The organism is Catellatospora coxensis (assembly GCF_016862635.1).
In the GTDB taxonomy this organism is placed as follows: Bacteria; Actinomycetota; Actinomycetes; order Mycobacteriales; family Micromonosporaceae; genus Catellatospora; species Catellatospora coxensis.
In genome coordinates this window covers 1-41,497 of the sequence record NZ_BONI01000082.1, presented here as the reverse complement: position 1 = coordinate 41,497, position 41,497 = coordinate 1, and the positions used below count along the sequence as shown (strand labels likewise).

The following is a 41,497-nucleotide window of genomic DNA, read 5'->3' as shown; positions in this document are numbered from 1 at the left end:
ACAGGGCCCTGAGCTGCTAGCTCAGGGCCCTTTTCTGATCTTCGGGCACCCTCCGGGCATCGCAAGCCGTTCATACACCTGCTTATTTTCGATGGCCCACATCACAGACTCACCGGCATGAACGACGACCCGAACGAGATCACCTTCGCCTCGTACGAGCGCGCGCTCGTCGCCAAACACCTCTCCGAGCGGACCATCCAGAGCTACACCGAGTCCCTCGGCCAGCTCGCCGAGTTCGTCGACGACCGGGACCTCCTGGAGCTGGACACCGCCGACATCGAGGACTGGATGGGCTACCTCCTCGAACACCGGGCGGCGACCACCGCGGGCGTCCGCTTCCGCAGCGTCCGGGCCTTCTACCGCTGGGCAGTGAAGAAGGAGCTGATCGCGAAGTCGCCGATGGAGGGCATGGAGGAACCGAAGCCCGACGACGAGCCGGTTCCGGTCCTCGGCGACGACCATCTCCGGGCGCTGCTGAAGGCCTGCCAGGCGCGCGGGAAGAAGGACCTGGAGGGCGTCCGCGACGAGGCGATCATCCGGATCTTCTGCGAGCCCGGCTCGCCCCGCGTCTCCGAGCTGGCCGGCATCCTGCTGGACTCGGTGGACCTGGGCCGAACCCCGCGCATCGGCGTCATGGGCAAGGGCCGGAAGGTGCGCACCATCCCGCTGGGCGTGAAGGCGGCGGAGGCCCTAGGCGCGTACGTGAGGCTTCGGCGCGGAGCGAAGGGCGCGGAGCGGCCGGAGCTGTGGCTCGGCGCGAAGCGGGGCACCCCGATGACCAGCTCCGGCGTGCAGCAGATGCTGGAGCGCCGGTCCCAGCAGGCCGGGGTGCCGCACACCCGCGCCCACCAGCTGCGCCACACGAGCGCCCACAACTGGAAGCTGGCCGGCGGCTCGGAGGAAGACTCGGAGTACCTGTTCGGCTGGACTCCCGGGTCGGGCATGGCCCGGCGGTACGCCCGGTCGGCAGGCATCGACCGTGCCCAGCAGGCGGCGAGGAAGGCCAGCATCGGCGACCGGCTGTGACCTGCGCCATATGGGTGAACCGAAGGAGGGGGTCCACCGTATAGGTGGACCCCCTCCCGCATCGTAGGCTCAGGCTGGTTCGGCTGGGCCGGGTAGAGTCCGGCCCAGCCGAACCGCCTCTGCCATGTCGTCCTGCCAGCGTGCGTCCGCCGGCGTCCACGTGCCGCTGTCGCCCTCCTTGGGCTTCTCGTCCTGGCCGCCCTTGGCTCGCCGCCGTCCGCGCCGCGGTGGCCGCTTCTGCTGCTGGGCGGGCCCTGACTGCTGCTGGGCCTGGGCCTGCGCTTTCTGCCGCGGGATGGACAGGCTGGTGCTGGCAAGCAGTCCCCGGACCTCCCGGACTTCCTCGCGGGTGTCGACCAGTATCCAGCCAAGCTTCGACACGACGGCGGTCGAGAAGCCGATGATCGTGAGCGTGGCGGCCAGGGCGCTCCAGCCGGGGCCGACGGCCGTCGCCGGGTCAGGGTCGGCGTTGCCGGTCGCGATGATGGCGACCAGGCCGCCCGCGCCGGTCACGCTGATCACCACCCCGGTGATGCTGGCGATCGTGTACAGGAGTCGTCTCGGTGGTGCCTTCTGTTCGGCCATTGCTCCCTCTCCCTTGAGTCCCCCGACCCTGCTGCGTGAGTGAAACCCCGATGGCAGATGTCCATGATTGCTGAGCAACGCTAGGAGCACTAGAAACGCTGCGTGGTATCTGGGAATAGGCCGGACGGGTAGGTGACCGGTCAACATTGTTGACGTGATCCAAAACGGACAGCGACCGCATTGTGGGATGATCGGCTGAGTTACATGCCTGTCTGACCGAAATGACCGATTTCCGATACGAGCAAACCCGGCAGATCATTCACGTCGATGCGTCACTCTGCGAAACTTTGGGAAACGTCTAGTCCATTATCGGATCACGGACAGTTACGGCAGACGTCTCACGCACCCCGCCAGTCGACCTCATCGCCCCGAAATAGTCGACTTCTGCCCTCGTGACGGACCTCCGCCACGGGCACGCCCGGCGGGATGCCATGCTCCCGCATCTCCTCCGGCGTCGGCATCCGCACCGTCAGCACAGCCCGCGCCGGCAGGACCATCCGCTGCAGCGGCTCAGCAGGCGGCACACTGGCCCGACGTCCAGGCCCCCCAGGTCGGATCACACCGCCCGAGCGTAGTGCCTCGTACGCCTGCCGCACGGTGTCCAGGCCGACGCCGTACTCGTGCGCCAAGTCGACCTCACGGGGCAGGTGCGCACCCGGCGCCCACTCGCCCGCACCGATGCGCCGACGCAGGTCATCGGCGACCTGCCGGTGCAGCGGCACCCCGGAGTGAGGGTCGATCATGGACGGTCACGCTAGCTGGCGAGCAACTGTTGCTCGCTACTTGGCTACTTGGCCAAGTGGGTGCAGGATGAGCGTTGTGTCGCTGCGCTGACCTGCCGTGGAGCGGAAGGCGTATCGACCGGCGGCGGTCTACTCCCGTGGGCCGCCGCCCCCACACGGGAGGTGGATGTGATCAGGATCGGCAATCCCCCGCGGCTCACCCGCCGTCAGCGGCTGTGGCGCTGGATGCGCCGCCCGCGCCGGCTGGCGATTGTCCTGCCCTACGCCCTGCTCCTCGCCGTACTCCAGCTGGTGCTGTGATGTACGGCCGCTTCGATGGGGTGTACCCGCCCCCACCCCTGCCGCCGGTGCGCCAGATGCCGGCACGACCCGAGAGAGACGACAGTGCAGCAGCAGATCAAGGGCATGACGGTGGACCTGACGGACGCCGAGTGGAGGAAGAGCACGAGGAGCGGCCCGAACTGCGATAACTGCGTGGAGGTCGCGTTCGTCGGGGAGGCGATCGCGCTGCGGGACAGCAAGGACCCCACCGGCCCGGCGCTGATCTACACGCGCGCCGAGTGGGACGCCTTCGTCGAGGGGGCGAAGGACGGGGAGTTCGACCTCTGAGCAGGACCGGGAGGGCGCGTCAGGCTTCGGCCGACGCGCCCTTCTGCTGTGCCGCCTCGCGGCGCGCCTGCGCGGCATCGGCCTGCCGGAGCATCGCCTGCACGCGCGAACGCTCCACACCGAGCTCCTCGGCGAGCTTCACCCGACTCGTGCCGGCCTCGATGATGCCGCGGAGTATGCGACCGCGGAGCTCGACAACGTAGTCCTCCAGGGCGGCGGCGGTGGGCTGGGCCGGGCCGAGCGCGGCCAGCTGGGCGAGCGGGTCCCGCTGCGCCAGGGCCGTGGCGCACAGCAGCGCGCCGAGCTTGTCGACCAGGTCGTAGTCCACCGGGGGTTTCTCCACGTCGTGAGCGTAGGGGCGTGAGTGATCGGAGCCTACTGCTACACCCCTGTTGCAGGCAACACCCCTATAGCCTAGGCTGGCGTCCACACCGGACCCGCTTACGAGGAGCACGCCATGTCCAAGACTCCCGACCGCGAGCAGATCGCCACCGACCTCGGCCGCAACCACGCCCGCGCTGCCGCCACCGACCCGAACGGCCCGGCCGCGAAGATCGCCGCCCGGCTGATCGAGCGCAACGAGCGCCTCGCCGCCGCCGAGAAGCGCTGACCGAGCCGACACCCGAGGAGCACTCCATGCAGTTCGATCCCGCAGTCGCACAGGCCTGGCTCCAGGACAACGCCACGCTGCTCACCACCATCGCCGGAGCGGCCACCGCGCTAATCCTCGGCGCGCTCATCCTCCGCACCTACCGCCGCGGCGGAGTCGACGCAACCGCCATGCTGATCGCCGCGCCGCTTGTCATCGGCTGGGAGGCGGAGGGCGTCTACGAGGTGCTCCGCGACTCGGCCGCCCCCGTGAGCTTCGCGCTGATCGGCTGCCTCATGACCTCCATGGTGATGGTTAGCCTCGGCGCGAAGGGCCACAAGCACTTCAAGCAGCACGGCACCATCGGCCCCAACGGGCGGACGGTCTGGTACATCGCCATCCCGGTCGGCATCATCGTCGCCGCGTCCGCCGACACCGCTTCCATGCAGGGCCTGCGCATCCTGATCCCGGTCCTCGGCGCGACGCTGTGGTGGTCGGAGTACCGGCCCGACGAGCCTGCCGGCCAGCGAGCCAAGGTCGCTGGCAGCTGGGTGTGGACGCCCCGGCGGATCGCCGCGCGACTCGGCCTCATCGCCCCGGGCGAGGGCGACATCGTCACCCTCCACCACGAGCGCGGCGTCCGCCAGCTCGTCCGTGCGCAGTACGCACTGCGCTACGGATGGCTCGGCCCGCGGTCGTGGCGGGAGGCGCGCGTCCGCCGAGTTGCGCGCAACGTGACGGAGGAGATGGCGACCGAGGCGTACGAGCAGATGGCCCGGATCGAGCGCGTCGTGGAGATGACCGCGCCCGGCTACGTGCCCGCCAAGATGACGCCGCCGAGCGCGCCGGAGGAGCCCGCTGACGAGGTCGAGGAGGAGCCGCTGTCGGAGCGCCCAGTGTCAGGGCCGCCGGCGACGTCACGGCACCCGCTGACCACTCAGGCGGTCGCCAAGGTGGCGGCAAGGAATCCGTCGTGGAAGCCCGCTCAGATCGCCGCGAAGGTTGGCATGAGCGAGTCGACGGTACGTCGTCACCTGAACGCCATTCGGGCCGCCGAGACGCCCGCCACCGTGGCGGCACCGGCGGAGCACGACGCCGCGGTGTCCACCGCTGACGGGCAGACGCTCCTGGAGGTGCTGGCCGACATCACGGCGGGCCGCCGCGAACCGCTCACGTTCGCCCAGATCGGCGAGCTGTTCGGTGAGGACGAGACGTGGGCGATGGAGCACATCCGGCCGCACGTTATGCAGGGCGGCAGTTTCCAGGTGCTGACCAGCGCCTGACGCATGGACCCCCGCCGGGGCCGAGATGACTCGTCCTCACCTCGGCAGGCGGCGGGGGCACCGACCACCGTACGGCCTCCGTGGGGCCGGGACCAGCGCCCGGCCCACGCAGTGGCCGCCACGACGGCGGACAGCAAGCGGGGCGCGCCCAGCCTCCACAGCCAGCGCGCCCCGCACCCCGCAAAGGAGGCACCACCAGTGTCACAGCACACCTTCATGTCCGGGGAGCCGCCCATGGACAACGTCGAGCTCCAGCAGTGGTTTGAGCTGCGCCGCAAGGTTCTGCACCAGGCGTCGATCGAGCTGGCCATGGCCGCAGCGGCGCTGGAGGCGCGGCTGCGCACCGTGTCCGGCGGCCGGACCGTCGGCGGGCTGTCCGCCCGGAAGCGGGCCCGCATGGTGGCCGGGCCGATCCGGATGGCCGCCGTCGCGCTGGGCATCGCAGCGAAGTACATGATCACCGCGTATGGGCGGTTCATCGCCGCGTACATGGTCGAGCTGGAGGCCGCCGGCGCGATCAAGCGGCAGACCCGCTCCGCGTTCCTGTTCAGGGCAGACCAGTGAGCCGCCAGACGCGGCTGCAGCTGCCGCGCGAAGTCGAGATCACGCCCGCCGCGGCGCTCCTGCCGTACGCGATCGTGCCCTGTTGCACCGTCGTGGCGCTGCCCGTCACGCTACTCGCCCACCACGCGTGGGCGGACAAGCCCTGGGCCGCCGTCGGGCTGACCGTCGCCGGGGCCAGCGTCACCGGCTACACGTGGCTGGCCGGCCGCCCACGCGGCCAGATGGTTCGGGTCACCGCCACCGTGGTTGCCGGAGCCGTCTCGGTGTGGACGCTCGGCGCGACCATCGGCGGACCGCTCACGCACCCCTGGGGGGACCTGTGGGCGCTCGGCGGCATTGCCCTGTCGGCGGTCGCGATCGTCAACCGGGTCCTGCGCCGCGGCGGCGACGAGGTGCAGCGCGGCAGCGTCGGAGAACTGGGGCAGCACATCCGCGCGCTCCAGGACGCCAAGGTGGGCCGGCCGAAGACGACCGGCGCTCGAATCGTGGCCACCATCGAGGCCGCGCCGGGCACGCCGTTCAGCCAGGTTGCCGCCGCCCGGGAGGAGATCGAGTCGGCGCTCGACGTGAGACCCGGCGCCTCCCGGTTCGTGCAGTCGCCCGACTCGGCACGCCGCGGACAGATGATCCTTGTCCCCGTCGACCAGCTCCGCAAGCCGATCCCTTGGCCTGGCCCAACCGCGCCAGGCAGGTCGATCGCCGATGCCCCGATCGACCTCGGCCGCGGGGAGGACGGGGAGCCGCTGCTGCTGTGGCTGCCCGGCGACCCCGGCCGGCAGCGCAACTCCACCCACCTGGGCGTTGTCGGCATGAGCGGGTCGGGCAAAACGGAGCTGCTGCTGAACATGTGCGCTGACGTGCTGACCCGCATCGATGCGGAGCTGCATGTCAGCGACTCCCGCAAAGCCGACCAGCTCCCCGGGTGGCTCCAGCAGTACGCGCACCGGATGGCCGCTGGGCCGGCGGCCGCCGAGGCGTACATCGAGGACCTGCCCGCGCTCATCCGTGAGCGGGCCCGAATCCTCGGCCAGGCCGGCCACAAGCAGTGGACGAAGGGCTGCGGCATCCCGTTCGTCGTCGCCGTGTTCTTCGAGGCTGCAGGCGTGCTGAACGGCAACGGCACGTTCGTCGACGTCGCCGAATCAGCGCGCTCGGTGGGCATCGCCCTGGTCGTGGAGCTGCAGCGCGCCACCTACGACCGGGTCCCGACCAGCGTCCGAGCCAATATCGGCAGCTGGGCCTGCCTCGGCGTGAAGAGCGAGGACGACGCCCAGGCCGCGCTCTCCGACGAGACCCTCGATGCGGGCGCCGCGCCGTGGATCTGGAAGGACCAGCGCGCCGGTTGCCTGTATGCAGAGCTGTCCGGCGTCGACCGCGAGCGGTGGGCCATGCCGCACCGGGCGTACTTCGCCGGCAGCGAGGACGAGCGGGCCGCGGCCATCACCCCGTGGGTCAGCCCCGGCCGTCCGCAGCCGCAGCCAGCACCCGCCATGGAGGACGGTGACGAGGAGGACGAGTCGGAGGAGGCCAACGGCGCGTGGGACCCGACCGACCCGCCGGACGACGTCGACCCGGCCCAGCCGCTGGCCGAGCCCGACCCGCACGCCCGGATGGCTTTCGGCCCGCTCCCGCGGCCGAAGACTCCCGGGGAGGCGAGGGCCATCCTCCGTCGGCACGTCCAGGACCTCCGCGACGACGGCCACGACGTGGTACGACCCGCCGAGCTCGCCGACGTGCTGGAGGAGACCGGCCGGTCGGACTCCTGGCTGTACACGGAGATGCGGGCGCTGTGCGAAGGCCCAGACGCGCTGCTGAGGCGCTCCGAGCACGGCGTCTACGACATCCTCACCCTCGCCACTGCTAACCGAGCGTGACCCCACATCGCACCATTCGCAGGGATCGCAGCGTTCGCAGGATCTTGGCCGGGCCCCAGATAGAGGGACCTGAGATCAGGGCCTGCGACCGCTGCGATCCCATCGCTGTGACCCCTGAGAAACAACGGAGAGCGACATGGATCTAGCTATGGCCGCGGTCGGGCTCGTGCTCGGCCTGGCCGTCGGATACGGGCTCGGGCGCCGCACCGAGCGGGCATCACTGGCATGGGAGGCGACCCGGGCCAGCTTCATCGTCGCCCGCGGCCTGACCGGGCAGGCGCTGGGCTACGCGCTCGGTGCCGCGCTGCTGCTCGCCTGCGCAGGATTGGCGCTTTGGGTAGCGCGCTGACGGGTCCAGGTGGGAGATGATGCGGCGATGAAGTGCGACGTCTGCGGACACGCCCGGCACGTGCCGAAGGGCGCATCCAGCCAGCGGAAGTGCGTCAGGAAGGGCTGCGGCTGCATCCGCCACACAGACGCAGACGGGCAGTTGATACGCGTCGGACCGTCGGTCCGCTCTGCTCGGGCGGACGTGCGGCCCTCGCTGGGCAATCCGAAGGTTGGCCCGGCGTCAGGACCCGAGACGGGTTCACCGCCGTCGGGACCGAGGTAGGCGCGCCCCGCCCCCGACGTGGGGCGGGGCGTTCAGTAGCCGAGGACGCGGTTGCCCAGCGCGATGACGCCAACCACCAGGTACAGCCCGCCGAACGGGTAGCCCAGGAACAGGGCGGCCTGAGCGAGGCCGTGCCCGCGCCGCTGGCCCACGCGAGTGTCGACCATCGCCTGATGCGCCGCGAAGACACCGAGCAGGCCGGGGATGCCGAGCAGGCACCAGCCGAAGAACACGTTAAATCCGGCGAGCAGGAACGCCACGATGGCCCGGCCGGAGACCGGGGGAACGTAAGCGATCTGCGGCGGCTGCTGAGGCTGGTGGCCGTATGGCTGGGGGACCCGGGGATACGACATCCGCCCATCATGGCCACGATCGTCAACGCTGGTCGATCCCGCGTACGGGCGGCAGAGACGACGGAACGGCCCCGCCTGCGCCACCGAAGTGGGCAGGCGGGGCCTCTCCCAGGGCTCGCACCCCCGCACGAGCCTAGACATAGTCGACGATGCTGTCCAGCGGACAGCGTCATCGAACACGTGTACGATCCGGCCGTGGGCTGGATCAAGGATGTGAGCTGGTGGAACGGACTACGCGGGCAAGAGCAGCGCCGGATCTGGCTCTACACCGACGGCACCCTGTGGCGTGTCGAAGCTCGCCAAGGCCCGAGCGGCAACAACGGTGAGCGACCCATCTGGCGCAGCCCGACCGGCACCGAAGCCGAGGCCCACGCCCTGGCCGCCGCGATGCGCGCGCGCAACCCTGGCGACGACTGGCGAGAAATGCCCCAGGCCTGGATCGAGTAGGGCTACGGCTTCGAGGCCGGCATCATCTCGGCCATCTTGTGCGCCATCTCCAGGATCTGGTCCTGCTGCTTGGAGATGAGTTGCACGAGCTCTTTCGTGTTGCCGTTGGTCTGCTGCTGCACCTGCTGGGCCGTTGACTGCGTCTCGGCGTTCTGCTTCACGATCAGACCGAGTGCGGACAGGATGGCCACGCCAGACGTGACCAGCGCGGCAGTGTCCTTGCCGGCGAATGTGAGCGCGCCGATGACCAGCAGGACGACGCTACCCAGGATGGCCTGAGGCAGGGTGAGCTTGTTCATCAGCTGCCGTCTCCTGCCGGGGTTGCCCCGTCCAGCGAGCCGAGGGCCCGGCGCACCGCGCGGTCGGCGGCCTGCTCCACCATGTTGTTCAGCTCGCCCCTGACGCCCGCGACGACCGCAGCGACGAGTGCGGCCTCGTCGACCGGAAGCGGTTGCGCCGGCGGCGCGGCCAGAGTCTTCTGCGCGGCCTGCACCAGCAGTTCGGCGCGCGAGTCGACCGGAGGCGGGTTGACGGTCAGCACGCCACCTGGGGCGTCGTACCAGTAGTCCCGGAGGTTCGACTCGTCCGCGAGCACGTGGCCCACGGTCCGCTCCTTGTAACTGGTCGGAAAGGCCAGCCTGTCCTTCTGCTCCATGTCGTCAGCTCCCGTCAGGATCGCGAAGAGCCGCTGCAGCACCGCCAGGGTGTTCGCGAAGCGGCGCTTGATGGTGATGTGCAGATGCCACAGGTGCGAGTCGTCCGAGGTCGCAACCCTGTTGGCGATGTTGTTGTAGCCGTCAACCCGGTCGTCCCCGTCGGTGTTGCCATACCACTCGGAGACCTCTTCGAGCAGCCCGGCCCGGACTGCTACGTCGAGCCGCTTGCACACCTCGAGCAGGACCGCCCGCGGCAGGGTGATGTCGATACCGACACACCAGTCCTCGTCGCCGAGAAGGTCGTCCGGGTGGCTGATGGTGTAGGTGCGGTTGGTGCACCACCGGCTGGTCTTGATCCAGCGGCGGGACCGGTGCGCTCCCCGCAGGTGGTTGTTGTCGCCCTTGCAGCCCAGCGCACCAGGCGATAGCCGCCAGAAGACGCCAGCCTCGGCGATGAACCACTTGATCGCGTCTGGCACCGTCTCCGCGCGCCAGGCGGCCTCCTGCTGCAGCTGGGAGTAGCTCGGCATGACGACCTCCTAGAACCTCGTGATCGCAATGACGTAGCCAGCAGAGCCCGCACCGCCAGCAGCGGCCGCCCCGCCAGCGGTCGCGAGCGCGCCCGAGCCGCCTGCGCCGTAGCCGGTGCCAGCAGCGCCAGCGAGGGACTGCGAGGAGGTCACCGCGGCCCTCGCCACGCCGCCGCCGCGGCCGCCGCCCGCGCCGGACGCGGCGAGCCCGCCATCGCCCGACCCGGTGCCGCCTGGCTCGCCAGCCTCGGCGATCTGCCCGGTGCCGGGGGCCCCGCCAGCGCCGCCTACAACGGAGAAAGAGGCCGTGCTGCTCGCCGCCGCAGTGCCGCCCACGCCGCCGTTAGCGGTCACCAGGGAGCCCGCCGAGCTGTTGCCGCCCGTGCCGCCCGTGCCGCCGCCGGAGGTGCCTGCCGTGCCAGCCGCGCCAACCGTGATGGTCTCGGTCGATCCCACGTCGGCGGCGTCGAAGGTGCTCTCGCTGTAACCGCCGCTGCCGCCGCCGGAGCCCTTCGTGTGCTGACTCGCGGCGGCGAGAGCGCAGCCCGCGCCGCCGCCGCCGCCAGCCCAAACCCTGAAGGTGACCGACTTCGCCAGCGGCGGCTTGGTGTAGGTGCCCGACGTCGAGAAGGCCTGCACGTCCTCGCCGTGCACGAACGCGGCGAGCAGGTCGGGCGCAAGGATGAAGTTGCCCGCGACGATCTCGTCAATCCCGGCCACAGCCCACCTCCGTCATAGTCCGGCCCGGCCGGTATCGGTCACGGTCACCTGCTCATCGGCCGCCTGCGCCTTGTCCTCGGGCAGGCGGGTCACGGTCATCTCGTACAGGCCCGCGAAGGACACAAGGATTCCGCGGCTGATCGCAGCCCCACCGCCGGTGACGACGAAGCTGGCTGGCTTGGCGCGCACCGGGCGTTGCAGGATGCGGTACGCCCACGTCAGACCCTGGTCGGAGCCTGTGGTGCTGTCCGGCTCGTCGATCTCCGTCGCACCCGATGGCGGGGCCACGGACGTCCAGTCGTCTTGCTTCCAGCCCAGGTACAGCCACACCTGCGCGCCGAGGTTCGACACGAGCATCTCGGGCAGCGGGATGTCCTGCCCGCTGCTGTTGAGCTGAGACGCGAAGTTAAGGAAACCCAAGGTGCCGCGCCCGGTGTCTATGCGCCGGAAGGCCGCCATCTGCGCCGACACGGTGTCCCCGGCGGACCCGCCGGAGGGCGTGACCGTCGGCGCGACCTCGCTGCCGCTGTGCGCCCTGACGCATAGGCGCGTGTTCCCGGACGCCAGCAGCGTCGTGTAGCCCGCCGGAGTGCCAACGGTGCCAACGCCGCTGGACCGGATCGCAGCCCAGATCACCAGCAGGTCCCCCGCCTGCGCACCGGCGGGCAAGCCTGGGCTGACTGCGGCGTTGTCGGCGTGTGCGGCCGTGCCCGCCGCGACGAAGGCCGGCCCGAGGATGTCGGTGGCGTTGTACGTCAGGCCACCCACGTCGATGTCGATGCCGGCCCCGCCGCCGCCCGGGAACAGCCCCGGCAGGATGCCGCTGGTGGCCCACACGTCGCGGTCCGGCCTGACGCGCAGCGTCGTCGCGGTCTCGTCGACCGCGCTCGCCAGGGTGCTGTACCCGGCGCCGTACCGGCCGCGCTGATTGGCATCCGTGCCGTATATGGCGATGTCGTACGGGGCGTACGGCGCGCAGTTCGCGGTCGCGGTGAAGGCGGTGCGGGTGCGCGTCGCGGTATTCCACCCGACCCAGATCAGATCCAGCACGCCCGAGTGCGCCAGCTCCTGCGGGGCGTTGACGACTTGGACGCGGTCACCGAGGCGCAGAGCCAAGAACGCGGCCGCGAGCTGGGGCGCTGCCAGGAAGTTGACCGTGATCTTCGGGACGCGCTTGCCTTTGACTGTGCCCAGGTTGACGTACCAGCCGGCGTGATGGATCGGCTGGCTGTCGTCGTACAGGTTCAGCTCCGGGTCGTCGCCGAGCCGGGGTGCCGCGCCGTTGGTGCGGTCCACGGTGCCGGACGACCCGCCGCGGCGGGTGACCGTGCTCTTGTTGACCAGCTTCTGGTCATCGGTGATCGGGCGGAGCGGGAAGCCCAGCTCATACGCGTCGGCGTCAATCGTGAGCGCTGGCGTCTGCCCATACATCTCGGACAGCGCCCGGTAGGCGACCGCACCGCGGGAGTCGTCGAGCAGTCCGTGATCGGCGTCGGAGGCCTCCAGGAGGAGGTCCATGACGCGGCCCGGCTCCTGCGGTCCCATCAGGGTGGACACCGTGGCGGTGATGTCGGAGGCGATGCGCTGCTCGCGCAGCAGGCGGGCGATGCGCTCGTGCGCCATCTCGCCGGCCCAGCCGCCGATCGCGCGGGCGTTGGACACGTCGTCGGTGCCCAGCGTGAATGCGGGGTCGATCCACACCCCGACGTGGCCGATAACCGTGTCAGCGGCCAGCGCGAAGGTGCCGTTGGGGAGAACCGCCGAGATTCGGCCGTGATCGTTGCCGCCCGACAGCTCGGAGATGGAGGCCAGCACGGTGCCGTCTGCGCCGATCAGAGCTGCGGCCCAGCTGTCGGCCACCCCACCGGGGTCGTCGACGGCCTGGACCACGACAGAGACCGGCAGGCCGAACACGGTGCCGCTCGGGAACACCTCGAACCACGAGTCGACGACGTTGCCCGCAGTGTCGCGGGTCACCAATGCCAGCTGCTCTCCGGGCGTGATGGCCACGGAAACGCTGCCGTACGTGCCACCCCGCATCTCTGCCCGGAACACCGTGACAGCCTGATTCTGGGCGACGAGATCCTCGGGTGGCACCACCATTGCCTGCACGGTCCACGTGCCCGTGGACGTGTAAGTCGGTACGGTGCCGCGCGCGTTCGACCCGGCCTGCCACACAGGCAGCGGCCGCGACCCGACGATGGTGTCCCTGGTGGCGAGGGTGATGTCGCCGCCGAGCACCATCGACGGAACCCCGGGAGTTGCCGCAGCGAACCGGGTGGCGTCTGCACCGTCCTCCATCGGCCAGTACGCCCACGGCGCGATGTCACCCGTTGCGTACCCAGCCATGGTGCGGTACATCGCGGACCGCTCCGAGTCGCCCCGGCCCAGCCGGCGGAAGATGCCGTCAGCCCGGACCGCGGTTCGGGGCAGCCGGCCACTGGTCCCGCCCCACGTGTCGGTGATCTCCGAGGCGAACTGCGTGAACAGCTCGCTCCAGCTGCCGCCGCCGTCCAGCGACAGCGAGCACCGGATCGGACAGTCCACCTTCCAACCCGGCCACATGTCGCTGAGCGGATTGTCCGTCGACCAGCGCCGCGCCGGGTTCCGGAAGGTGAAGGCGCTCTCGCTGCTGGTGTCGCCCTGCTCGTCCTCAGTGCCACGCTTGTGCGTGATCGGCACACCGATGGCGAGGTCGTTGGTGATGTCCGTCCACGACCAGGTGCCGGGGTCGGCCGCCGGATCTGCGCTGGGCGCCACCTCAAGCCGGTAGCCGAGGGCAACCGCGGGGTACGTCATGCTGGCTCCCTTCGCTTACCGGCCGACCAGCACGCGATCCGTGCGGCCGCCCTGGGTTCGGGTGGTTTTGCGGACCACCCGCAGGACGCCGCCCTCCGGCGTGTCCACAGTGACCTTGATGTCCACCAGCTGGCCGCCGGTTGCGCCGTCAACTGCGGGCTCGCCGCGCTCCAGGCGGCGCACCTGCGCCGCCGGCATGACCACCTCGGACTGGTGCACCATCGCCAGGCCGTCACGCAGGATGCGGCCGCCGACGTCGAGGCGGGGGATGTTGGGCGTCGAGAGGGTGCCGCCGCCGATGTTCTGGCCAAACGCGGTGAAGCCGGGCAGCGTGAACGACAAGCCGTTCCACTTGTCGATAATCCAGTTCAGGGCCGATTTGAAGCCCTCCTTGATTCCAGACCAGAGCCCGGACGCCGCCGAACTGATCTTGGATGGTAGGCCGGTCACGAAGCTGACCAGGGAATTCCACTTCGCGACGATCCAGTCCTTGACCTTCGTTGCGGTGTCAGACAGCGCCGAGAGCTTCTCATCCAGCCACTCCAGAGCGCCCCACGCTGCGGGAATGCCCGTTTCGATCAGCCAGCCCAGGACGTCCATCACGGCCGAGCCAATTGCCACGAACCCGTCAATGAAGTCCTGCAGGTTCTGCTTGTTCTCCGGGTCCTCAAGCCAGGTCCGCAGATCCTTAATCCCGTTGCGGATCGAGTCGAACAGGCCAGTAGCCGCATCGCCGTTCTCTGAGTCGGTCCACATCCCGAAGAAGTCACCGAACAAGCCGAGCAGGTCGCCGCCCAGGTCCCAAACCTCGCCGAGCCAGTAGGCCGCAGTCTCGAAGAAGCCGGCCAGTTCGCCGGACTCCTCGGCATCATCGATCCAGGTCGCGAAGCTTTCGATGGCCCCGGCGAGCTTGTCGCCGAGGACGTCCAGGAACGGCTTCGCGGCGGCGGCGAGCTTGGCGAACGCCTTTACGCCCGGACCAGCGATGGCAGCGCCGACCTTCTCAATCTGGACCCGCACGGTCTCCATCCCGATGCCCAGGTCGTCCATGACCTCTGGGTCGCGGGCGGTCTCCGAGAACGTCTTGAAGATCCCATTGAAGGTGTCGGCGTACTTGCCGAGCGAGACCTCCAGCCGGGGCAGCCACGCGTCTGCGAGGAGCTGCACCTCGCGGCCGACGCCGGCGAAGAGGCGTTGCTGCACCCCGAGCCTCAGCGAATCCCACTCGGGTGCCAGGCCCTTCAGCACCGACACGAGCTGCTGCGCGGATGCGGCCAGCTTCGTCGTCTCGGCTGCCGCACCGCCGCCGCCAGCGGGCTTTCGGGCCTGCGACAGGGCATGCTCCGCATCCGCAACGCCCTCAACCGCGCGCTCCTGCCGGCGCAGCGCCGCCGTCACCTCCTCGGAGCCCTCGACGCCCTTCGCCGCGGCGTCGGCCTGCTCCTGCTCCAGGTCCCCCACTCGATCCCGGACGTCCTCTACGGCCTGCTGCGCCTGCCGGTACGCCAGCTCGGCGCGCCGAACCTGCAGCCGGTCGCCGCCGCGGCGGGCCTCACGGAGGTCCTTCTCGGCCTCTGCAACCGCCAGGACGGCAGACTCCTCATCGAGGCGGGCGCTGGCCAGGTTCCGGTTGAGGTCCTGCAGCCGCTCGGCGGCCGCCATGCGGGCCCGGTTCAACGCCAGCTGCGAGTCGAGCACCTCGCGGTTGGCGTCACGGACCTGCCGCTCCGCCCGCGCCACCTGGTAGGCCCGGTCGACCGCGCTGCCACCGGCCCGGGTCGTCTTCTGGAAGGCCTCGGCGAGCCCGTCGAAGCCGAGCGCCAAGGTGCCGATCGCGGCGCCGCCGCCGACGGCCAGCGCGGGCAGAGAAGCCAGCGCGCCGCCGAGGGCGTAGATCACCGGGATCGCGACGACCGCACCGGCGGCGAGCGCCGACAGGATGGGGATCAGGCCCCACAGGCTGCCGCCGACACTGCCCACGGCCCCGCCAAGGTCGCCCAGTGCGCCGGTCAGCTGCGCGAAGCCGCCCGCGGCCGCGCGGCCGGCTTCCTGTCCCGCAGAGACGAAGCGGCCGCGGCTGTCGCGCAGGCGCCCGTCCGCGCCTCGCACAAAGCCATCTCCGCCGTGTCGTCCCTGCCCGGCCAGTGCCGTAGCCATTGCACGTGAGGTCGCGTCCGCCTCGCGCTCCAGGTTCCGACCGGTTTGCCGAAACTCCTGCTCCGCTTCCTTGCGCCCCCGCGTAAACGGGGTCTTATCCAGCTTCAGGAACGTCGTCAACTCGCCGAGGATCAGCACGGTGGCCACCCCCTCGGCTACTGGGGCGGCTGCTCCTCGCGAGGAGCCAGCGCGCGTGCGAGGCGGGTGTCTTCAGCCAGCAGGCCGACGATGCGGGTGGACAGCCAGCGCCAGGACCGGGCGCGCATCAGCGCCCGGTCGTCGACGTCGATGCCGTAGCGCTCGTGGAGGTCAGCCTCGACGAGCGCCCAGTGGGTCAGAATCTGCGCCCACGTGACCGTCTGCCCCGACTGCGCCCGCTGGACCTGCTCGGGGTACTCGTACCACTCGAAGAGGCCGCTGACGGGGTCTCGGCGGCCTCGGCCGTACTGGTCCCGCCAGCTGCTCGGCGCGCTGCCCTCCGCTGGGCCCGGTTCCCCGGGCCCCTCGCTTCCGGGCGGCCGCCAGACTCCCAGTAGCGCCGGGCCGCCTCCTCGCCGCCGACGATCCACCAGTAGGCCGTCTGGGCGCAGAACTGGATGTAGGGGTCGGGCACGGCGTTCTTCAGCATCTCGGCGTAGGCGCCGCCAAGCATCAACTCGTCGAACGGCTTCTCCCCGCCAGGCAGCGGAGGCAGCGCGGCGACCCGCTCACGGGCCCGCTCAGCGGCCGCCTCCATCTCCTCCGGAGTGTCCGCGCTGCCAACCTCGCCCGCGGTCTGGGCGATCCGTCGGCACCAGAGACCGAGCTCGCCGGACGGGAGGGGCACGGTGTAGACCGTGCCCCTGACCGGCAGTTCCAGACCCGGCGAGTAGTACTCGTCCAGGTCGGCGAACCGTACGCCCATCAGGCGTACACGTAGTTGTCGGCAGCGGTGTCCGCGGACTGACCGGCGTCCGTGGTGACCCGCACCGCGACCGTGCCCGCGGTGTGCGCCGGGGCGATGGCCACGATGTGGCTGTCCGACACCACGGTCCAGTCGTCGGCCGCGGTCGCGCCGAAGACCAGCGCGGACACGTCGTCGACGCCGTTCGGCATGAAGTGCTGGCCGTAGATGTTGACCAGCTCGCCGCCCGCGGTGCCACCGGTGGCCGGGTCCACGCTGGTGACGGTCGGCAGCAGCGACGCGGCAGGGTTGGTGATGTCGGCCAGCGCGCCCTGGCCCTGCAGCACGATGTCGATCCGGTCGCCGCCCTTGCCGCCAGGCAGCGGCCACGCCTTCACGTAGACGCGGCCCTCGTGCGAGTGGCCGTCGTCCAGGCCGTCCCGGTTGTAGAACCGGACGCCGAACTCGTACTGCTCGACCCTGCCGCTCCTGTGCCCCTTGAATTTCGTGCGGAGGAAGGAGTGCACCGAGTTGAGGGACGTGCCGGCCAGGTCGGTGCTGAGTGCCAGCTTGATCTCCAGCCGCCAGCCGTAGCCGACATTCGTCTCCCGCTTCGCTCCGGCATCGGTATACATGCCGTCGTCCTCGACCTCCACCTCCTCGATCAGCTTCATGTCCTCGATGCCGTACAACTGGGTGTAGTTGGTCGAGGGATCGGCTGCGATGTTGATGTCGAGCCGGTGGGACCGCGCGAGCGATGTCACGCGGTCGGTGGGGGTCGTCGCCATGACGCCGCCTCGCTTCCTTAGTCGGTGTTGTTGCTGGTAGGCCGCATCGCGTGAACGTAAAAATTCTCCGAACGCTCCCAGCGGCCGTTGCCGTCCTCGCCGAGCGGCGTGTACGACTGCCGCCACATCTGCACGATCGGTATCTCGCCCCACCGGGCACCGGTCAGGCCGTCCAACTCGTCGAAGATGGCGTCTGCCAGGTCGTCGCACACCCGCGGGTCCGTGGTTCCCCGCAGGCGGATCTGTACGCCGGTCAGGTGGTCCGCCATGCCCTGGAGGGTGGTGCCGAGCGGGTACTCGGCGAGGGACACGAACCGGTCCGGGGACTGGGGGATCTTCCGGAAGAAGATCCCGATCTCGTTGGTCTGGTAGGCCCCGGTCGCCCGGTACGTCGCTACGCCTGCGGCGTGCAGGTGCTGGGCCAGGCCGACCAGCAACCTGGAGGTGAAGCCGTCACCGGTCGCCATGACGTCACCCCAGCTCCTCGCGCATCGGCGCGGCGATAAGGGCGAGGATCGTCTCCCGCTCGTTGTGCATCGGGTCTTCGAGGTACTTCGCTTTGCGGCCCTCGGCGTGCCGGTAGTCCAGCTCCTCGTGCTGCCGCACCGCGTACTTGGTGTCGTAGGAGACGGCGGCGACCAGGTCGTCCCGGTCCACGCTGGCCACGCCGGAGCGCTCCAGCGTCGCCTCGTCGATCGGCACCTCGGTCCGGGACACCTGCAGCAGGTGCTCCGCGCCGAGAAGGAGCCCGTCCCCGCCCGCGCCCGTGAGGAGCGCCTCGACCTCGTCGCCGTTCCAGTCGAGGTCCATGGCTACTCCAGCGCCAGCTCGACGTGCTCGGGCAGGTCGTGGCCGGACGCGTTGAGCGTTGAGGCGACGAGCACCCGCGTGACCCGCCCGTCCGGGAGCGTCACGCGCGACCCGGGCGGCAGGACCGTGTCCGGCGGGCAGAAGACGGCCGTCTCCGACAGCACCTCTTCGCCTGCGGCGTCCTGCGTCTGGACGCGCACGCGGCGCCGCATCGCCTGCACGACGCACGGCGTCACCGCCGCCGGCGAGGCGTACACGTCGCCGAACGCGCCCGAACCCTCGTACGCCTCGCCGGTGATCGTGTCCGGCGAGGGAACGCAGGCGGCAACGAACTGTGCCCAGTTCATCGGCCCACCCACGGCTCCTGGCCGGTCAGGCCGGCCTCCTGCAAAGCCAGCCAGGCCTGCTGCCACAAGCCGTTGACCTTCACCGCCTGCGCCGCAGGGTTCGACCCGCCGCCTCCCCGGTTCACGGTGAGCTTCCCCAGCGTGAACGAGGTGGGCGCGGCACCGCCGATGCCGTCGGTGGCACCTGCGGCGAGCTGGCCGGCTGCCTGCTCGCAGGTCGCCACCTTCAGCGCCTCCGCCGTCTCCGCATCCTCGACGTCGAAGACCGACGTCAGCAGGGCGCGGTTCACGTCGCGAGTGGCGCGGTCGAGCAGCAGATCGGCGTTGTCTGGCACGGTGTCGACGTAGGCGGCGAGGTCGGCCGAGGTTGCGTACGCCACGGGTCACCTCCCTTCGGAGCGGGCCGGGCCCGGAGGCCCGGCCGTGCTCACTGGGCTGCCCGGCCGCGGGGCTTCCTAGCCGGCGGGGCCGGGGCCGGGGTGGGCTCCGGCGGGGTATCCAGGAACTCCTGGAGCTCCGGCGGCAGGTCGTCGTCCTCGCCGCCCGGGTCGCCGTCGTCCTCGTCGAGGTCGAGGTCCGGTTCGGCCTCCGGCTCGGCGAACCGGCTGCCGTCCGGGTTGACCCGGGTGATGTGGCCGGCGTTGAGCCGCTTCTGGATGTCCGGGCTGAGCGGCAGGTCCATCTCCCAGACCGTGCCGCCCTCGCCGCGGATGTGAACGGTGTCTCCCACGCTGGTCACACCTTCGGAATTTCGAGGATGTCGATGGTGCCGGTCATGCCGGTCTCGAAGTCGATCGACATCGAGCCGTCGTCCTGGAGCACCTTGTCCGACTCGAAAGGCCCGAAATACTGGGCGCCGGTCGTGGCAGCGACGGTGACGGTCAGGTCGCCCTGACCGGCCCGCAGCGCGGGCGGGTTGTCGCCCGCGCGCACCGTGAGAACGTTCGTGCTGCCCTCGGTGTTGGTGACCCGGATCAGCATCCGCTCCGGCTTCGCGTTGGCGACGGTAACGCCGTTGGTGACCAGCGTCGCGTCGATGGTCGTCGGACCCGTGGCGCTGTTCAGGTTGCTGTTCTTGACCAGCGCCCGGGGGACGATCGCGGTACGTGCCATGGCTGGCGGTCTCCTATCAGGTCTTCGACGCGGTCAGCGTCGCGATGTGGTCGGGGCGGATGAGCTTCGCGCCGTACACGTCGAGACCGCGGACGGCGTCGGCGAAGGTGCTCTGGAGCCGCAGGGCCTCCGTCTGGAGGATCTGCTGCGCGAAGCTGATCGCCGAGTTGTGGCCCGCCTGGACGATGTAGTCGTCGCCGGTGACGTTGATGCACTGGTTCGACTTGATGATCGGCATGTTGTCGACCATGCCGACGAGGCCGTTGCGCAGGCCCTGGCTGCCGCCGGAGGCGTCGACCCGGACGAACAGGTCGCTCTTGAGCAGCAGGCCGTAGTACCAGGCCGGGACAACGCAGTAGCGGCCGTCCTCGGGCACGTCGGCCTCGTCGAGCTTCACGCCCAGGTTGATGATGTTGTCGTACGCCAGGGTGCCGGTGGTGATCGACGTGGTGCCGATGGCGTTGGCGGACACGACGCCGGTGTAGAGGCCAGCGATGTAGCTGTCCTTGCGCTTGGCCATCCGGTACGCGGCCCGCTTCATGGAGACGCCCATGACGTCGCCCTTGGCCTGCCGCTTGTCGATGTCGTCGACCTTGAAGGCGAACTTCTGCTGCTGGTCGATGGGCATCGTCTGCCCGGCGTCCTGCAGGTCCTCGTAGGTGAGGGTGTCGCCGGAGGAGTAGTCGGAGACGGTGGGGTCGCCGACGTTGGTGATGTGGACGGTGTCGCCGGCCTGGCTGATGTCGCCCTCGTAGTCGCGGTTGACCACGAGGGGCGAGCCGAAGACCAGGGCGGTCTCTGTCGCCTGCAGCAGCACAGCCGACCAGATTTCCGGCCGGAATCGCTGGATTGACACGGTGGGTTCTTCCTTTCCGGCCGGGTATCGGCGCGGGTCAGAGGAGGTGGCTCAGCTTGCCGTCGTCGTAGGCCTGGGCGATCTGGGCTTTCGACATGGTGGCCAGCTGGGCTTCGGTGATCTTGTTTCCGGCTCCGTTGCCGCCGGAGAACTCGCCGCCGGATGCGCCGGAGGCGGGTGGCTTGGCAGGCGCGAGCTTGGCGAAGCGCTTGACGGCCGCCTTGATCGCGGCCTCATCAACCTCGCCCTTCTCGTCGACGAACTTGGCGGTGTCGACCAGGTCGGCGACCTCGCTCAGGTCCACGCCCGCGGTGGCTGCTGCGGCCTTGAACTCGGCGGCAGCGAGGCGCTTGCCGTAGTCGACGGCTGCGGCCTGGCGGCCGCGCTGCTCGGCGTCGGCGGTGGCCTTCTCGTCGGCGGTCATGGTGGCCGTCTTGGCCTTCTCGCGCTCGGTCTTGAGGTCGTCCTCGTTCTTGCGCGAGTGCTTCTTCCACTTCTCCGCGTCGGCCTCGGCCTTCTCGGCGCGGGCCTTCCAGTCGATGGTGTCGTCCGTTGCGGTCGACGCCGTGCTGGCGGCGGTTGCAGTGGGGTCGGTGCTGGCGGTGCTCTCGGCGCCCGTCGCGGCCGCGGTCGAGTCTCCGGACATGCTGGTTACTCCCATTTCGGGTGGTGGTTGGTGCCCGTTGCGGGCAGCCCCGGTTGCGCCGGGGTGGTCTACGGGGTGCGCAGCGCGAGCGGGCCGTTGGCCCAGCCCCAGCGCCGGTACTGGCGGAACGCCTCCGCCTCGGTGACGTCGCGGGCGCGTGCCCGGTCGCGGAGGATGTCGCGGGCCAGGTCTGCGTCCTCGCCGCTGTAGCGGACCTCGTCACCATCGAGGGTGAGGCGGGCCCGCTCGGCGTCGGTCTCGGTGTCGACGAGCAGCAGCTCAGCCATCAAAGATCGACCTTTCGCCCGCGGTGTGGCCGGCAAGCATGTCGAGGACGGCCAGGCTGAAGTCCAGCCAGCTGCCCCGGTCGACGTGCTCGAAGTCGGGCCGCAGCCCGGTCAGGCGGCGGCGCAGCTCGGCGACGTCATCGGCGGTGAGCGGGTTCGGCCCCAGCTCCAGCGAGCTGGCCCGGAAGTGGTCCAGCGCCGGACCCTGCATGAAGCCGAGCAGCTTCGCCTGCCGAATGATCGGGCTCGTCTCGTCGAGCAGGTTGTCGGAGCCGGTCCAGGCCAGGCCCTGGTCGATGCCGGTGAGGGTGCCGTCCTTCGCGACGAACATATTGCCCTCGTGCCGGTCGATGTTGCCCGTGAGTAGGTCGAGCAGGCCCAGGCGCTTGGCCGCGGGCGAGTCGAGCGCGGCCTCCGCCCGGGCGCGGTCACGTTTGCGCAGGGCGTGTACGTCGGTGCCGTCTGCCCAGTCGGTGTAGATGTGCCGCTCGCCGGTCCGGTACGCCCGCGGCACCGGCGCGCCAATGGTCCGGCCTACCAGGGCTGCGAGCTGCTCGGCGTCGGCGTAGTGGCGGCTGTCCGGGTCGGAGTCCGCGTACGCCTTCGAGAACACCTTGGTGCCGTCCGGCATCGTGAGCCGTTCCTTGACCCCGGCCTGCTCGCCCTTGGCGATGACCTTCCGGTCCGCGCGGCCGGCGTTGGCCACGTGCGCTGCGAGGTCAGCCAGGCCGGTGAGGTCGCGGTGGTACGGGGCGGCGTCGGCGGGCACGGTGGGCGCAGCTGCCGCAGACGCCGGTTTCGGCTTCGGCTTGGCCGCGGGCGCGGGCGCGGAGCGTGCGGGCCGGCCAGCATCCGCTGCGGTGGTGTGGCCCAGGTTGACCTGCTCGCGCTCCGGCTTGCGGAAGATGCCGAGGTGCTTCGTGGCCTTGACGTGCGCCCGGATCGCGGCCTGCCCGGCCCGGATCTTCTCCTCGGCCCGCTTCGCCGCCTCGGGGGTCATGGCCCCGGCCTGCTGGAGCTTCGCCTTGCGGACGATGCGCTCCAGCGCACGTAGGCGCTGGCGGGCCTCGTCGCCCTCCGGGTCCTCGGTGTTCGTGGGGATGCGGGTCACCCCGGGCAGGTACGCCGAGAGGCTGTGCCGGCAGTTCGGATGCATCAGCCCGGCGGCGATCGCCTCCGCAACGGTGCCAGCCACCTCGACCTCGACGGGCGTGCCGCTGATGGCGTGGGGCATCTCCACCGTGCGCGGGCCGATGCCGCCGCTGCGGGCGAGCACCTTGCCCTCCCACGGACGACACCTCACGCACTCCTGCGGCGCGTTGGAGACGATGACCAGGTCCAGCTTGGCCGCGCTCAGCCGGTCGAGGTGTCCCTCCACGGCCGCCTGGGCGACCCCGGTGCGGGTGGCCATCTCCACGTACGAGGCGAGGTTCCAGGCGCGGCCGGCCTTGTCGTGGAAGCCGGTGACGCCCTGGGTGAGCAGCCGCTCCCAGGCGCGTTGCGTGCCCGCACGCCGGGTGGCAGTGCCGAGCAGCACCGGGGCGAGCGCGCCCTCGGCGACGACCTCGCGGTAGGAGTCGACGGCCCAGCGCAGGACGGGCAGGTGTGTGCCGGCCAGCCGGGAGGCGAGCCCCCAGACCATGCGCTGGAGCGCGCCGAGCTGCGGGAAGGCCCGCACTGCGGCGGACAGCGCCCGCTGCACACCGGTGCCGGTCGCATCCAGCACGTCCTGCAGGGCTTCGGTCTCCGCCGCGGCGGGCACCTGCCGGCCGAGGCGCAGGATCTCCGCCGTCGCCGCCTCGCCACCGCGCATGTACGCGAGCACCAGCGCCTGGGCGATCGTGCCGTCATCGGTGGCCAGCCGGGACAGCAGCGCCTGCACCGAGCGGCGGAGCGCCCCAGCCTGGGCCAGCTTCTGCCGGGCCCAGTCCGGGGCGTCCATCCCCGCCTGGAGACGTCGTGCAATGTCCGCGGCCAGCTCCCGCTCCGCCCTGCCGTAGATCTCCAGCAGCCGGTCCGCGATGTCGAGGTCCAGGTTCGGCCCGTAGGCGGTGGTGCGGTCGACGGGCATCGCTCACCCCGCCTACGGCTGCTCGTCGCCCTCGTCGTCGTCCTGGCCGGGCGGCGGGTTGCCTGTGAAGGTGGCCGGGTCCTCGACACGGCTGGCCTTCTCGATCTTCTCGACCTCGGCGGCTACCTGCTTGTCGTCCCAGTCCGGGCGCCGCATGCGGACCATCTCCTCGGTGCTGATCGCACCGGCGGCGCTGAGGAGGTTGATCTCCTCGGCGAGCGCCTTCGGGTCGACCGCGACGCCGTCGGCGAAGATGACCTGTGGGTGCACGGGCTCGACCTTCGCGCCGAACACGTCCTTGTAGATGACCAGGAGCGCGTACAGCGAGTTGGCCAGGCCGGGCCGCCAGTAGCGCGTCTTGCGGTCCCGCGTGATGAAGCTGCGGCGCTGCTCTGCGCCGACCTCGGTGGCGGTGACTGCGGCGTCTCCGCCGAGGCCGAAGGTTCGGCCGGAGTAGCCGGCCGCGCCGACGATGCTCGCCTTCAACGCGTCGATGACCTTGGTGTGGTCGTCCACGCGGATGTCGAACTGCACCTCGGTAATGCTGACTACGCCGTCCTCGCGGGACATGACGTCGATCGGCTCGTACAGCTCCTGGTCCAGGTCGACGCTCGCGCCGTTCCCGGCGCCGTGCGACTGGATGTACTCGCGCGGCACGATCAGCCGCGCCTTGCCCAGGTCGACGTCCCGGATGAGGCTCGACCAGGTCAGGTCGAGGGCGTCCATCATCTGCTCGACGCCCGCGTAGTCGCTGCGGCCGAGGTGGGCGGCGTGCGGGGTGTTCCGCCAGATCCGGTTCGGCTTCATGTTCGGCACGTAGATGGCCGTCATGAGCTTCGCGTCGGGCAGCACGATTGCGTTGCCCTGCTCGGGGTCGAGCGCCTTCGCGATGGCCTCGGTCTCCGGGTAGTCGGCGAGCGACACCGGCGTGCCCAGCTCGTCATCGGTGCCCTGGTAGACGCCGTGCAGGATGCGGCCGGGCTCGTGGCGCTCCAGGTGCCGCACGACGACCTTGCCCTTGGCGAGGATGACCCGCCAGAAGGTGACCGCGGCCAGCTGGCCCCAGCGCCATTCGGGCACGGCCGCGTCGGGGTGGACCGCGGTCAGCCACGGCTTGTCCCGTGCGGCCTTGTCCCAGACGACGCGCAGGTACACGCCGCCCAGGGCCGCGCAGACCTCGGCGGCCTCCAGCAGGGTGGCCTGGGTGCCGTCGTCCATCAGCTCGTCCAGCGCGACCTGCGTCGGGTCGACGGGCGCCGTCTCGCCTTCGGCCGGCGGGATGGCGTCCGGGTCCTCGGGCACGGTGACCGTCGGCGGCTCGGCGAACAGCAGGTCCGAGCTGGCGGAGGCGATGTCGGCGGCGATCGGCACGTGCAGCCGCTGACGCTCCCGGTTGCCCTGCGAGCGAGCACCCCAGAACCACCTGCGCAGCCCGTTGACGACACCGCGCACCGCGGCGCGCCAACCGCCCTGCTCGCTGGCGAAGAACCCGGTCGTGTCCGAGCCGACGCCGCCGCCGTAGATCGCGGACAGTTGCTCGATGTCGCCTGCGTACCAGGCCGCCCAGGTCGCGTACTGGGCGTTGATCGGCTCGCACTCTTTCGGCGGCCAGGGGATGGTTCCGCCATCAGGCAGCGGCATCGTGCACCCCCTCAGTCAGGCAGGTGGAGGCGGTGGCGAAGCGCTGACCGCCAGACGCCGCGGGTGGTGTGGACGGCGTACCGCATCGCGTCCGGACCGTGGTCGGCCACCTTCAGCGGCTTCTCCACGCCCTTCTCGGCGGCCTCGTCGTCCCAGCTGTAGCCCTGGATCTCGCGGATCAGCTCGGCGCAGGACTCGTGCACGTCGAGTAGGCCCGCGCTGAACAGGCTGGAGACGGTGCGGATGCCGTCCTCGACGGCGTTGTCGGCGACGATCGAGGGCAGGCCGTCGTTGTGCAGCTGCACGCGGAAAGCCTTCGCGCTCGGGTCGACGATGGTGCGCTCTGGCTTCACGCCGTACAGGCCGTCGGTGCCGGGCACGGGCACGGTCTTCAGCCAGTCCCGCAGGTGCTTGGAGTACTGCACGTCGGCGAGCTGCTGGCGCTTCCGGGCCGAGTCCCACCGCCAGTCCCGCACCAGGTGCAGCCGCCGGTCGGTGCCCAGGCCGCACAGCACGGCGTGGAACGGGTTGCGGGTGCCGTGGTCCACACCGAGGCTGATCCAGCGAGTGATGAGCGGCAGGTCGCTGACGACGTGCGTGTCCTCGTCGAACATGTCGAAGATCGCGCCCTCGGCAGGCACCCACAGGCCGAGGATGTACCGCTTGAAGAAGAGTCCCTGGTACTGCTGGCGGAGCGAGTCGACAAACGCGCGGGGCAGGTGCGGGTTGTCCTCCAGCACGAAGGAGAACCGGTGCAGGTCGATCAGGTCCTCGCCGGTGCCCTCGACCAGAGCACCATCGTGGTTCAGCCACACCGCAGCCCGGTTGAGCCACTTCGACTTCAGCCAGTGGACCGGGCCGGCCGGGTTGCAGGTGCCGAAGAACTGCGCGCCCTCGATGCTGAACCGGGTGCCGAGCATGTCGAACAGCTCCTCGGGCCAGTTCGCCAGCTCGTCGCCGTACGCGCCCGCGAGGGTGAGGCCCTGGACCTTCTCGACGGAGCGGGCGTCGTTCGCGCCGGCCACGTAGATGCGGCGGCCGTACAGCCAGAACTCCCCGGCCCCGGCGAGGTACTTGGCGCGGGACGCGCCGACCATGGCGATGATCGGATCGATAACGTTGCGCTTCAGGGTGCGCTCCGTCTTGCCGATCATGATGAGGTTGCCAGCGGGGCCCTTCCGAACGAACCGCATCCACTTGATGATCGAGGCGACCGTCTTCGACGACCGGACCGCGCCCTCCCACACGTTGAAGCGGGCCGTGGCCAGCTCGACGCTGCGGGACGCCTTGCCCGTCAGCGGCTGGATCACGTCTCGTCCCCGCCGCTCAGGTACTCCAGGAAGCGGTCGAAGTCGCTCTCCTCGCCCGTCTTGCTGTCGTACTTGTCGATCACGATGGACTTGTCGATCGCCGCGGCGATGGCGCCCATGAGCGCCCGCTTGTCCGACGGGGTCGGCTCGTCGATCTCCTGCTCGGCGTAGGTGTTCTCCTTGCCGCCGAAGTTGAAGGCGGTGTGCTTGGCGAACAGCTGCCGGCGCATCCGGTCGGCGTCGAGTAGCAGGTTCAGCGCCAGCTCGGCGCGCAGCTGGCGGGCGTCGGCCTTCTTCGCCTCGGTGGCCAGCTTGACCTGCTCGCCGCGGACGAAGACGAGCCCGAGCGCCTTGCAGTTGTTCGTCACGAACCGGCCGGACCACCCGGTCGCCCGCATGATCTCGTTGCGGCCCATGCCGGCGGCGTGCATCTCCTGCAGCTGCCGCTGCTCCTCGGGTGTGGCGTCGCGCGCACTGGGCATCGCCACCTCCCGTGCTCAGTCGTCGTCGCTGGCCCAGCCGCCCGGCCCGGGGCCCTCGATGCGCTCAGCGGCGCGGAGCATCCCGAGGCGCTCGATCCAGGACATGCCCTCGGAGTGGGCGATGAGCAGCGACACCGAGCCGTCAGGCTGGACAACCTTCAGCAGCACGACGGCGTCGGCTACGAGGTCGGCGTCTTCGAGGGCTTCGGCGGTGACTCCGAGGTTGGTGACGATCTGGCCGATGTCGTGGCTCACATGACGTCCTCGCGGTGTCCGGGAATGGCGAGAGCCCGCTTCCCTGGGGAGGGGAAACGGGCTCTGGGCATAGTTCGCCTGCTGCAAAACACCCTGACACAGGTGTTCGAATCATGCAAACGCGCAGGTCAGTAAGGGCTCACCCGGAAGAACGAGGCTGGCTTCGGCATGAGCGCCGTCGGGTCGCGCTGGAACGCAATGGCGCGATCGATGCGGGCCGCCACCGCTGCGTAGTCGCCCGCGTCCCACTCCGGCCACACCTTGAGCGCGGTCAGCACGTGGGCGAGGGTCTCGTCCCCGCGCACGCTGTCGGCGGTCTCGCGGCCCGCGATCACCTGCTCGACCATGACGGCGGCAGCGCCGAGGATGACGATCACCTTGGCTGCGCCGGTGAAGTGCGGCGCGTCGAACGGCTCGAACTCAGCCACGTCGCCACCGCTTCCAGTAGTAGACCGGGTTCGGCACCCGGATCACGGGGTGGAGGGCCTCGTCGAGGCCCTGGAGCACCCGCTGCCAGAACTCCTTCACGCTGGGACCACCTCTCGCATCTTGGCGGCCTTCCCCGCCTCCTGTACCACTATCGACCCCTGCTGTGCCGGGCCGACCCAGCGTGTCTCGCCGCGGCGCACCGTGATGGCGTGCCAGGCCACCTGCTCCACCTGCTCACCCTCCTCCGTCGTGACGGTGACCAGGGTGGACACGGCAACGGTGGCCGGCGCGGCGTACTCGGTGAGCGGGCCGGGCACGATCTCGCCCGACTCGGTGACGAGCACGAGCCCGATCTCGCAGCGGCCCGCCTGGTGCAGCACGCTCTGGCGGTGGACGTCGCGGAGGTCGCCGAGCCGGTAGCGCGGCCGGCCGCCCTCGTGGTCGACCTCCTCCAGCAGGCCGCGGCTGGCCCACTTCCAGATCCGCTGCACGGGCACACCCAACGCGGTGGCCGCCTGGACGGCCCACAGTGGGGTGTCGTCGGGCAGCTCGGCCCGGGCGAACTCGGCGTAGTCGCTGTCCGAGTAGAGCGAGCCGCAGCCGGGGCACTCGATCCAGTCGGCGGCGGGGTGGGCGAACAGCTTCTCGCCGCCACAGCGGATGCACGCCGCGGTGAACTTCACGAGCGCCGTCGACGTCTTGCCGGCCTTGCCGGTGAGGTTGAGCGCCCGCCGGGTGGAGGCGAGCAGGTCGCGCACGTCCTGGCCGAACTCGCGCACCTCCACGTTGTGCGTGCAGGCCCAGTCCAGCATCTCGTACAGCCACAGGGCGATCGACCCGACGCTGTTGGAGGGCTGCCAGCTGGCGGGGGCGATCTGGGACCAGCGGACGGCCCACCAGCCGAGCCCGGCGGCGATGGACTCCCCGGAGGCGTCTTCGGCACCGGTGGAGCGGACGGGCCGGGACCGGGCCGGGAGGCTGAGGTCGAAGATGCTGGCGCGGATGGGGAGCTTCCCGTCGCGGCCGGCGGTGAGGGCGACGAGGGCCCGGCCGATGACCTCGGCGTGGTCGGCGAGCTCCTCCAGCCAGGCGCGGATGTCGGCCTCGCAGCGGTCGCAGACGTGCGGGCGGTGCGGCTGCAGCTCGCGCCAGCCGCAGGCCACGCAGGTGCGCGCGGGCTGCGGCTGGCGGGCGATGTGCTGGTGGGTCACAGGGCGGCTCCCTCGGGCTCGTCATGCGGGTCGGTCTCGCGGATCACCACGTCGTTATGTGCCTGGCACAGCTGGACGAGGCGCTTCTCGCCGTTGTCGTGCAGGGCCACACGCTGGACGGCGCGCTCGTGGCAGAGGGACGAGTCGGCGGCGGTCCAGATCTTCTGGCCCCAGTCGCAGCCGATGATCCGGTGGGCGAAGCTCCTGACCTGGTCAGCCTTCGGCACGGTCGGCTCCCTTGGGCAGGAGGGCGATCTCGTAGCCGAGGGCGGCGGCCCACGCGGCGAGCTTGTCGATGCCGGGGGTGTTGACGGCGTTCTCCCATGCGTCGAGCTGGTGGGGCTGGCAGCCTGCGGCGTCGGCAACGTCGCGCTGGCTGCGACCGGAGGCCTGGCGGGCGATGACGAGGACGTTGCGGATGGTCCGGCTGGCGGGCCGGTCGGCGGGGTTCGGCACGGTCAGGCCTCCGGGGTCTCGGTGCGGGCGCGCAGGCCGGCAGCCCGCTCGACGTTGGCGCAGACGGTGGCGTAGAGCAGGCGACCCGCAACCGTCCAGCCGGACCAGTGCTGCCGGTGGTCACCGACTGCGCGGACCAGGGCGACAGGCTCGACGGAGGCGCTGTGCTCGATGCCGGGCAGGCTGCGCAGCAGCTCGCCGATGCCCTGGGCGGCGAAGTCGGGGTGCCACTGGTGGAACGGCGCGCGGTCCTTCAGCTCGTGGCAGTTCATGCAGGCGGGCACGATCTCGGTGCCGCCTCGGGCCTTCGGCACCGGGAAGTGGTCGTGCTCGTGCCGCGGTGCCACGTACAGGCCGCAGTAGTGGCACGTCGAGCACTCGCACGCCTGCTCTCGAAGGCCTGTCTCGGGGTTGCGGACGGTCGTCATCAGGAAACCTTTCCGATCATGCGGGTGGCCTTGCGGATGCGCTTCGCTGCCTTCTCGGCCGCACGCCGGTCGACGGCCCGCGCGGCATCGGCCGGCCGGGCGTCCGGGTTGACGATGCGGGCGATCGTGTACGGCTGCCAGCGGCCGCCGCGCTTCGTCGGCACCTGCTCGCCGTTGAGTTCGGCGGCGATGGCACGCAGGGACAGGCCCCGGCCGCGCATCTCGTGGATGCGGGCGACGACGGCGGCCTCCTCGGCGTCCTTGCGCAGCTGCTTGCCGGCGGCGCGCAGGCCGTACGCGGGCGCGCCTCCGGCGTAGCCGCCCAGGGCGCGCTTGGTGTTGATGCCGTTCTTCAGCCGCTTGACGATGAGCCCGCGCTCCAGCTGCGCGGCCGCGCCCATGACCTGGCGGACGAACGTGCGCATGGGGTCGTCGTCATCGTCGGGCAGGACCTCGCCCTGCTCGACGGTGAAGACCCGGCCGCCGTGTGCCCAGACGACGGAGAGGGCGGCCTCCTGAACGGTGAGTTCGCGGGCGAGGCGGTCCATGTTCGGGACGAGGAGTCCGTCGGCGCGGCCGTCGGCGATGAGGTTGAGCGCCTTGGACAGCTCGGGGCGTTCGTCGGCGTCGTCGGTGCCGGAGACGGCTCCGTCGAACAGGACGGGGCCGACGAGGGTGTGGCCGTTGACGCGGATCCAGGCGCGCAGTGCCTTGGTTTGGGCTCCGGGGCTGTATCCGTCGAGCTGGTTGGCGGTGGAGACGCGGCCTACGGCAACGAGTCTGAGCTTGGACATGGCGCTCCTCGGTGTCACTATTCCGCCCGGAATCGTGACGGTGCTGGTGGAAGGGTTGCGGGTTGAAAGTGAGCGGGTTGCCGGTGTGACGGCCCGCCACGGACACCGCGGCGGGCCGTCGGGTCAGATGGCGGCCTTCGACGGAACCCCGGGGCATCCGACGCGCTTGCCGAAGATCTCGATTACGTGCGGGTGGTGGGCAATGCCGATCTCCACCGCGAAGCACTCGTGCATGCCGTCGACGGTGGCGGGGTCGATGGGCTTCGGCTCGGGGATGCCGCCGGCGTCGCGCCAGCCGTGGATAGCGCCCGGGTCGGCGAGTCCGGCGGGGAGCCAGGTGTCGCCGCAGAGGCTGGCGTCCGTGGCACTGGCGGCGATGCGGCGCTGGTACTCGTCCGCCAGCTCCAGCGCGGTCGGCATGGGCGACAGGTCCAGCCCGGCCGCCTTCGGCACATCCACGGCCCAGGCCCACATCGTCACCGCGTTCGGGTTGCCGTCGTACTTGGCCGCCAGCTCCACGGTGGCCTGCCGCGCCGCAGCGTCGTCCGACGTGATCATGTGGACGCGGCTGCGGACCCAGTCCACGACGACGACCACGCGAACGTGGGCGCTCTGTGCGCGGGGCGTGGGACCGGGGTCTCCGGCGGGGTCAGCCGTTGCTACGCCGTGCACGTCGGCGAGACCGCACGCGGAGCAGCAGTGGCTACCCGAGCGGTTCAGTTCGTCCAGGCATGTCATGCCGTCCATCTCGCACACCGAGCAGGGTCGCCCGCCGGGCCCGCTCTGCGTGGGCTGTTCGCCGAGGCTGGCGAGGACGGCGGCTGCGCGTCGTCCGGTGGCGGCGTCGCGGGCCAGTTGGGCGAGGGCGTGGGGTACGGCGTTGGGTCGGGTGTCGATGCGGAGGGTGCGCTCGTCCCCGGGGTAGTGGACGGTCCAGCCGCGGGGGCCGAAGGTGTCGTCTCCGGCGAGGTGGACGGTGTAGCCGTTGGCGGTGAGTACGTCGGTGAGCTGCTCGGGTGTGGGGGTCATGCGCGTGCCTCCTGGGCGGTGTCGGAGTAGACGGCGGCGAACAGATCGGCCTCGACGGGGAAGAAGCCGCCCTTCGGGTCGAGCACGATCCAGTCGCCGAAGTTGGCCTTCACGCGGCCGAACGGGGTGTAGATCGTCAGGCCGGTGATCGTGCCGTCGGGGTCGAAGAACGGCTTTGAGTCGGCCCACTCCCAGACCTGGGGGCCGTTCTCGGGTGTGAGCTGGACGGCGTCAAAGAGGGCGTCGGCGTTGCGGTACCGCCCGATGGGGAGCGCGCTCATCGGGTCGCCTCGGTGGTGCGGCGCTGAACCTCGGCGGCAACGCGCTGCGCGAGGACGTCGGCGATGAGCGGGTCGCCCACCATGAGGTCGCCGGGGATCTGGATGGCAACGCTGCTGGTGGTGTCCCAGTCGTCCTCGTCGGTGGCCTGGGCCTTGGTGAGGCGGGCGGCCTGGTAGTGGTCGGTGGTGTAGCCGGCGCCGTTGCTGGACCACCAGGCCTGGTGCTGGAGGGACCAGACGAGCCAGTCGGTGGGCTCGGTGGTGACGGCGTCGATGTGCTGCTGTGCCTCGGCGGACACGGGTCCAATGGGCCGGGAGGGGTCCGGCTGTTCACCCGCGTGCATGGGGTCGCCGGGGCCGGCGGGGGCGCACGGGGTCGGCTCGGCGGTGCGGTGCCCGTACTTCTCCAGGAGGCGGCGGGCGTCGGGGTGCATGTCGACGGCGGGGAGGAGCTGGAGGGTGGTGTCGAGGTCGGCGTGGATCTCGGCGTACTCGGCCTCGGTGACCGGGTCGTCGGTGGAGGGGATCGCGCCGAGGGCGCGGAGGACGCCGAGGGCGTGGTCGATGGTGGTGTGGGCGAGGTTGAGGCCGGGGCCGGTGACGTGGAGGCCGGCGAAGAGGTGGCGGGTGATGCGCCAGATGCCGGCGGGTGTGGTCCAGGTGGCGGTCTGGTCGCTGAGGACGGTGGTCCAGCTGGTGTGGGTCGGGAGTGTGTCGGTGAGCTGCTCTCGGAAGGTGGGCTTGGTGGTCATGGCGGTGGTGGTCTCCTTCAGGCGGGTGTGGCGGGCGGGGTGGTGAGGGCGTCGACGGCGGCGCGGAGCCGGTCGAGGCCGGTGGTGGCGGGGTCGTGCGGGGTGCGGCCGGTGCGTGCGTTGGCGCGGGCGTCGTGCTTCTGGCGGGCGGCGGCGAGGCGTGCGGCGAGGGCGGCTCGGTCGTAGGGGCTTCCGCCTTCGGCGGGCATCGAGGAGGGGATGGATCGGGGTTCCTCGGCGGCCTCGCGCGCGCGGAGAGTGAGCGGCCGTACAACCCCAAGTTCGTCAGGTGGTGTGGTCGGTTTTCCTGGGAGGTCGCTCTTAGTTGGAGAGGTGGGGGGGTCTGGGAGACCCCGTAAACGCTCGTTTAGGGGGTCTGAGTGACCCTGTATTCCGGCCTTTACGGGGTCCAGGTGACCCTGTACTGATTCCTGACTACGGGGTCCGGTCGGCCCTGTAATCGGGGCGTTTACGGGGTCCACCAGACCCTGTACTGCGGTGTCCTCAGCGGCCTCGGCGGTCACGGACGGTGACGGCTTGGAGGTGTCGCGGCGGTGCGCCTGGCGGACCTTCTCCGCGCGCAGCTTCCGCGCCTCCGGCGACTCGACCTTCGCCCGCTCCAGCAGCTCCGGGGACGCGATCAGCCAGTACTCGTCCGCGAGGCCCTTGCGGCGGTTGCCGCGCTGGGCGAGGAACAGCAGGCCCAGCTTGCGGGCGATGCGGAGCGCGTCCTTGACCTGCTCGTAGCTGGACTCGGACTCGACGGACAGCAGCGCGATGCCGGGTTTGACCTCGGTACCGAGCTGGCCTGCGTAGTCGGCGGCGACGGACAGGACGTAGCGCAGCGGCTTCGGGATGCCCTCGACGCGGCGCATGAGGGGCCGCCACTGCCACGGGGGCAGCAGGTAGGCGCGGTTCTCCTCGCGCAGCTCTGGCGTGGTCACTGGTCGCTCGCCGCCTTCAGCGCCTCGGTGCGCTTCTCCCACCAGCCCGCAGGCATGTGGTCGTGGCGGCTGGAGCCGCGCAGCACCTGCCCGTTGGGCATGGCGTACTCGTGGCCGCACCCGGGCACGGTCGAGCCGCCCTCGCCGCGCCGGCCGGAGCAGGTGGCCTCGTACCAGGTGATGCGCCCGTGCCGGCGGCCGTACTGGCCGGTCAGCTCCGCGCCGCACTTGGCGCAGGTGCCGACGGGCAGGCCTTCGGCGATGGCGATGTCCCAGGCGCGGAAGTGCAGGTGTGCGACGCCGTCGCCGGTGACGAGGAGGTCGCGGTAGATGCCCTGGGCGGTGGGGTCGAAGCGCGGCTGCTCAGGCATGACGCCTCCTTTCGGTGGTCGGGGTGCCCCGGTGCCGAGGGGAAGGCGGCACCGGGGCGGGATGGCGGTCAGCGGCGGTCGGTGGCCGGGCGGCCCTTCGGCTTGGTCTTCCACATGGCGGCGTGCGCGTTGCAGAGCAGCACCGACTGGATGCCGGGCGAGGTCCACTTGCGGGTGGCACCGTTCGGGGCGGGGCCCTTGCCCTTGGCCTCGTGGATGACCCAGATGCACTCCTCGCACGGCGTGTGGCCCTTGAGGCCGTGCGCGGCGATGTTGCCGGGGGTGTTGCGGCGCAGGCGGAAGTGCTCCGAGCCGACCAGCGGGGCGGCGGGCGGAGCCTCGAACAGGGGCGTGGTCACAGGTCCTCCAGACCGTGCGGATAGATGAACGCGACGATCGATCCAGCACCGTTGAGCTGGGCGACGACGCCGCCCGCAAGCTCGACGGTGGCGACGACCGCGCCGGGAACGTCTGTGCCGACGCACACGGCGTCGGGGGTGCCGTGGTGCTGCACCTGCGTGTTGGAGGCGGGCGCCGGGGTCCAGCTGCGGGCGGTCATTGCGCCACCGCCGCAGCCATGAGGTGGGCCATCAGCTGACCGCCGATGTACCGGGTGAATGCCGGCGGGATGGCCTCGGTCAGCTCCTCGCGGACGTCGGTCCAGTCGATGCCCATCGCCTGCTGCATCTCGGCGACGCTGGCCTTGCCGCCGCCAGCGCCGTAGGCGGCGACGTAGGGGCCGTCGTGGTAGACGCCGTGACGCCAGCCCCGAACACGGCCGCGGTGTGCCCGGTGGGCGGGCCGCGGCATCGTCCAGCCGCCCAGCTCGAAGTTGCGGTGCCGGATCACGCCGAGGCCGAACAGCTCCCCGCACAGGGTGATGTCTTTGCGGACCGGGGCCTTGCCGTTGGGCTGCTCGATGACGTACGGCAGGCCGAGGCGGTCGAGCGCCTTGCGTGTCGGGCCGACGAGGTCGACGTGTTCTCCACCCCACCCCCGGCTGCGGTTGGTGCCGACGGTCAGCGCGCACTTGTCCTGGCACGGCGGGCTGGCATGGACGGCATCGAAGCTCGCAGCGAACCGGGAGCGGTCGAAGATGCCGAGGTATTCCAAGGCGTCGGCCTGGACGAACCGGTACGGGTATCGAGGCCGCGGTTCGATGTCGACCCCTATGACCTCGAACCCGGCTTCGGCGTAGCCGCGGGCCGCGCCGCCGGCGCAGCAGTACAGGTCCAGCAGTCGCGGCTTCACGGCTTCACCTGCAGCGCGGCAATGTGCCCGGCGAGGGTGAGCGTGTAGCGCGCGTCGAGGTCGATCCGGCGGCGCGGCCGGGGCAGCGTCGTGCACGCGGGCCGCGGGCGGCGGGGCTGCGGGGTCATCGCTCCTCCGTCGGGGCGTAGGTGCTGGCGTCGAAGTGGTAGCGGTCGCCGCAGCGGTAGACCGCGCGGACGTGGCAGCCCTTGCGGAGGCAGGCGCGTTCGGCCTGGGCGCGGGTGCGGTATCCGGTCAGGCCGCAGCGGTCGCAGTTGCCGCCGCGGTGGCGTCGGCGCGTCACGGCTTCCTCCCGTACGTGGGCGGGAGCAGCGAGGCGACCGCGGCGACGGCGTTGAGGATGCGGTCGAGCAGGCTGGCCGGGTCCTTGTAGAAGCGGCACTGGCAGCCCTGCCGGAGGCAGCGGCCGTACTCCTTGCGGCCGCGGCGGGTGTTGACGGCGTGGATGGTGCCGACGTGCCCGCACAGGGCACGTCGGCACGGCGCCGTCTGACGCCTCACGCGGACACCTCGCCGGTGACCGCGGCCTCCATGCGCTCGACCAGCGCGGCCGCATCGGCGCGCATCTGGCCCTTCGCATCTGCGTCCGGGCGGATCGTCAGCGCCTTCGCCGCGCCGCCGGGCAGCACCGCGTAGCCGGGCACGATCTCGCCCGTCGCCGGGTCGATGACCATGTCCTCCTCGACCACCACCCGCTTGCCGAGCGCGGCGAGGAACGCCGGCCGGATCGTCGGGACCAGCTCGACCTCGGTCGGGTGCTGCTGCTGGACCCAAGCCAGCAGTTCGGCCGGCCGGGCCACCGCAAGCGAGGCCTTGGTGACGGGCAGGGTCACCAGGCCCAGCCCGGCGAAGCGCCAGCTGGGCGCGGAGCCCTGCTCGGTCAGCTCGGTGGTGGCGTCGGCGGTCAGCGCCTCCCGGGCCTGTGCGGCCTTCGCCTTCGCCTCATCGGCGATGCTCTCCCACAGCAGGACGGCGCGCAGGTTGTCAGCCCGGGTCATCGGATCGCCCCTTCGGCGGTACGGACGTTGACCCGCGGGCAGCCGTGCGTCGGCACGCAGCCCGCGGTGAGGAACAGGTCGTCACCGGCGTCCACGGCGATGCCGACCGCCTCGGCGGCGGGCACCGGGCGCACCTCGAGCACCTGCCGGTAGGGCGCGAACCGCGTCAGCGGCTGCAAGGCGTCGCGCTTCCGGGCCAGACGGAACGGCGGGATGTCGTTGGGCAGCGAGATCCGCATCCGGTAGGACACGTGGCCGTTGCGGCGCTCCCCGCGGTACGTGAACCAGGGGTGCCGCTCGGTGGTGCGGGCGACGCCACCGAGGCTCTGCACCAGCCAGGCCACCTGCTCGGCGAGCTGCTTACTGGCGCTGGAGAATTCGACGCTGGTCCGCGCCGCGCTCCCGTCGGTGTCGAACAGGCCCTGCATCAGCGCGAGACGCTGCTCGATCGAACCGAAGAGGTAGCGCTCGGGGATCGCCTTGTCGTAGCTCCGGCAGCCCCAGACGCCCAGCTCACGCAGGATGTCCAGCAGCGGGTTCACCCACCCCCGGCGGCCGGGCACCGTGTTGGCGCCCGCGCTCAGCCGGTAGTCGATGTCGGAGACCTGGACCAGGTGCACGCCCTGGGGCAGCGCTGCGGCAACCGCGTTGACGATCTCCTGCTCAGGGTTGGTCAGCATGACGCTGCCCTGGCTCAGACCACCGTCACCAAGCAGCACGCCGAGGGCGTACGGGTCGAGCGGCAGGCTGGCGTCCGGCATCCACAGCGGCCCGGCCAGCGTCGGCAGGTAGTGGTTGACGCGGCCGGAGGGGAGGCGCACTGAGGCCGCGAGAGCCCCGGTCGTACGGACCGACGCGGCCCGGCCGCGGTTGCGGTCCTTGGACGGCGTGGTGGACCAGAGGTGGTCCTTGCCGACGACGACCGTGGTGCCGTCGGAGATGACGACCTCGAACATCTCGCGGATGCCGTGGTGGTAAACGCCGGTGACGGTGCACGGCAGGCCGTTGACACGCACGGCGGCGTCGCCCTCGCGGAGGTCGTTGGCCTGCCGCCAGCCGAACGGGGTCAGGACGGGCTGGTCGTAGCGGAGCGCGCCGTAGGCGGACTGGATGCTCATGCGGCTGCACCTGCCAGCTCGCGGTCCGGGCCGTCGATGAACGCCTGGACGGTGGCAGCCAAGAGCCGGAACTCGGCCACGGACAGCTCGTTCCAGCTGGGAACCGTCCGGTGCACAACCTCGGAGGTGTAGGTCAGCCGGTCGTCACGGCTGTCGCTGTAGCCGGCCTTCGACCAGAGGCTGTAGAGGTGCCGCCGGTTCGCCTCCGAACACGGGGCCATCAGCGGCTTGCGGGCGTTGACCGCCCGCCGCAGCACGGCAGCCTCGTCCTCGGTGAGGTCCTTCTCCTTCACCGCGGGCTCGATGGTCAGCCACATGGCCCGGAGGGTCTCGTCGGTCATCGCCGAATTGATGGCGTCCAGCCGCGGCTCGAAGGTGGGCGAAGCTCCGGCAGGCTCCGTAGCCTTCGGTTCGGCCTTCGCCTCCGCGCGGGCGCCCTGGGGTGGCTGGCCCGAGACCGGCTTGGCGGCCTTCGCCGCGTTTCCGCCGGTACGCTGGCGGGTGGCCGTAGCCGGCCGCTCCTGCTGCTCGCCTGCCTGCTGCGCCGGGGCCTCCTCGTCGCCTGTGGACTGGGCGTCACGCTCGAACTTCGCGCCCCACAGGTCCAGGCCCACGCCGAAGCGCATCGCCGCGTTGCGGAGCGCGTCGCCGATCGCCTCCTTGATGGCGCTCGGGCCCTTCTTGCCCTCGGCGTCGCCGTAGCCCATCCGGGTCACCCCAGCAACGGTGAGGCGGATCCAGAGTCCGCCCTCGCGGTCGAGCAGCGGCAGGCCTTCCGGGGTCATCGCCACCGGCTCCCACGTCCAGGTCGCGTCGACCTGGAGGAGGCGGTCGGTGATCTCGGCGTGGCCGACGTAGTCGAGGTGAAGGTGCGCGTCGGTGATGTTGTTCTTGCAGACGTCGCACTTGATCTTTCGGTGCTGCTGGCAAACCTTGCCGGGGCCCGAGTCGCGGCAGGCCTTGCACCAGACGCGCGGCAGCTTGCCGACCTCGGTCGGGTTGAACGGCTCGCGGAGCTTCGCCGCGATGTCGGCCGTCATGGTGGGGGCGTTCACGAGTAGTCCTCTCCGGTGCTGTCGTTGTCGCGGTGGTTCTCGTGGTCGATCAGGTCCCACAGCTCCAGGTCCCGGTGGTCGGGCTGGAGGTCGCGGGCGGCCGCAGGCCGGGGCCGCACGGGGCGGACCCCGATCTGCTCCAGGACCTCGGCGGACTGCTCGTCGGTGCGCGGCCCGGCCATCCATGCGATCCACGCGATGAGGCCGACGCCGGCCAGCACGATGGCCAGGGCGATCAGCAGGTCTCGGGTCACAGCAGCCCCGCCGGGCCGTGGACGAGCGGGTCGGCGGTGACCGGCACGGGCCAGGTGGTGGCCTCCAGCCGGCGGCGGATGCGCGCGGCCCGGCGGCGGGCGGCCAGCAACGCCGACCCAGCCCGGCGACGAAGCGCCCGCAAGCGGCCGGTGTGGTGCCGTCCCGTCGCGACGTCCTCCGTCGCCAGCCGCGGGCGGTAGATCACGGCGATCAGCACGCCCGCGGGGACGCCGAAGTACGCGGCGAACACGGCGGCGGTCATGATCAGTTCAGTGGTGGACATCGGTGCGCTCCCCCGTGGTCGGGTTGACGTCGGCGATCCGGCCGCGCCGGATCGCGCGGGTGGTGAGGCTGCCCAGCCAGGCCAGGCCAGAGAGGGTGAGCGCGGCGAGCAGCGCGCAGGTGGCGGGGTCGACGTACGTCATGCCGCCACCGCCACGCGAGCACGGGCGCGGGCGTCGCTGTCCCGGCGCAGCCGGCAGGTGTGGCACTCGCGGATGACCCGGCCGCGGTAGAACCGCTCACGGACGTTGTCCGGGGTCAGCGCGTGACCCTTCGCGCAGTGGGTGCGCCGCACTCCGTGCGCGCGGCCGTCGTCGTGCTTCGCCGACTGGAAGTCGGGTCGCGACATGCGCTCCAGCTCGTTCAGCCCGCCCCACACGCCGGTGTCCTGGCCGGTTTCCTGCGCCCACTTCAGGCACTCGGACCGGACCGGGCAGGCGGCCACGCAGAAGGCTGCCGCCTCCTGCTCCTGGGCGAGCGCGTCGCCGGTGCGGAAGCCGCCCTCACCAAGGGGGAAGAACAGCTCCGGGTCCTGGTCACGGCACGCTGAGCGCTTCCGCCAGTCCTCGCCACGCGGGGACTCCAGGCCGTACGAGCGGCCAGCTCCGAAGACGCTCACCGGACACCTGCCCTACGGAGAGCGGCGCGGAGGGAGTAGGGGTGGGCGTAGCCGAGGCGGCGGGTGATCTGCTGCTCGGACTCGCCAGACGCGTGCAGGTGCCGGTAGTCCTCGACGACGTCGGCCAGGCGGCGGTAGACCCGCGGCCACTGGTCGCGGGTGCCGTCGCGGCGGACGGTCGTGGTGCAGGACCCGCAGAGCTTGCGGGCGGCGACGCGGCGGACCTTCCCGCAGCGGGCGCAGGCTTCGATTCGGCGGATGCGCATCACGCACGCACCGGCTCGATAGCGAGGTACCGGGTGGTCCGGACGAGCTTGGCTGGGATCTTCGACTCCAGGCCGAGAAGCAGGTCTCGGGCCTGCGGGTAGGTCCAGTGCTCGTCGGCGCTGGTCAGCTCGACGCGCACCGAGGCGTCGGCCCGGTCGCGCAGGAGCAGCTGGTAGCCGGCCGCGGTAACCGCACCGGCGGCGAACGCGAGCAGGATGAGCCGGGCGGCCTCGGTGGCGATGACCACCTCGGGGCGGCGGCCGGCGGCGCGGATGGCCCAGCCGATCCACTCGCTGTCGTCGTGGCCGTTGGAGCGCTCGGCGGTGGCGAGGACGGCGCCGGTGCTGATGCGCCGGGCCTCCATGTAGCCCTTGCGGGCGATTACCCGCACGTCTGCCAGCGGGTTTCGGGGTGTCGTCGGGGGAGCGGTACGCTCCGCGGTGACGGTCATGAGGGTCCCTTCCTCGTGGTCGAGCCCGGGTGTTCGAGCACTCGGGCTTTTTCGTGGGGTTGCAGCCGACGGGCCGGGCAGCGGAGTGCGCCGACCCGCCGGGCGTCTATGCGGCCGCCAGCCGCCGCGCGGCGCGGGCCGCGCGGGACTTCATGGCGATGCGGGTCATGTGGGCCCGGACTGCGGCGTCGACGCGCTTGGCGAGGTCGGCCGGGGCGAGCACGCCGTCGGGGTCGATCTCGCGGGCGAAGCGGGCACGCATGCCGCGCTGGCCGGCCTTCGCCGTCTTGGTCCGGTCCTGCTCGTGCGCCCACCGCGTGGAGGCGGCGACGCTGGCGGCCATGGACCGCACGGTCGGGTCGGCGGCGGCCATCAGGCGTCGACCTTCTTCCGATCGAAGACGGCCTCGAACGGCACGCCGAGCTTGGCCAGCACCTGTGCAATCAGCTTCGGGCCGGGGTTGCCGCCGTGTTCGAGGCGTCGAAGCGTCGTGTGGACGACGCCGATCTGCTCGGCGCGTCCGAGTCGGCTGCTGCGCCAACCGCGGGCGTCGCAGTACTCGGCGAACTTGTCCTGCCGGAGCACTACGACCGTTCCCTGATCGGGAGTTGTCGTTGTTTGTTCGCTCACGAACAACACGCTAGGCGATTGTTCGCGCGAAAACAAGGATGCAACTTGCACATGGCGGGAGAGTGGCCAAACGGCCGAGTTGGGCGTCCAGTTGCAGGGTGCGCCATCAGCCGTCATGCTGTGCGTACGCGAACAGCGACTGGGGAGAGTGCTGAGTGGAAGCGGGCGTGTTAGACCGGTCGTGTGCTGTTGATGTTCGTGAGCGAACAAACGCGCTGGTCAATGGCTTGTCGCCTACGATTGTTCGCGTGGACACAAACGACGACTGGCCGCGCGAAGAGTGGTTCGCGTGGTTCGATCGACTCGTCGAGGACAGCGAGTATCCGAACGAGTACCAGCTGGCGCGTGCCGCCAAGGTGAGTCACTCGGCGATCAGCAACTGGCGTGGCGGCCGGCAGCGACCGAGCACGGTCAGCCTGCGAAAGCTGGCGGGCAAGCTGAACGTCGGAGAGCACGAGATGCTGTCGCGAGCTGGAGACCCGAACGCCAACATCAGCGTGGCTCTGCCAGCGCCCGCCATCGGGTCTTATGCGCACGGTACCCAGGTCGAGCTGTCCGCGGAGGAGCGCGCTGCTGTCGCAATGATCGAGGCTTCGGGGCTCAGTGCGCCGTTGAAGAAGCGGTTGATCGAGGACCACCTGGAGGAGTCACGGCGGGCTCGCGAGGAGCGTGAGCGCCAACTCCGGTCGAAGATCGATTTGCTAGAAACGACCTAGGTCCACATAGGATCAAGGCTCAGGGTTACACCCTCTGATTCCGCCTCATGCGGTTCGCGGCCACCTGCGTTTTTCCTGCATCGCAAGCCGTTTGAGCAGGCA

The 41,497-nt window shown here is 70.8% G+C and carries 63 protein-coding genes and 1 pseudogene; 10 read left to right on the top strand and 54 right to left on the bottom strand.

Annotated elements, in window-relative coordinates; all coding sequences use genetic code 11:
• The first annotated feature begins 117 nt into the window (after positions 1-117).
• Positions 118-1,026: a tyrosine-type recombinase/integrase gene (locus Cco03nite_RS34550; protein ID WP_203698085.1), complete on the top strand. Its 909-nt coding sequence runs from the start codon at positions 118-120 to the stop codon at positions 1,024-1,026.
• A 69-nt stretch (positions 1,027-1,095) separates the two neighbouring features.
• On the opposite strand, the gene Cco03nite_RS34545 is transcribed toward Cco03nite_RS34550, so the two are convergent.
• Together Cco03nite_RS34545 and Cco03nite_RS34540 are read right to left on the bottom strand one after the other, a co-directional pair.
• Complete coding sequence (locus Cco03nite_RS34545) at positions 1,096-1,611, bottom strand: hypothetical protein (protein ID WP_203698083.1); 516 nt, start codon at positions 1,609-1,611, stop codon at positions 1,096-1,098.
• Positions 1,612-1,949: 338 nt separating this feature from the next.
• Positions 1,950-2,354: a GntR family transcriptional regulator gene (locus Cco03nite_RS34540; RefSeq protein ID WP_203698081.1), complete on the bottom strand. Its 405-nt coding sequence runs from the start codon at positions 2,352-2,354 to the stop codon at positions 1,950-1,952.
• Between the two features lie 168 nt (positions 2,355-2,522).
• Here Cco03nite_RS34540 and Cco03nite_RS43015 point away from each other — a divergent pair, with 168 nt between their 5' ends.
• The gene (locus Cco03nite_RS43015) at positions 2,523-2,654 is read left to right on the top strand and encodes a hypothetical protein (protein ID WP_275412099.1); all 132 of its coding nucleotides are present in this window, start codon (positions 2,523-2,525) and stop codon (positions 2,652-2,654) included.
• A 105-nt stretch (positions 2,655-2,759) separates the two neighbouring features.
• On the top strand, positions 2,760-2,963 hold the full coding sequence (locus Cco03nite_RS34535) for a DUF397 domain-containing protein (protein WP_203698093.1): 204 nt from the start codon (positions 2,760-2,762) through the stop codon (positions 2,961-2,963).
• A 19-nt stretch (positions 2,964-2,982) separates the two neighbouring features.
• Here Cco03nite_RS34535 and Cco03nite_RS34530 read toward each other — a convergent pair whose 3' ends face one another.
• Positions 2,983-3,306: a hypothetical protein gene (locus tag Cco03nite_RS34530; RefSeq protein ID WP_203698079.1), complete on the bottom strand. Its 324-nt coding sequence runs from the start codon at positions 3,304-3,306 to the stop codon at positions 2,983-2,985.
• A gap of 114 nt (positions 3,307-3,420) precedes the next feature.
• Between Cco03nite_RS34530 and Cco03nite_RS34525 the strand changes: the two genes are divergently transcribed.
• From Cco03nite_RS34525 to Cco03nite_RS34505, 5 genes are all read left to right on the top strand, one after another.
• Entirely contained in the window at positions 3,421-3,573 is a 153-nt protein-coding gene (locus tag Cco03nite_RS34525; protein ID WP_203698077.1) for a hypothetical protein, read from the top strand.
• Between the two features lie 26 nt (positions 3,574-3,599).
• Positions 3,600-4,835, top strand: a complete 1,236-nt coding sequence (locus tag Cco03nite_RS34520; protein ID WP_203698075.1) for a helix-turn-helix domain-containing protein — start codon at positions 3,600-3,602, stop codon at positions 4,833-4,835.
• 198 nt (positions 4,836-5,033) lie between these two features.
• On the top strand, positions 5,034-5,399 hold the full coding sequence (locus tag Cco03nite_RS34515; RefSeq protein ID WP_239167898.1) for a TraA-like protein: 366 nt from the start codon (positions 5,034-5,036) through the stop codon (positions 5,397-5,399).
• A complete protein-coding gene (locus tag Cco03nite_RS34510) occupies positions 5,396-7,273 on the top strand; it encodes an MFS transporter (RefSeq protein ID WP_203698073.1) in 1,878 nt (625 codons plus the stop codon). Before Cco03nite_RS34515 ends, Cco03nite_RS34510 begins: the two co-directional genes overlap by 4 nt.
• 136 nt (positions 7,274-7,409) lie before the next feature.
• Positions 7,410-7,622 (top strand): hypothetical protein, encoded by a 213-nt coding sequence (locus Cco03nite_RS34505; protein WP_203698071.1) that lies wholly within the window; start codon positions 7,410-7,412, stop codon positions 7,620-7,622.
• A 296-nt stretch (positions 7,623-7,918) separates the two neighbouring features.
• On the opposite strand, the gene Cco03nite_RS34500 is transcribed toward Cco03nite_RS34505, so the two are convergent.
• Positions 7,919-8,239, bottom strand: coding sequence for a hypothetical protein (locus Cco03nite_RS34500; RefSeq protein ID WP_203698070.1), 321 nt, complete (start codon positions 8,237-8,239; stop codon positions 7,919-7,921).
• 195 nt (positions 8,240-8,434) lie between these two features.
• Here Cco03nite_RS34500 and Cco03nite_RS34495 point away from each other — a divergent pair, with 195 nt between their 5' ends.
• A complete protein-coding gene (locus Cco03nite_RS34495) occupies positions 8,435-8,686 on the top strand; it encodes a hypothetical protein (protein ID WP_203698069.1) in 252 nt (83 codons plus the stop codon).
• A gap of 2 nt (positions 8,687-8,688) precedes the next feature.
• On the opposite strand, the gene Cco03nite_RS34490 is transcribed toward Cco03nite_RS34495, so the two are convergent.
• The 50 genes and pseudogenes from Cco03nite_RS34490 to Cco03nite_RS34255 all read right to left on the bottom strand — a co-directional run bounded on the left by Cco03nite_RS34490 (position 8,689) and on the right by Cco03nite_RS34255 (position 40,688).
• The gene (locus tag Cco03nite_RS34490) at positions 8,689-8,985 is read right to left on the bottom strand and encodes a hypothetical protein (RefSeq protein WP_203698068.1); all 297 of its coding nucleotides are present in this window, start codon (positions 8,983-8,985) and stop codon (positions 8,689-8,691) included.
• Positions 8,985-9,872 (bottom strand): hypothetical protein, encoded by an 888-nt coding sequence (locus tag Cco03nite_RS34485; protein ID WP_203698067.1) that lies wholly within the window; start codon positions 9,870-9,872, stop codon positions 8,985-8,987. The genes Cco03nite_RS34490 and Cco03nite_RS34485 overlap by 1 nt, the downstream gene beginning before the upstream one ends.
• A gap of 9 nt (positions 9,873-9,881) precedes the next feature.
• Positions 9,882-10,592 (bottom strand): glycine-rich domain-containing protein, encoded by a 711-nt coding sequence (locus tag Cco03nite_RS34480; RefSeq protein ID WP_203698066.1) that lies wholly within the window; start codon positions 10,590-10,592, stop codon positions 9,882-9,884.
• A 12-nt stretch (positions 10,593-10,604) separates the two neighbouring features.
• Positions 10,605-13,391, bottom strand: a complete 2,787-nt coding sequence (locus Cco03nite_RS34475) for a hypothetical protein (protein WP_203698064.1) — start codon at positions 13,389-13,391, stop codon at positions 10,605-10,607.
• A gap of 15 nt (positions 13,392-13,406) precedes the next feature.
• Positions 13,407-15,686: a phage tail family protein gene (locus tag Cco03nite_RS34470; protein WP_203698063.1), complete on the bottom strand. Its 2,280-nt coding sequence runs from the start codon at positions 15,684-15,686 to the stop codon at positions 13,407-13,409.
• Positions 15,687-15,703: 17 nt separating this feature from the next.
• On the bottom strand, positions 15,704-15,889 hold the full coding sequence (locus Cco03nite_RS34465; protein ID WP_203698089.1) for a hypothetical protein: 186 nt from the start codon (positions 15,887-15,889) through the stop codon (positions 15,704-15,706).
• On the bottom strand, positions 15,883-16,452 hold the full coding sequence (locus Cco03nite_RS43275) for a DUF7426 family protein (protein ID WP_239167897.1): 570 nt from the start codon (positions 16,450-16,452) through the stop codon (positions 15,883-15,885). The genes Cco03nite_RS34465 and Cco03nite_RS43275 overlap by 7 nt, the downstream gene beginning before the upstream one ends.
• Positions 16,452-17,219 (bottom strand): phage tail tube protein, encoded by a 768-nt coding sequence (locus Cco03nite_RS34460; protein ID WP_203698062.1) that lies wholly within the window; start codon positions 17,217-17,219, stop codon positions 16,452-16,454. Before Cco03nite_RS34460 ends, Cco03nite_RS43275 begins: the two co-directional genes overlap by 1 nt.
• 17 nt (positions 17,220-17,236) lie before the next feature.
• Positions 17,237-17,686: a minor capsid protein gene (locus tag Cco03nite_RS34455; RefSeq protein ID WP_203698061.1), complete on the bottom strand. Its 450-nt coding sequence runs from the start codon at positions 17,684-17,686 to the stop codon at positions 17,237-17,239.
• A gap of 4 nt (positions 17,687-17,690) precedes the next feature.
• Positions 17,691-18,029, bottom strand: a complete 339-nt coding sequence (locus tag Cco03nite_RS34450; RefSeq protein ID WP_203698060.1) for a hypothetical protein — start codon at positions 18,027-18,029, stop codon at positions 17,691-17,693.
• Positions 18,030-18,031: 2 nt separating this feature from the next.
• Positions 18,032-18,376: a hypothetical protein gene (locus Cco03nite_RS34445; RefSeq protein WP_203698059.1), complete on the bottom strand. Its 345-nt coding sequence runs from the start codon at positions 18,374-18,376 to the stop codon at positions 18,032-18,034.
• On the bottom strand, positions 18,373-18,756 hold the full coding sequence (locus Cco03nite_RS34440) for a hypothetical protein (RefSeq protein ID WP_203698058.1): 384 nt from the start codon (positions 18,754-18,756) through the stop codon (positions 18,373-18,375). Before Cco03nite_RS34440 ends, Cco03nite_RS34445 begins: the two co-directional genes overlap by 4 nt.
• 47 nt (positions 18,757-18,803) lie before the next feature.
• The gene (locus Cco03nite_RS34435; protein WP_203698056.1) at positions 18,804-19,106 is read right to left on the bottom strand and encodes a hypothetical protein; all 303 of its coding nucleotides are present in this window, start codon (positions 19,104-19,106) and stop codon (positions 18,804-18,806) included.
• A 5-nt stretch (positions 19,107-19,111) separates the two neighbouring features.
• Positions 19,112-19,489 (bottom strand): hypothetical protein, encoded by a 378-nt coding sequence (locus Cco03nite_RS34430; RefSeq protein ID WP_203698054.1) that lies wholly within the window; start codon positions 19,487-19,489, stop codon positions 19,112-19,114.
• A gap of 16 nt (positions 19,490-19,505) precedes the next feature.
• Positions 19,506-20,345, bottom strand: a complete 840-nt coding sequence (locus Cco03nite_RS34425) for a phage major capsid protein (RefSeq protein WP_203698053.1) — start codon at positions 20,343-20,345, stop codon at positions 19,506-19,508.
• 37 nt (positions 20,346-20,382) lie between these two features.
• The gene (locus tag Cco03nite_RS34420) at positions 20,383-20,991 is read right to left on the bottom strand and encodes a hypothetical protein (RefSeq protein WP_203698052.1); all 609 of its coding nucleotides are present in this window, start codon (positions 20,989-20,991) and stop codon (positions 20,383-20,385) included.
• Positions 20,992-21,059: 68 nt separating this feature from the next.
• The gene (locus Cco03nite_RS34415; protein ID WP_203698051.1) at positions 21,060-21,278 is read right to left on the bottom strand and encodes a hypothetical protein; all 219 of its coding nucleotides are present in this window, start codon (positions 21,276-21,278) and stop codon (positions 21,060-21,062) included.
• Positions 21,271-23,349 (bottom strand): phage minor capsid protein, encoded by a 2,079-nt coding sequence (locus tag Cco03nite_RS34410; protein WP_203698050.1) that lies wholly within the window; start codon positions 23,347-23,349, stop codon positions 21,271-21,273. Before Cco03nite_RS34410 ends, Cco03nite_RS34415 begins: the two co-directional genes overlap by 8 nt.
• 12 nt (positions 23,350-23,361) lie before the next feature.
• Positions 23,362-24,990, bottom strand: coding sequence for a phage portal protein (locus tag Cco03nite_RS34405; protein WP_203698049.1), 1,629 nt, complete (start codon positions 24,988-24,990; stop codon positions 23,362-23,364).
• 11 nt (positions 24,991-25,001) lie between these two features.
• A complete protein-coding gene (locus Cco03nite_RS34400; RefSeq protein ID WP_203698048.1) occupies positions 25,002-26,300 on the bottom strand; it encodes a PBSX family phage terminase large subunit in 1,299 nt (432 codons plus the stop codon).
• Positions 26,297-26,782, bottom strand: a complete 486-nt coding sequence (locus tag Cco03nite_RS34395; protein WP_203698046.1) for a helix-turn-helix domain-containing protein — start codon at positions 26,780-26,782, stop codon at positions 26,297-26,299. Before Cco03nite_RS34395 ends, Cco03nite_RS34400 begins: the two co-directional genes overlap by 4 nt.
• 15 nt (positions 26,783-26,797) lie before the next feature.
• Positions 26,798-27,037 carry a hypothetical protein gene (locus tag Cco03nite_RS34390; protein WP_203698045.1) on the bottom strand — a complete coding sequence of 80 codons (240 nt, stop codon included), beginning with the start codon at positions 27,035-27,037 and terminating at the stop codon, positions 26,798-26,800.
• Positions 27,038-27,165: 128 nt separating this feature from the next.
• On the bottom strand, positions 27,166-27,465 hold the full coding sequence (locus Cco03nite_RS34385; protein ID WP_203698044.1) for a hypothetical protein: 300 nt from the start codon (positions 27,463-27,465) through the stop codon (positions 27,166-27,168).
• A 96-nt stretch (positions 27,466-27,561) separates the two neighbouring features.
• The gene (locus Cco03nite_RS34380; RefSeq protein WP_203698043.1) at positions 27,562-28,677 is read right to left on the bottom strand and encodes a hypothetical protein; all 1,116 of its coding nucleotides are present in this window, start codon (positions 28,675-28,677) and stop codon (positions 27,562-27,564) included.
• On the bottom strand, positions 28,674-28,904 hold the full coding sequence (locus Cco03nite_RS34375) for a hypothetical protein (protein ID WP_203698042.1): 231 nt from the start codon (positions 28,902-28,904) through the stop codon (positions 28,674-28,676). Before Cco03nite_RS34375 ends, Cco03nite_RS34380 begins: the two co-directional genes overlap by 4 nt.
• Entirely contained in the window at positions 28,891-29,133 is a 243-nt protein-coding gene (locus tag Cco03nite_RS34370) for a helix-turn-helix domain-containing protein (protein ID WP_203698041.1), read from the bottom strand. Before Cco03nite_RS34370 ends, Cco03nite_RS34375 begins: the two co-directional genes overlap by 14 nt.
• 2 nt (positions 29,134-29,135) lie before the next feature.
• Positions 29,136-29,561: an HNH endonuclease gene (locus Cco03nite_RS34365; RefSeq protein WP_203698040.1), complete on the bottom strand. Its 426-nt coding sequence runs from the start codon at positions 29,559-29,561 to the stop codon at positions 29,136-29,138.
• Entirely contained in the window at positions 29,561-30,355 is a 795-nt protein-coding gene (locus tag Cco03nite_RS34360) for a recombinase family protein (RefSeq protein ID WP_203698039.1), read from the bottom strand. The genes Cco03nite_RS34365 and Cco03nite_RS34360 overlap by 1 nt, the downstream gene beginning before the upstream one ends.
• A gap of 123 nt (positions 30,356-30,478) precedes the next feature.
• On the bottom strand, positions 30,479-31,384 hold the full coding sequence (locus Cco03nite_RS34355; RefSeq protein ID WP_203698037.1) for a hypothetical protein: 906 nt from the start codon (positions 31,382-31,384) through the stop codon (positions 30,479-30,481).
• Positions 31,381-31,665, bottom strand: coding sequence for a hypothetical protein (locus Cco03nite_RS34350; protein WP_203698036.1), 285 nt, complete (start codon positions 31,663-31,665; stop codon positions 31,381-31,383). The genes Cco03nite_RS34355 and Cco03nite_RS34350 overlap by 4 nt, the downstream gene beginning before the upstream one ends.
• Positions 31,662-32,417, bottom strand: a complete 756-nt coding sequence (locus tag Cco03nite_RS34345) for a hypothetical protein (RefSeq protein ID WP_203698035.1) — start codon at positions 32,415-32,417, stop codon at positions 31,662-31,664. The genes Cco03nite_RS34350 and Cco03nite_RS34345 overlap by 4 nt, the downstream gene beginning before the upstream one ends.
• Before the next feature lie 17 nt (positions 32,418-32,434).
• Positions 32,435-33,361 (bottom strand): hypothetical protein, encoded by a 927-nt coding sequence (locus Cco03nite_RS43010; RefSeq protein WP_203698034.1) that lies wholly within the window; start codon positions 33,359-33,361, stop codon positions 32,435-32,437.
• On the bottom strand, positions 33,358-33,732 hold the full coding sequence (locus tag Cco03nite_RS34335) for a hypothetical protein (RefSeq protein ID WP_203698033.1): 375 nt from the start codon (positions 33,730-33,732) through the stop codon (positions 33,358-33,360). Before Cco03nite_RS34335 ends, Cco03nite_RS43010 begins: the two co-directional genes overlap by 4 nt.
• A gap of 68 nt (positions 33,733-33,800) precedes the next feature.
• Positions 33,801-34,091 carry a hypothetical protein gene (locus Cco03nite_RS34330; protein WP_203698032.1) on the bottom strand — a complete coding sequence of 97 codons (291 nt, stop codon included), beginning with the start codon at positions 34,089-34,091 and terminating at the stop codon, positions 33,801-33,803.
• On the bottom strand, positions 34,088-34,291 hold the full coding sequence (locus Cco03nite_RS34325; RefSeq protein WP_203698031.1) for a hypothetical protein: 204 nt from the start codon (positions 34,289-34,291) through the stop codon (positions 34,088-34,090). The genes Cco03nite_RS34330 and Cco03nite_RS34325 overlap by 4 nt, the downstream gene beginning before the upstream one ends.
• Entirely contained in the window at positions 34,288-34,983 is a 696-nt protein-coding gene (locus tag Cco03nite_RS34320; RefSeq protein WP_203698029.1) for a DNA cytosine methyltransferase, read from the bottom strand. The genes Cco03nite_RS34325 and Cco03nite_RS34320 overlap by 4 nt, the downstream gene beginning before the upstream one ends.
• Positions 34,980-35,111, bottom strand: a complete 132-nt coding sequence (locus tag Cco03nite_RS43005) for a hypothetical protein (protein WP_275412098.1) — start codon at positions 35,109-35,111, stop codon at positions 34,980-34,982. The genes Cco03nite_RS34320 and Cco03nite_RS43005 overlap by 4 nt, the downstream gene beginning before the upstream one ends.
• On the bottom strand, positions 35,108-35,287 hold the full coding sequence (locus Cco03nite_RS34315; protein WP_203698027.1) for a hypothetical protein: 180 nt from the start codon (positions 35,285-35,287) through the stop codon (positions 35,108-35,110). Before Cco03nite_RS34315 ends, Cco03nite_RS43005 begins: the two co-directional genes overlap by 4 nt.
• Complete coding sequence (locus Cco03nite_RS34310) at positions 35,284-35,505, bottom strand: hypothetical protein (protein ID WP_203698025.1); 222 nt, start codon at positions 35,503-35,505, stop codon at positions 35,284-35,286. Before Cco03nite_RS34310 ends, Cco03nite_RS34315 begins: the two co-directional genes overlap by 4 nt.
• Complete coding sequence (locus Cco03nite_RS34305; protein ID WP_203698023.1) at positions 35,502-36,002, bottom strand: hypothetical protein; 501 nt, start codon at positions 36,000-36,002, stop codon at positions 35,502-35,504. Before Cco03nite_RS34305 ends, Cco03nite_RS34310 begins: the two co-directional genes overlap by 4 nt.
• A complete protein-coding gene (locus Cco03nite_RS34300) occupies positions 35,999-37,120 on the bottom strand; it encodes an LAGLIDADG family homing endonuclease (RefSeq protein ID WP_203698021.1) in 1,122 nt (373 codons plus the stop codon). The genes Cco03nite_RS34305 and Cco03nite_RS34300 overlap by 4 nt, the downstream gene beginning before the upstream one ends.
• Positions 37,117-38,175, bottom strand: a complete 1,059-nt coding sequence (locus tag Cco03nite_RS34295; RefSeq protein WP_203698019.1) for a hypothetical protein — start codon at positions 38,173-38,175, stop codon at positions 37,117-37,119. The genes Cco03nite_RS34300 and Cco03nite_RS34295 overlap by 4 nt, the downstream gene beginning before the upstream one ends.
• Complete coding sequence (locus tag Cco03nite_RS34290; protein WP_203698017.1) at positions 38,172-38,429, bottom strand: hypothetical protein; 258 nt, start codon at positions 38,427-38,429, stop codon at positions 38,172-38,174. The genes Cco03nite_RS34295 and Cco03nite_RS34290 overlap by 4 nt, the downstream gene beginning before the upstream one ends.
• Positions 38,426-38,713, bottom strand: a complete 288-nt coding sequence (locus tag Cco03nite_RS34285; RefSeq protein ID WP_203698015.1) for a hypothetical protein — start codon at positions 38,711-38,713, stop codon at positions 38,426-38,428. Before Cco03nite_RS34285 ends, Cco03nite_RS34290 begins: the two co-directional genes overlap by 4 nt.
• Positions 38,700-38,855 carry a hypothetical protein gene (locus Cco03nite_RS34280; protein ID WP_203698013.1) on the bottom strand — a complete coding sequence of 52 codons (156 nt, stop codon included), beginning with the start codon at positions 38,853-38,855 and terminating at the stop codon, positions 38,700-38,702. The genes Cco03nite_RS34285 and Cco03nite_RS34280 overlap by 14 nt, the downstream gene beginning before the upstream one ends.
• 206 nt (positions 38,856-39,061) lie before the next feature.
• Positions 39,062-39,298, bottom strand: a pseudogene (locus Cco03nite_RS42635) (WhiB family transcriptional regulator); the annotation flags it as partial.
• 29 nt (positions 39,299-39,327) lie between these two features.
• Positions 39,328-39,597: a hypothetical protein gene (locus Cco03nite_RS34270; protein WP_203698011.1), complete on the bottom strand. Its 270-nt coding sequence runs from the start codon at positions 39,595-39,597 to the stop codon at positions 39,328-39,330.
• Positions 39,597-40,049: a hypothetical protein gene (locus Cco03nite_RS34265; protein WP_203698009.1), complete on the bottom strand. Its 453-nt coding sequence runs from the start codon at positions 40,047-40,049 to the stop codon at positions 39,597-39,599. The genes Cco03nite_RS34270 and Cco03nite_RS34265 overlap by 1 nt, the downstream gene beginning before the upstream one ends.
• 106 nt (positions 40,050-40,155) lie before the next feature.
• Positions 40,156-40,422: a hypothetical protein gene (locus tag Cco03nite_RS34260; RefSeq protein ID WP_203698007.1), complete on the bottom strand. Its 267-nt coding sequence runs from the start codon at positions 40,420-40,422 to the stop codon at positions 40,156-40,158.
• Entirely contained in the window at positions 40,422-40,688 is a 267-nt protein-coding gene (locus tag Cco03nite_RS34255) for a helix-turn-helix domain-containing protein (RefSeq protein WP_203698005.1), read from the bottom strand. The genes Cco03nite_RS34260 and Cco03nite_RS34255 overlap by 1 nt, the downstream gene beginning before the upstream one ends.
• 239 nt (positions 40,689-40,927) lie before the next feature.
• Here Cco03nite_RS34255 and Cco03nite_RS34250 point away from each other — a divergent pair, with 239 nt between their 5' ends.
• Positions 40,928-41,395, top strand: a complete 468-nt coding sequence (locus Cco03nite_RS34250) for a helix-turn-helix domain-containing protein (protein ID WP_203698004.1) — start codon at positions 40,928-40,930, stop codon at positions 41,393-41,395.
• Positions 41,396-41,497 lie beyond the last annotated feature (102 nt).

Bases quoted from the DNA above. Each gene is read 5' to 3' on its own strand.
- Cco03nite_RS34410 (WP_203698050.1), bottom strand. From the start codon at position 23,349: ATGCCCGTCGACCGCACCACCGCCTACGGGCCGAACCTGGACCTCGAC.
- Cco03nite_RS34525 (WP_203698077.1), top strand. From the start codon at position 3,421: ATGTCCAAGACTCCCGACCGCGAGCAGATCGCCACCGACCTCGGCCGC.
- Cco03nite_RS34415 (WP_203698051.1), bottom strand. From the start codon at position 21,278: ATGGCTGAGCTGCTGCTCGTCGACACCGAGACCGACGCCGAGCGGGCC.
- Cco03nite_RS34535 (WP_203698093.1), top strand. From the start codon at position 2,760: ATGACGGTGGACCTGACGGACGCCGAGTGGAGGAAGAGCACGAGGAGC.
- Cco03nite_RS34455 (WP_203698061.1), bottom strand. From the start codon at position 17,686: ATGGCGACCGGTGACGGCTTCACCTCCAGGTTGCTGGTCGGCCTGGCC.
- Cco03nite_RS34500 (WP_203698070.1), bottom strand. From the start codon at position 8,239: ATGTCGTATCCCCGGGTCCCCCAGCCATACGGCCACCAGCCTCAGCAG.
- Cco03nite_RS34445 (WP_203698059.1), bottom strand. From the start codon at position 18,376: ATGAACTGGGCACAGTTCGTTGCCGCCTGCGTTCCCTCGCCGGACACG.
- Cco03nite_RS34395 (WP_203698046.1), bottom strand. From the start codon at position 26,782: ATGCCCAGTGCGCGCGACGCCACACCCGAGGAGCAGCGGCAGCTGCAG.
- Cco03nite_RS34475 (WP_203698064.1), bottom strand. From the start codon at position 13,391: ATGACGTACCCCGCGGTTGCCCTCGGCTACCGGCTTGAGGTGGCGCCC.
- Cco03nite_RS34260 (WP_203698007.1), bottom strand. From the start codon at position 40,422: ATGGCCGCCGCCGACCCGACCGTGCGGTCCATGGCCGCCAGCGTCGCC.
- Cco03nite_RS43005 (WP_275412098.1), bottom strand. From the start codon at position 35,111: ATGACCCCGCAGCCCCGCCGCCCGCGGCCCGCGTGCACGACGCTGCCC.
- Cco03nite_RS34540 (WP_203698081.1), bottom strand. From the start codon at position 2,354: ATGATCGACCCTCACTCCGGGGTGCCGCTGCACCGGCAGGTCGCCGAT.
- Cco03nite_RS34550 (WP_203698085.1), top strand. From the start codon at position 118: ATGAACGACGACCCGAACGAGATCACCTTCGCCTCGTACGAGCGCGCG.
- Cco03nite_RS34270 (WP_203698011.1), bottom strand. From the start codon at position 39,597: ATGCGCATCCGCCGAATCGAAGCCTGCGCCCGCTGCGGGAAGGTCCGC.
- Cco03nite_RS34265 (WP_203698009.1), bottom strand. From the start codon at position 40,049: ATGACCGTCACCGCGGAGCGTACCGCTCCCCCGACGACACCCCGAAAC.
- Cco03nite_RS34460 (WP_203698062.1), bottom strand. From the start codon at position 17,219: ATGGCGACGACCCCCACCGACCGCGTGACATCGCTCGCGCGGTCCCAC.
- Cco03nite_RS34505 (WP_203698071.1), top strand. From the start codon at position 7,410: ATGGATCTAGCTATGGCCGCGGTCGGGCTCGTGCTCGGCCTGGCCGTC.
- Cco03nite_RS34365 (WP_203698040.1), bottom strand. From the start codon at position 29,561: ATGACGACCGTCCGCAACCCCGAGACAGGCCTTCGAGAGCAGGCGTGC.
- Cco03nite_RS34545 (WP_203698083.1), bottom strand. From the start codon at position 1,611: ATGGCCGAACAGAAGGCACCACCGAGACGACTCCTGTACACGATCGCC.
- Cco03nite_RS34335 (WP_203698033.1), bottom strand. From the start codon at position 33,732: ATGCCTGAGCAGCCGCGCTTCGACCCCACCGCCCAGGGCATCTACCGC.
- Cco03nite_RS34490 (WP_203698068.1), bottom strand. From the start codon at position 8,985: ATGAACAAGCTCACCCTGCCTCAGGCCATCCTGGGTAGCGTCGTCCTG.
- Cco03nite_RS34300 (WP_203698021.1), bottom strand. From the start codon at position 37,120: ATGAGCATCCAGTCCGCCTACGGCGCGCTCCGCTACGACCAGCCCGTC.
- Cco03nite_RS34430 (WP_203698054.1), bottom strand. From the start codon at position 19,489: ATGGCACGTACCGCGATCGTCCCCCGGGCGCTGGTCAAGAACAGCAAC.
- Cco03nite_RS34280 (WP_203698013.1), bottom strand. From the start codon at position 38,855: ATGACGTACGTCGACCCCGCCACCTGCGCGCTGCTCGCCGCGCTCACC.
- Cco03nite_RS34350 (WP_203698036.1), bottom strand. From the start codon at position 31,665: ATGAGCGCGCTCCCCATCGGGCGGTACCGCAACGCCGACGCCCTCTTT.
- Cco03nite_RS34360 (WP_203698039.1), bottom strand. From the start codon at position 30,355: ATGTCCAAGCTCAGACTCGTTGCCGTAGGCCGCGTCTCCACCGCCAAC.
- Cco03nite_RS34355 (WP_203698037.1), bottom strand. From the start codon at position 31,384: ATGACCCCCACACCCGAGCAGCTCACCGACGTACTCACCGCCAACGGC.
- Cco03nite_RS34485 (WP_203698067.1), bottom strand. From the start codon at position 9,872: ATGCCGAGCTACTCCCAGCTGCAGCAGGAGGCCGCCTGGCGCGCGGAG.
- Cco03nite_RS34325 (WP_203698031.1), bottom strand. From the start codon at position 34,291: ATGACCGCCCGCAGCTGGACCCCGGCGCCCGCCTCCAACACGCAGGTG.
- Cco03nite_RS34345 (WP_203698035.1), bottom strand. From the start codon at position 32,417: ATGACCACCAAGCCCACCTTCCGAGAGCAGCTCACCGACACACTCCCG.
- Cco03nite_RS34450 (WP_203698060.1), bottom strand. From the start codon at position 18,029: ATGGACCTCGACTGGAACGGCGACGAGGTCGAGGCGCTCCTCACGGGC.
- Cco03nite_RS34405 (WP_203698049.1), bottom strand. From the start codon at position 24,990: ATGCCGCTGCCTGATGGCGGAACCATCCCCTGGCCGCCGAAAGAGTGC.
- Cco03nite_RS34420 (WP_203698052.1), bottom strand. From the start codon at position 20,991: ATGTCCGGAGACTCGACCGCGGCCGCGACGGGCGCCGAGAGCACCGCC.
- Cco03nite_RS34285 (WP_203698015.1), bottom strand. From the start codon at position 38,713: ATGTCCACCACTGAACTGATCATGACCGCCGCCGTGTTCGCCGCGTAC.
- Cco03nite_RS34520 (WP_203698075.1), top strand. From the start codon at position 3,600: ATGCAGTTCGATCCCGCAGTCGCACAGGCCTGGCTCCAGGACAACGCC.
- Cco03nite_RS34305 (WP_203698023.1), bottom strand. From the start codon at position 36,002: ATGACCCGGGCTGACAACCTGCGCGCCGTCCTGCTGTGGGAGAGCATC.
- Cco03nite_RS43275 (WP_239167897.1), bottom strand. From the start codon at position 16,452: ATGGGCGTACGGTTCGCCGACCTGGACGAGTACTACTCGCCGGGTCTG.